Raw genomic sequence first — 55,032 nt, 5'->3', positions numbered from 1 at the left:
CCGTTGCACTTGTGTCAATCGGGTCGCCAAACCCGGCCGCCATTTGGGCGACGCCAAGACTATAGTCGCCACAGTAAAAAATACGCAAGGGATTGATAGGGAAGGGGATTCCCAATCATATGTAGGACGTTGGCATGATCGTAAGCATCCGAGCTGTACGTCTTACAAATCAGCAGGGCCACCACCTACATCTTCCGCGGGCAAGAACATTGCGAATACTGGGGGCGAATGGCAGCGTTCACAGCGTTTAAAGAATGACGAGTGATTCAAGCCATGCAAACCAGAGAAGTAAGATTGATATCGCGTCCCACCCAATACCCTTTCGAGACATCATTGACTGATTACCGTGGACTGATCCTTGAAGACATCCGTGAAGGCGCCGCCGACCGTGCCATCGCGCAACTGGAAGCCAGCCTGGGTGCCCGGCTGTAGGACTACTATTGCCAGTTCCTCAAGACCTGCAACGGCGCCCACTTGGAATACGATGTGCTGGCCACGCTCGCCAATGGCGATGAGGAGTTGCTCAGTTTTTCGCTGTACGGGCTGGATCCGGACAAAGAGTATGAATCCAACCCCTTCGAACTGGAGCAACTGCGAGCTCAGCCCGCTTTCCCGCAACGGGGTTGCTGCCGATCGGTCGCGACGGTGGCGCGAGTATTTTGCTGCTGGACCTGCGGGAAGGGCGCCAGGATGTGGCTGCGATGGTGGCAGGCTTGCCCGCTTGGGCTGGGCGTCGTCAGTAGGGCGATGAGTCCGTGGTGTTGGCGGATTCTTTCAATGGCTATCTGGACTCGCTGCATCTATCGGAAGAGCGGATTGAGGAGCATATCAATCACTCCGTCATTAGCCCTGAGAGTATTGAGGCGACGTTGGAGTGGTTGGATAAGGGGATTCCGGGGGGGCGGGAGCGGTATGGGGGGGTGTGGAATGCGAGGGTTGTAGCTCGGACGATTTGAAGTCTTGCCGGTGAATGAGTCCCATGCTTCATGGATGTATACGGGTTCTTTTGGGTCGACTGTGCCTGTCTTGAAGGGCTGCAATCGACCGATTCTGTTGAAAAAGTCGGTCTGCCCAAACTGCCTGATCATTGACTGGCGAAAACGCCTTTTTTGCACGCTGCTACGTGAAATCCGAGTCCGGAAGCCTCTGCCAAAAGTAAAGATTTCAATCTCGGACGCGTACTTTTCTGATGCGCAAACCATGGCCGACTTTTTCAACACAATCGACCCTTTGCAGACATTCATAACGTCTAGGCTCAGCCGCGGGTATGCCGGCCCGAAGCGGAGTCAGATCATCGGCTGGAATAGTTTGTTAGATGCGGCTACTCGCACCATACATCGCACTTTTCGCGAGTTCTCAGGTTTAGAAGCTCTGCGCTTGTACACGCACCGACCGGGCTTCCCTCTAGAAATAGAACTTCATCTCCTTCTTCCCAGCCCAGGCAATAAGTTTGTGATTCAAATTTTTCTCCATTGATAATGAAAAGCTCATCGTTGTGGGCTACCTCGATTTTATAGCTCTCATGACCTGAGCTTCTGCTTGGTGTGTTGTAGAGCTGGCGTGGAGCAGGAGACGCGGTTGCGCGTGGTTGTTGGGGAGCGGATTGTGTGCCACGAAGAGCTGCCGATTCTCTTTGAACGCATGCCGCAAATAGCGAAGGCCCCAGAGATGTAGAGCAGGAGCTGAACAACCATTGCTTTTGTTCTTCGGTAAGAGATGAAATGTTTGGCAGCCCGTCTGCCAGTGCAGCTTTCTCGCGGGTGAGGCAACTAATGGTAAGAGATGGGCCGAGGGAGTCGGAGCAGCTTCTTATGACCCAAGCCCGCAGCTCCGGATTTAGACTGGAGAGATCTGGTTTTCCACGCGAAGCAGCTGACGCTTCCCGCACGACGCAGCTAGACCAGAGAGACGGCCCGAGGCTGCGAGTACATGAACGATTGACCCAATCGCGTGCGTCGGTAGAAAGCTTAGATAAGGCCGCGTCAGGGTCTTGAGCTATCGCTGACCGAGCAACCAAAATCGCAAGAGCTGTGAAAAGCTTAAGTTGAAATCGCATGTGCCTCCCGCATCTAGCTAGCGACATCGCTCTCGCATTTAAACGCGATAGTAATGTCGTATAACGTTCCTTGATGTCCTGTACGTCCTTGTTTTCCCTAGGGTGATCACGGCGAAAGCGAGCTTATTCAAGGAAAAACACGATACAGATAACAAGCCAAGCTGCTTGATCAGTGTAGGCGGCAAATCAAACAACACTGCCAGCAGCTTCATTGACCGCTCCTGGCCGATTTCAGTCTGTCTCGAAGGGCAGCAGCCGACCCCTTACGGATTATCGGCGTCATCAATATCGTGGTCTGTCCCCGATGCCGATGGATCGCTGCAGTGCTACAGGTCCAAGATTTTCGTCATGATGATCGTGCGCTCAGATTTGTGAAACTCATCCCTGACTTTTATAAAGCCAAGCGAAGCATAAAAGCCCTCTGCGGTGATTGAAGAGGGAACCCGTAGCAGGTTCAGACCTGCATTTATGGCGATCGATTGAAGCCTCTCCATCAGGTGTCTCCCGAGACCCTGCCCTTGATAGCTCGGCTCGACAAACACGCTTCGGACAACGTCCTGATCAAGACTCGCCGTTGCAACAATATGATTGTCGACTATTGCTACGAGTACCTGACGTTGAGTCAACAATTGAAGAATTGCCAAGGGAGAAAAACTTTGCGCCACTTGATCGATAATTTCGGATGAGTAGTCTTGGGCATTGGACTGGCGCAGAGCATTGATGATCGTTTGACTGATGGCCGGGGCATCGGTATCCATAGCGTTTCGAATCAGGTAATCCATCAAGGTAATTCCTTGCGCATAATCGCTTGAGCATAGAAGGATTCGGCCTCACTGACCAAAACGAAAGGCGCAATGGCTGCTGTCGTCCATGATCTCTCTTCCACGAAGGGCTGCTATGGATAACAGCTCTCGTCCCGAAGCGGTCATCGAACCCAGCGGTATCTCTTTTGCATTCTTGCTGACCCTTTCAAATCCACCCTCAAGGACGAACCTATGACCGCATCCCCCTCCAAACTCATCTTCCTGCCCGGCGCCTCAGGCAACACCCAGTTCTGGCGTCCGGTCGCCGAGCGCTTGGCCCACCCGGCGCAGCAAGTACACATCGGCTGGCCCGGTTTTGGAGACACGCCGCCCGTGCCTGACGTGACCGGCATGAGTGACCTGGTGGCGCGTGTGCTGGCCGAGATCGACCGACCCACAGCGCTGGTGGCGCAATCCATGGGCGGTATCGTCGCTGTGCTCGCAGCACTTGAACGCCCTGAGCTGATCACCCACCTGGTGCTGACCGTCACCTCGGGCGGGGTGGACATGTCGGCGCTGGGCGCGCAGGACTGGCGCCCGGATTTTGCGGCGGTCAACTCGACACTGCCGAGTTGGTTTCTCGACGACCGCACCGACCTCACGTCCCGCTTGGTCGAGTTGCGCATGCCGGTCCTGCTGCTCTGGGGCGACGCTGATCCGATCAGCCCCGTTCGCGTCGGCCAGTACCTTGCCCAACTATTGCCCCGTGCTGAACTGCACGTTTTCCCTGGCGCCGATCACAGCCTGGGCTTTACTCACGCAGATGAGGCGGCGAGGCTGATCGAGAGACATCTGGCCAGCGAGTGAGCGGAGCACTTGTTATCGACGTGTCGGACTGATTGTGCGGCGCGGCGTGTTTCAAGACCTTCAGGACCCAATACCTTTTCGAGACATCAATGACTGACTACCGCGGACTCATCCTCGAAGACACCCGTGAAGGCGCCACCGACCGTGCCATCGCGCAACTGGAAAGCAGCCTGGGGGCTCGCTTGCCGGACGACTATCGCCAGTTCCTCAAGACCTGCAACGGCGCCTACGTGGAATACGATGTGCTGGCGACCCTGGCCAATGGCGACGAGGAACTGCTTAGTTTTTCACTGTACGGGCTGGACCCGGACAAAGAGTATGAATCCAACCCCTTCGAACTGGAGCAACTGCGGGCCCAGCCCGGCTTCCCCGCAACGGGATTGCTGCCAATCGGTCGCGACGGCGGCGCGAGTATCTTGCTGCTGGACCTGCGGGAAGGGCGCCAGGACGTGGCGGCGATGGTCGCGGGCTTGCCTGCCTGGACTGGGCGCCGTCAGCAGGGCGATGAGTACGTGGTGTTGGCGGATTCTTTCAATGGCTATCTGGATTCGCTGCATCTATCGCAAGAGCGGATCGAGGAGCATATCAATCACTTCATGATCAGCCCTGAGAGTATCGAGGCGACGTTGGAGTGGTTGGATAAGGGCAGTCCGGGGTGGCGGGAGCGGTATCGGGAATTGTGGAATGCGAGGGTTGTGGATCGGTTGATCTGAAGGCTGATTGGGTGGATGAATTCCGGTCTTGTCCCCTGGAGGCTGTTTACCTCTACTTCCCAAGCCGTCGCCACCATTTCGTAAGCTATGAGCGATGCAAGTGGGAGCTATAGACACGAAGCGGCCTTGATCAGCACAGTAGCTGTAACTTCGATCTTCAGTCAGCAAGGACATCTCATTGAACGACTCTGAACATGTGAAAGAACTGTGCGCCCGTTTCAACTCTGGAGAACATCTGACGTTTACGTTTTTCTGGGGGCACCAGCGCAGCAAAATTGCCGTTACGGCTTCGTGCTTCAGCCAATGGTTCGAGGCCGGGTTCATTGTCGAGGGGCAACATTACCCGACAGCCGAACACTTCATGATGGCCGAGAAAGCGGCCTTGTTCGGCGATCAGGACATTCGTGCGCAGGTGCTCCACGCACCTACTCCTAATGCCGCCAAAGCACTGGGCCGCAACGTGCGCGGCTTCAACGATAAGGTTTGGCTGCAACACCGATACGACATCGTCGTTCGAGCGAACCAGGCCAAGTTCTCTCAGAATCCGCAGTTGCACGAATACCTTCTACAAACCGGTTCGAGCGTTATTGTCGAAGCCAGCCCGGTTGATAACATCTGGGGTATAGGGCTCGCACAGGACAACGCGGATGCGAACAATCCGAATCTGTGGAAAGGCTTGAATCTGCTGGGGTTTGCGCTGATGCAGGTGCGGGACGGGACGAGTGTGCCAGCCCCAAGGTAGTGTCCTACTTACAGACTCCCTCGGGCCGGCAGTGGTAGCGATTTTCCGACGCAGAATCATCATTCCCGCAGATACAAGGCGAGTTGCACTGCTGCTCGCGGATGGCCGCCGGCCACCCGCGAGCCCGTGCCATCAAGCCAGCAGCTTAAGCTCGTCTTTACCGTACTTGAGCGATTTCTCGTCTGGAATCATCAGGCCGGTGTGCTCGTCGCGCCCCTGCAGGACGAAGCGGGCGTCCGGCTTGCCCAGTTGGGTAGCGGCCTGCTGGCTGTCGGCGCCGATCTCGCCCTTCTTCATGCGGTTGACGATCACCCCCACCGCCGTATCGTTGAAGTCGCGCAGCATCCAGGCATCGCCATCGCTGTCGCCAGCCACCAACACCGGGCCATAGCCCTTCTGTTTAACCAGCACGTTCTTGATGCCGACGGTCTTGCCCGGACCGTAATTGAAGTGCCAGTCTGGCTGATAACGAGTGGTGTACTTGCCGTCTTCCATCGCCATGCGCAGGCCGATCACGTTCTCAGGCGGCACGCCGTATCCGTAATGAGGATTGCCCGCAAATACGCGTACCACATCGTCGATCGAGGCGGTGCTGACATAGACGTCGATGCCGTTGGCGCGCAGCGTGTGCATCAGGCCGCGAATCTCCTCATGGATACGAATGCCATGGAAGTGGGTATCGGCCACCACCCCGGCCCTGCCCGGTAATGTGCGCGAACTCTCGTACTTGACCTTGCGCAGCGCGTCGCCGATGGCGTAGTTGTTGGAAGCCTCGGCCATCGCCTGCAACTCAGCCGTGGTCATGTTCTTGTAGAAATACAGAATCCACTTGTAGCCGATCTCCACCGGGTAACTTTCGCAGATCGCGTCGTACATGAAGTAGAGCTTGGCGAGAAAATCCTTGTACTGCTCGCTGGTCTGGATCTCTTCCAGGCTCTTGTCGCCAGCGAGCCCCTTGTAGTTGGCGTGCAACCAGCGGTAATCCGCTTCCACATCGCTGGCGATGTCTTCCATCTTGACCGGCTTGCCGTCCACCGTGGTGTAGTCCTTCATGAACGCGCCGTTCGGCACGTCCTGACGCACCACGGCAGCGAACTCATCAGGTGTCAGCTTGTACTGCAAATGATTGATCTGGTAGACCAGCAGCGCTTCTTCACAGTCGTTCATGATGCAGGTGTTGTCCCAGTCGAACACCGCGTATGGGCGCTGGTCAGGACGGTAGGACGCGCTTTTTACGCCGTGCTGATCGATCACTGCTTGCAGACGCTTTTGGTTAAGCGGCGACCAGCGCGCTGGGTCCAGTGCACTCGGTGTGGCCGCAGGCGTGGCGGCTTGCGTTATGCGGGATGACAACAACAGTGGAGAGACGACGGAAACGGTGGCGAGGGTGTTCAGAAACTGGCGACGCTGCATGGCATAGCTCCTACTTCTAGACGAGAGGTTGCAACCGAGGCGATGGCGAAAGCGTGTTTCGAAATACGGACGAGGGGAAGAGACCGTCCGGCCACGAGGCTAGCTCCAAATACGCAAAAAAACAATATTGCCTCAATATTACACAAGCATGCCGCGCAAACCGTGTCAGCGCATTGATCCTGGGGCCGCGCCAAACTTGACAGCGACTGACGCCCCTCCACAATGCGTGCTCGAACAGCAGGGACACACGGTATGTGGCAAGAAGAGCGTTACCAGCGGATCYGCGCACTGCTATCGACCTTGCAGCGCGTCACCACCGACCGCATCGTCACGGACCTGAATGTTTCTCGCGAGACAGTGCGGCGCGACCTGGTCGCTCTGGAAGAACAGGGAGAGTTGAAGCGGATACACGGCGGCGCCATCCGCGTCGAGGACGAAGCGCCCATCGCCGAGCGGGCGCAAAGCAACGTCAAGTTCAAGCGTGACCTCGCGCGCGCCGCAGTCAGTCTGCTGTCACATGGGCAGACAGTGTTCATCGACGCGGGCACCACCACCGTCATCCTTGCCGAAGAGCTGGCCAAGCTGGGAGGGCTGACCGTGATCACCAACTCGTTCAACGTGGCACTGCAACTGCGCAACCCCGCTGCGTCGGGCGGTCGGCATAACGAGGTGCTCGTACTGGGCGGTTCACTCGACGATCGTGCGCCGGCGACGGTCGGCAGCACCACGGTGGCGGAAATTGCCCGCTATCGAGCCGACCTGGCGCTGTTGTCGCCGGTCGGCATCGACGCCCAGCGCGGTGCCAGCAACTACGACCACCGCGAAGCCGAAGTGGCGCGCGCCATGGCCGACAATGCCGAAGGCGTAGTCATCCTCGCCGATTACAGCAAGATTGGCGTGGAGAGCCGCGTCGCTTTCTGCCCGCCAGAACGCATCGACGTGCTCATCACCAACCACAAGGCCAGTACCGAAGCGGCGTTCGCCGCACTGAACGCCAAGCTGAAACGTATTGTCCTGGTGTAGCGGTGGTTTGGCGGTTGCAACAGGCATTGACGCAGCGTGATGCTCAAGTGCAGGCAACCGGGTAGATCTAGCACGATACGACTCTCGGCGCGGGCAAACTGACGGTAACTGTATTGGCCGCTAAAAAGAGCAGGAACGAGATGGGAGCGAGTACTTTGAGGGCCTGCTTCTCGAAGCGATGAAGCGAGTGCAGTCAGGGGAGTAAGTTATCCCTTCGCCGCTTGAATCCAGTCCTCAGTCGAGGCGGCCGATGACGCGTGCAAGATTTGCGTGTGCCTGCTGCTCGAATGCGTCGAAGTACGCTGCGGTCGTATAGATTCGCCCGCGCGCCTGGAATCCCTCCAGGACCTGGCGCCGCTTTTGGCGGTACACAGGCAGAGGCACAAACTGGTACTCGTGGCGAATTTGTTGGTCGTATTCCTCGAACCGTTTGAACGACGCTCCAAGGATCGCCAGATCCGTGTCCACCAACACCGCTTCGTCTGCCGACTTCGGGGCGCCATCGTGTCGCGTCACCATGATCAGGTCGTAAAGCCTGCGTCGCGTTTCATCGCCCAGGCCGCTATCACGTGCCACGTCGTCCAACCATTGCGCACTGCGCAGCTCGTTGTCGCTGCGAAGGGGGTCGTAGATCGCGTCATGGAACCACAGCGCGAGGTCGATTTCGGCGGGGGCCTGGCAGGCCGCGTTGACGAATCGGCGCACTTGAAGGCATTCCTTCAGATGCTGGAGGTTGTGGTAGGCGCGGTGGGGCTCGCAGTAATGCCGAATGAGTTCTTCGTACGCCTCTCGTGACGCGCATCCGACGCCAAGCTCCGCCCAGACGCGAGCCCAGGCGTCGAAACCCGTGCCATCAGCCACGTCTAGGTCGCCGGGTGTGCTGGCCGGGAATAAACCGTTCTCTTCTGGCGAACCCGTCATCGTTTCTCCTGCGCTTCAAAAATGAAAAAAACAATTATTGGGCATCACTCGCCGGCTCATCGTCGGCATCCTCCGCTGGTGCCCCATAAGGTGCGCCAATCTCGACCCGATCAGCCTTTACCCAACCGGTATAGTCGTCGCCGCTCTTGGCGATGAAGTTCACTTCCAGCCATGATTCGTCTTCAAGGCTGGAGTAAACGGTGAGAGAGTCGCCGGGTATGACGAAAATCTTCTTATTGGCACAGGCTTCATCCGGCGCTTCGTGGAAATGCAGGCGCCCGGTGCCAATGACCTTGCCTTGCACTGACGGATGAAACTCAGGCACCGTTCCGGAGATCTTTTCCGCCAGGGCCGAACAGTTAACAGCGGCCTGGCTCAGGCTGCTGAAAAGGCATAGGCACAACACGCTTGAACGCAGATACATCGTGGCGAATCCGTTTGGGGTGGGGGCGTAGGATAGTTAAGTCAGAAACTCTTGGGAAAGAGAAAAAAGGGGACTCGAACAATGGCAGAAAGGGGCGCCCATCTGCCAATACCCCGCTATCCAAACCATCCACTCAGCACCGCCGCGCCCAACGCGACTAACGCGGTATTGAGACAGACCAGCGTGAAGCCAAACCTTACCAGTTCGCCTTCCTCCTTGGCCTGGGTCTTGGCAAGTCCCAGGATCAGCATGACAACCGACAGCGAGCCCAGCGCTGCATGCCCTGCCGAGCTGTTCTGGACGGCAGCCAGCAACAGGCGAGAGGATTCGGGCAACATCGCGATGGCCGGCATGAAGATCGCATTGCCGCCAACATTCGACCCGGTCATGTAGCCTGACAGCGCGCCAAACAGGGCCACCAGCGACGTCGCGGCGGCGGGCGACAGGCCCGCCAGCATTTGCATCAAACCCGCGAGGAAGCCGGCCTTCACCATCATCTGCGACATCGCGAGGAAGAAGAAAATGGTCAACAGTGGCCGCTTCGCCCGCGCCACCAGCGCAGCAGGCATACTGACGTCGAGTGCTGTCTGGTGTTGGGTGTGGCGTGTGTGAAACCCTAGCCCGATCAGCACCAGAACCAGTGCCAGGCCTGGTGAGGCGAGTGGCTTCCAGGTGACCTGGGCGCCCTGTACAAGCCAGTGATCCTGCCAAGAGGTGATCGCCCACACCATCTTCAACGCGACAATGCAGACAATCAGCACCAGATACGGCCATGCCTGGCGCGGCCATTGCACCGTACCGCGCTCGCTATCGTTGCGGCGCAAGCGCCACAGCCCCGCAGAGAGTACCGCTGCGGCCGTCACCAGGCCCGCGGCCACGCCGGCCACTTCCGGCCCCAGCCACCGACTGGCACTGTAGAGCACGCCCACAAACAGCAGCCAGAAAGCGCCCAGCGCCCTCCATTCCCGCGAGTCACGAACGCCTGCAAGAAATAGCGCGATTGCACTGAGGACCAAAAAAACCGGTGCGCTGGTCAGTGCCGAGGTCGACGCCAGCGTGGGTGCGTCCAGGTGAACCAACGAAGCACCAATGACCGATGCCAGGCCCAGCGTTCCCCAGGGCATGATTGCCATGCCGGTCAGTGCTATTCGTAGCGCGACCCGACGTTCGAAGAGACTGAGCAGCAGGGGCACCGTGGCGATCAACGACACGCCGAAGCCGGTCATCGCTTCGAGCAACGGTGCCAGTCCAAGAACGATAAACACGACTTGATCGCCGCGTCCAAGTCCCAGCGACCGCACCCATTGGCTAAGCGCCAGGTTGACGCCCATGCGCTCGATAAAAATCACGAAGACCAGGCCTGGAACGATCACGAAAGCCGTACTTGCAAACAGCACGGCGGTATCTTGAGCGGCGGCCACCATACTGCCTAGGCGCCACGCGTCGGCAGCGCCGGCGAGCCAGAGCACCATGACTAATGCAGTACCTGCAATGGCGGCGTGCACGGGTGGCCGGCGCAGCACCACGAGCATGGCTGTAACCAACAGGACAGGGGAAAGATGGAACAGTGCGAGCATGCCAATAATATCCTGTGTGTGTTCCCGACTAAGGCTGCGTACGCAGACTGCTGGCAAGATAATATTTCTCTTGGCTAGATAAAGGGGTGCGGTTTTCTGTTAGTTTTCGAGAAAATTTCTCACGGGTTTACCATGGCCAAAAACGACGCAGCACTTGAATCGTTGGACAAATTCGACCGTGCCATCCTGGACCTCGTCCAGTGCGACAACACGATGCCGCTGCGCCTCATGGCCGAGCAGGTCAATCTTTCCACGGCCGCCGTTCAGCGCCGCATCAAGCGGATGGAAGCGGGGGGCGTCATCACGGGCAACGTAGCCATCGTGGATCCCACCGCCGTAGGACGGCCGATCACGATCATTGTGGAAGTGATGGCAGAGCGCACCAGCATCGAGGCACTGGAGGCGATGAAGGCACACTTCGCGGTGCCCGAAGTTCAGCAGTGCTACTACGTCACCGGCGAAGTGGATTTCGTCCTGGTATTAACCGTTGCCAGCATGAACGAATACCAGGCGTTGGCGCGGCGATTGTTTGCCGAAAATTCCAACGTGACCTGGTTCAAGACAATCGTGGCGCTGGACCGTGTGAAAGTCGGGCTTAATGTGCCGAGCATGCCGGTGGGAAAAGGGGTGGAAAAGGGGGATTTACTTTTACTTCCATAAAACAAATCCGGCCGGGTCGGGCACGTGACTTTGACAGACGCTCACGTGGGGCGAAGCGCTTACCCATGTTCCGCTGCCAACATCGATCTGAACTGAGCAATGATCTCTGAAGATAACCCGGCACCTTCGAACACTGCGCAGGTGAAGCTCACGGGGGCAGGGCCTGGAGCCGTGATGATGCGGTCCGCAACCACAGCTACTGGGCTGCTTCGATAAAACTCATTGCCTTCATAACCCACGGCATTCTTTTGCAAGAAGTCGGCGCTGTTCGAGGTATGAGGAACCGTGTCGAGAAGCCCAGCCCTGGCCAGTGCCAGCGTTCCTCCGCAGATACCGGCAATTGTCGCTCCACGTGATCGACTCGCCTGAAGAAAATCGCCAATATCGGGCGCTTCTGCACGTTCCCAGACCATTCCACCAATGACCACGACAACGTCCGGTTTCCAGTCCAGGCATTCCTGCAAATTGCTATCAACCGTTACGGCCAATCCACCCTGGGAACGGAACTGCCCCGTAGCAGGAGCGAAAAACCTGACGTCGACCCCGTAAAAAGGGGACGCAGTTCCAGCGATGAAAGCGTATTCCCAGTCCGCAAAACCGGGTGTCAGTATCAAACCCACGCGTGCCATCGATCAGAATCCTCCATGAATGCTAAATGACTGCCACGGCCTTTTCGTTAAGCCGCAGCGAGTCAGTTCCACCGGTTACAAACTGTCTTTTTTGTCTGCAGGTGATTGCGCCAGAAACTCCGCGATCAGCGATACAACCTGCTGCTGAATCACCCCGCGAGCACGACCGCCATCACCATCCCGACAAATGATTCCATCCCCCGGCACGTCCTCTTCGAGCATCCCCTGCGCACCAGGTTTGCACATCGACGTGAAGCTGAAGTGGCTTGCGTCTTTGATCTCGATGTAACGGCTTGACGCCGAGGGCAGGCGCTTGGCCAGGTTGGCAGATTCCAACTCGGCGGGAAGTTCTCGCGACGGTACGCCAGCCGCGATCACCAGGGCGGGGACAGGCAGCGCGGTCAAGCTTTTATCGGTCATGCCCCGTGAAAGGCCCAGGTCCAATGTCACCACCGCAGTAACGCGTTTATCACGCCAATCGGCGGCCAGTTCGGCCTTTGATTCAGCGGTGCTGGCGGGGTTCATCTGTTCGTAAACGGAGCAACTGGATAACTGCGAATGGGCTTTGCAGTCTTGGGCGAAGCGCTCTGGGTCGAAGCGAGCGCCGACGATTTCCAGGGCGGTCCAACCACCGAGTGAATGGCCCACGGCTGCAATTCGTCCATTGGCGACCCGGCCAAATTTTTCAGGCTGAGTCGTGACCGCATCGATGGCTCGAYGCAGATCGCCGGGCCGCTGCCATAATTGCGCCGCTGCTTGCGGGCTGCGGTCATGGGTGGTGCTGCCGGGGTGGTTGATGGCGGCGACGATGTAACCCTTCTGGGCCAACGAGCTGGCCAGCCAGATCTGGTTGCTCCAGTTGCCCCTGTAGCCGTGGGAGAGCACCACCAATGGATGTTCGCCGGCAGCGGGTGGTGCGTTACGCACGGCAGCAGCGCCGACAAACACCGCGTTATCGGCGATCAGTTGCGGGGTTTCGGTCGTTGCGCTGGGGTACCAAACGACCATCTCCAGTGCGCGGCCATTGTGCGGATCCGGCAGGGTGGAGGATTGGAAACCGACGGGGTTTTCGTCAGCAAATGCGATAGGTGTCAGGCAAGCCAACAACAGGGCGCCGAAAGCTGTTTTCAATGTCGTTTCTTCCTTGATTAGACGAATGGGGGTGTCGATAAGCACGGGCATTAAAGCTCAGATTCGAACCGCTGCGCACAACTTTTATCGACCAAAAACCTCGCCCCCGAAAGCAAACTCCGAAGGGGTGAACCGGTCGCTGGTGTCCATACGAATATTGCGCAGTACCACGGTTTCCAGGTGTGACGCGTAGAGCGACTCCGAGAAATAACTGATCAGAATGGAACGACGGCGTGCGCCGATCACGTTCAGGCTGCCCGCGTGCACCAGATCGACATCGAACACCAGGATGTCACCGGCAGAGCCGGAAAGCTGTACGGCGCGTGACTCGTCATTGAAGTCGAAAGGTGGGGCGCCCGGCTCAGGTCGATGGCTGCCGGGGACGATCCGTGTCGCGCCGTTCTCGGGGCCGTAATCGTCGAAAAAAGCCAGGGCGATGGCGATGTCGCCTGGCCGTTGGGCCGACAAGTCGCGGTGCAGTTGTTGGTGGCCGCCACCGGCAAGAGGCTCGCGGCCTTCCACTTGGGAGAGGAAGAATCGCTCGCCGATCAACTCTCCCGCCACCGACAGTAGCTGGGGTAGACGACACACGGCCTGAATTGTTGAATCGTCATCCAGCATCGAATAGCGCCAGTCCATGCCGCGGGGCACTGGCCATTGGTCCGACGGTTTCACGCCCGCATCAAACACTGCACGAAGGTCGGCCAGCCACTCGGTCGGGATGGCTTGACGGAGCAGGGCGTAGCCGTCTTGGTGGAGTTGTTTGCGGTCAGGCATGGGTTTCTCCACGTCCTTGTGCGGGCATTTGGAAGGCTAGTATGCAAACCAAAGTGGGACCATCAGCCCTTGATGAGTCAGGGGCCCTGTAGGAGCTGTGTAGGAGCTGTCGAGTGCAACGAGGCTGCGATCCTTTGATCTTTCGCTCCGAACTCAATTGGCAGTGAAAAGATCGCAGCCTCGTTGCACTCGACAGCTCCTACAACGCAGTTCAAGCGGGAGCAAGCTCCCTCGCCACAGGTTGTCGGCTGGCAGGCTTATAACGTGGAACTTGCCGGTGCCGCATCCAATCGTCGTGCAATCACATCCATCACGTCGCACCCATCACGCAGTGGGATGCAGCAAAGCTGCGCCAGATCTTGCAAGGTCGCGGGGTCGATCGTCTGTTCATCGCGCATCGCCAAATTTTCCAGGAACTGGGTAGCGGCACGGATTCGGTAAGCGGCTGAGTCGAGCAGGATGTGTAGCGGGGCGGTGGTGTCGACGTAGAGGGGTTGGTCGTCGGTGTTGCTGGTAAGGCCCATATATCGGTTCATAAGTAAGCTCCACTGGATAGTTTTGCCCACTGCGGGTCGCCAAACCCGGTCGCCATCTGGGCGACGGCAAAACTATAGACTCCCCCACAAAAACGACGCAATAGATGGATAGGCAGGCCAATTCCCAACGATATGTAGGACCTTTCTGTAGCCACACCCCCCATTTTCGCCTTTCATCTCCCATTTGCCCCCCGACACATCCCACAATCCAATCGCGCATTCCCACCCGGCGCGGGATAATACAGTCCTGCTTGGGGTCACAAGCTTTTCCCCCTCGTTGGTATTGGCGGCTCAGAAGGATCGAACGCAATGACAGATTGGCTCCAGAGCTATGGAGAAATGGCTGAGCGGGTTCGCCGCCATCCTTGGGAGGACACGCCGCTCGGGCCGCTTGCCCACTGGCCTGATGTATTGAAGACCACCGTGGCGCTGAGCCTCGCCTCGCATTTTCCCCAGGCCATCGTATGGGGGCCGGGCCTGATTACGCTGTACAACGATGCGTTCCTGCAGATCCTCGGCAGCAAGCCCGAGGCGCTGGGGCGGCCGTTCGATGAGGTTTGGCAGGAGGTCTGGAGCGATATCGGGCCGATCGTGCAGGGCGCCTTCGATGGGCAAGCGACTTATATAGAGAACTTCCCCCTGGTCATCGAGCGCGGCGGCGGTCCTGAGCAGGCTTATTTCACGTTCTGCTACAGCCCCATCCGTGACCAGTTCGGCAAGGTCGTGGGCATGCTGGATACGGTTACCGAGACCACGTCCACGGTGTTCATGACCCAGCGGCTGGCGGTGCTCGATGCCATCGGCAATGCCGTGGCGAACGCCACCGACCCGCAAAGCATCATGGCAGCCACCACACGGATCCTGGCGGCGCACCTGAACCTGTCCAATTGTGCCTACGCGGACATGGATGAGGACGAGGACGGCTTCACCATTCGTGGTGACTGGGCCAGGGTGGGCTCGCCGCATATCCTTGGGCATTATCGACTGGCTGATTTTGGCCGACTGGCAGTCACTAACCTGCGGGCCGGCAAGCCGCTGGTGATCAACGATAACCTCAAGGAACTGGCGCCGGAGGAAGCGGCGACGTTCCAGGCCATTGGCATCGCGGCCACCATCTGCGTGCCGTTGATCAAGGGCGGGCGATTGACCGCGTTGATGGCGATCCACGATAAAACGCCGCGGGTCTGGTCATCCTACGACCTGGCGCTGCTGATGGAGGTCACCGAGCGATCCTGGGCCCACATCGAGCGCGCCCGTGCCGACGCTGCCGTGCGCGAAGGCCTGGCGGCCCTGGCCGAATTGAACGCGACGCTGGAAGAACGGGTCGAGGAGCGCACCACGCGTTTGAAACAGACCGAAGCGGCGCTGCGCCAATCGCAAAAGCTCGAAGCCATCGGCCAGCTCACCGGCGGTGTGGCCCATGACTTCAACAACCTGCTGACGATCATTCGTTCTTCGGTCGACTTCCTGCGCATGCCCAGCCTGTCCGAGGAACGTCGGCAACGCTACATGACGGCGGTGTCCGAAACTGTGGAGCGCGCCTCCAAGCTGACCAGCCAGTTGCTCGCGTTTGCCCGGCGCCAGCCGTTGAAGCCGCAAGTCATCGATGTGGGCAAGCAAGTGCAGAGCCTGGGGGACATGCTGCAAACCGTCACAGGGGCGCGGATACAGGTCCACGTCGAGCTGTGCGATCGGCCCTGTTACATCCGCGCGGATCTGAGTCAGTTCGAGACGGCGCTGATCAACATGGCCCTCAATGCCCGGGATGCCATGAATGGCCAGGGCACGCTGTGGCTTCGGCTCAGTTGCGGCGGTGGCATGCCGCCGATCCGTGGTCATGCCGGGGCCGGGCAATCCTTTGCTGCCATTACCCTGGCGGACACTGGTACCGGTATTGACTCGCCAGTGCTCGAGCACATCTTCGAGCCCTTCTTCACCACCAAGGCAGTGGGCAAGGGCACGGGGCTGGGCTTGTCCCAGGTGTTTGGCTTTGCCAAGCAGTCCGGTGGCAACGTCGATGTTTCGACCGTGGTGGGCGAGGGCACGGTGTTCACCTTGTACCTGCCGGAGGTGGCGCCCGAGAAAAACCATGAGCCTGTCCGGGAAGAACACACGCATCTGCTGCCGGAAAAGGGCAAGCGTCGGGTATTGATCGTGGAAGACAACCTGGAGGTGGGGCGTTTTGCCAACCAGATCCTTCAGGACCTGGGCTACGAAACCGCCTGGGCGACCAACGCCGAGGAAGCGCTGGAACTGGTCGGCCCGGATGCGATGGCATTTGACGCGATATTTTCTGACGTGGTGATGCCCGGCATCAGCGGCATTGCCCTGGCCAGGGAACTGCGCCAGCGGCGCCCGGATTTGCCGGTGGTGCTGACTTCTGGTTACAGCGAAGAGTTGGCCCACAGCGGCCATGAGGGCTTTGAATTCTTGTCCAAACCCTATTCGGCCGATCAGGTTTCCCGGGTTTTAAACCGGACGATCCTGGGGGCTGAATGAGTGTTTCCTTTCTGAAACAGTGAGTTCCATTCGTCGGCCAAGGGCGTTGTTGAATCAACAGTCTGTTGATGACCGGCTAGTCTCATTGTCGTGAAGGTCGATATTGTCAGGCAACCGGTTGTTGCCGGTATGGGCCTCGATGAAAGGGGAAAGGCAATGGGAGCACCGTACAGCGAGGAGAACACTGCCGCGTATCCGATCAATGAAGGGTTGCAATGTGGTCAGTCGGCCTATCATGCGGACTTCGGTGACGAGCCGATCAAGTCCATCAGGACGAAGGTGGCCAAAGTACAGCGAGGGGAGAAGGCCAAGTTCTTGCCCAGGGTCCCGGTCAGAAAGTGACGGCGGATCGTGGTAGGGGAGCTTGCTCCCGCCGGGCTGCGTAGGAGCTGTGTAGGAGCTGTCGAGTGCAACGAGGCTGCGATCTTTCCCCAGACAAATTGAGTCTCAAGCGAAAGATCAAAAGATCGCAGCCTTCGGCAGCTCCTACAGGGCGATTTCGGCTTTTGCGTAAATATTTTTCATCTTTTCTCAACTGGCATTTTCTTTCACGTTTCTTTCACAAGCAGGTACGTAGTCTCAGCTCATCCGTTAGAAAGCAGTACCTGCCCGTTTCCCCAGCGGGCTTTTTTTTGCCTGTCATAAAATAAACCCCCGTTTCGTTGTCCAACCATCATGGCTGACGCTGTCTGGCGTAAACTCGCGCCCGCGCGCACCGGCCATTTCTCCCCGATGCGGCATTTTTGAGGTTTCTATCATGCGTTTGACTTTGTCCACCTTGGTACTGGGGTTGGTGGTTGCCCAGGGCGCGATGGCTGCCGGCGATGGTACCGCCGCGGTCGGCGGTGGTCTGGGCGGTGTATTGGGCAACGTGGTCGGCCAGCAGATGGGCGGCAGCACCGGCGCCGCGATTGGCGCGGGCGTTGGCGGCGCAGCCGGCAGTGCCGTAGGCGCTCGCAAGGGCAGCCGCACCGAAGCGGCCATTGGCGGTGGCTTGGGGTCGGCCGGTGGTTCGGTTGTCGGTAACCGTCTGGGCGGCTCCACCGGTTCCACCATCGGCGCAGGCATCGGCGGCGCGGCGGGCGGCGCGTTGGGCAGCAACCTGTCCAATGACAACGACCGTCACTCCAGTGGCAAGAAGTACAAGCACAAGAGAAAGCATCGTTAAGCGGATGCTTGGATGAATAGACCCGGCCTTGTGCCGTGATGCTGTTCGCTTGGAAAAAACGGCGCTTCTTTCAGCAATGGGAAGCGCCGTTTTTTTTGGGCTTTTTTGGGTTGGCGGGCTAAGTACCCAAGGCAAGTCCAGCAGGCAAGTCCAGCCGCTATGCAACTGCACTACCGCTATCGCGAGCAAGCTCGCTCCCACAGGAGAAACGCGGTCTCCATCAAGAACCAGATCGGCTGTCAGGCCGCCTCGCGGTGGGGCATGAGCGTTTTGCTTACTTTTGACTGGGCCGGCTCCCGGGCTTCTCAAAAGTGAGCCGCTGTAAGAGCGGAACCATACGCGGCCGTTACCGAGGAAATGGATATACACTCCCACTGAAACATACCCCCCAGAACGGCAAATCAAAATCTCCGGAACGATTGCCATCCCCCCGCTTCGAACTCATACATCCATCAACAATTGCGAGGTGTACCATGACGCCGCAAACGCAAGACAAGGACGAGAACGACTCCTCGGGCACGCCTGTCGTCAATGACCCAGGTAATGAAGACCCCGGTTCCCTGATGGATGACGCCCAGGTTCCCTTGATCGAGGAGGATGAAACCCCGGAATACCCGCTGCCTTCGCCCACCAACTCCCTGAGCCGCGACCAGCGTCCACCCGATGACGATGCGGGCGTCGAGCAGGTCCCCAGCGACGATGAGGAGATCGAAGCGAGCCCGGATGACCCGGACATCGCCGGTGACGATGCCTCCGGCAAGCCGAGCTGATCGCAGGCCCGTCTGTCGATTCAGCGGCACCATCGTCCCGCCACGCGTGCCACACATCAGGTAAGGATCTTGAAAAGGAGACTCACCATGATGAAGTCCAACATGACAGCGCTGACACTCGCCGGGATTCTTTCGCTCAGTTCACTGGCTGCCTTGGCAGAATCTTCGGGCGGCACGCCCCCCGTGGACAAGGGCGGGATGCCACCTTCCACGGAAATGGAGGCCGGCTCCAATTCCGGTGCCAACGGTAACGCCTTGCCCCCGGGCTCTGTGAGCGGCGGGAACGGCGGCGATGCCAACGGCAGCAGCACCAGCCCCGGTACCGGCAGCGGTTCGATGAGTGGAGGCAGCACGATGGGCGGTGCCGACGCCGGCGGTGGGAGCAACGGAGGAACCGGTACCCGCGACAGCGGCGGCAGCTCGGGCAGCAGTGGCTCGGGATCGGGCGGCTCCGGCAGCTCGGGTCAATAACCATCCTTCCACACCCGTCCGCTTTCTGTGGCGAGGGAGCTTGCTCCCGTTGGGTCGCGAAGCGACCCCACGATCCAACGGTCGCTGCGCACCCGAGCGGGAGCAAGCTCCCTCGCCACAAAAACCCATTCATAGATTGCCCATTGCCGCCTCCAAGCCCCCTTCGTTATCCTGCTGAATCCTTTAAGGCGAACACGCTGCCCTGGCCGCACCTGAGCCATCCCTGGAATGTTGTGTTGATAACGGATCAGATGCGATGAATGCACCGCTGAAAGAGTTTGGCCCGATCAAAGCTGTGATTTTCGACATGGATGGACTGTTGCTGGACACCGAGGGGATCTACACCGAGGTCACGTCCATCATCGCCGAGCGCTACGGGCGCACGTTCGATTGGAGCGTCAAGCAGAACATCATCGGGCGCGGGGCCACGGACCTGGCCAATTACGTCGTCCAGGCGCTGGAATTGCCGATCACCCCCGAAGAGTTCCTGGTCATCCGCGAGCCCTTGATGCGCGAGCGCTTTCCTCATGCCCTGGGCATGCCCGGCGCCGAGGAGCTGGTGCGGCATTTGAAAGCCCACAACGTTCCCATTGCGGTGGGCACCAGTTCGTCGAGCCCGACCTTCGCACTGAAAACCACTTTGCACCGGGACTGGTTCGCGCTGTTCGACTTCATCGTGACGGCGGATGACCCTGAGGTCGGGGCGGCGAAACCAGCGCCGGATATCTTCCTCACGGCTGCCCGGCGCCTGGGTGTCGAGCCGCGCGACTGCCTGGTGTTCGAGGATTCGCCGTTCGGGGTGACGGCGGCGAAAGCCGCCGGCATGACCGCCATTGCCATTCCGGATTCGGCCATGGCGGATGAAAAGTACGCGCACGCCGACGGGATCATTCGCTCCTTGAAAATGTTCCAGCCGAGCCTTTGCGGTCTGCCGGAGTTGGAGTGGGCCTGACACTGTCGCGCTACACAGCAAAACGCCGGTCATGGTTAAAGCCATGACCGGCGTTTTTTCATGCCTGGATCAGGCGCCGAAACCACCGTCGATGGTCAGGCTGGCACCGGTGATGTAACCGGCCTCCGGCCCTGCCAGGTAAGCGACGAAGCTGGCGATTTCATCGACGTTGCCGTAGCGCCCGACGGCCATCAGCGACATCAGGCTGGAGGCGAAATCGCTGTCGGCCGGGTTCATGTCGGTGTCTACCGGGCCGGGCTGCACGTTGTTGACGGTGATGCCGCGCGGGCCGAGGTCACGGGCCAGGCCTTTGGTCAGGCCAACCAGTGCGGCCTTGCTCATGGCGTAGGGCCCACCGCCGGCGAAGGGCATGCGGTCGGCGTTGGTGCTGCCGATGTTGATGACCCGACCCCCTTCGCCCATGTGCGGCGCAGCGGCCTGGGTGGCGATGAACACGCTGCGCACGTTGATGGCCAGGGTCTGGTCGAAATCTTCGAGTTTGAATTCATCCAGCGGCCCTATCGCCAGCACGCCAGCATTGTTGACCAGGATGTCCAACCGGCCAAAAGCCTCGACGGTGGCCGCGACGGCGTTACGGATGGCCTCGGCGTCGGCGCTGTCGGCCTTGATCGCCAGGGCCTTGCCGCCTGCTACGGTGATGCTGTTCTGCAGTTCTTCAGATTTTGCGCCAGAGCTGACGTAGGTGAAGGCCACGGCGGCGCCTTCTGCTGCCAGGCGTTTGACGATGGCGGCGCCGATGCCGCGAGAACCGCCCTGGATCAAGGCGACTTTACCGCTCAGTGCTTGGTTACTCATGATGATCTCCAAAAGTGCCGGGGCGAGATGCCGCGGTGATGGGGCGAGTATCAAGAAGGTGCCGTGGGCTGTGTAGACCGTCATTGCTATAGTCTGTCTAAACCAAAAGTTTAGAGTGAGGCTCATGGAGACCTTCAACAGTATCGAATGCTTCGTGCGCAGCGCCGAAGTCGGCAGCTTTGCCGAGGCGGCGCGACGTCTGAGCGTGACCCCGGCCGCGGTGGGTAAAAGCGTCGCCAAGCTGGAGGCGCGAATGGGCGTACGCCTGTTCCAGCGTAGCACCCGCAGCCTGAGGCTGACCGAAGCCGGCCAGTTGTTCTTGGGAGAAGTTGGCAGCAGCTTCAACACCATCCAGAACGCCGTCGCCAATCTGGCCAGCGCCGGCGGGCAACCGGCGGGGACGCTGAAGGTGAGCATGGGCACGGCGTTCGGTCGATTGTATGTCGTGCCGTTGCTGGGGGAATTTCTGCGACGTTATCCGGCGATCAACCCGGACTGGCATTTCGATAATCGCCAGGTGGACCTGATCGGCCAGGGCTTCGATGCCGCCGTCGGCGGCGGTTTCGAGCTGCCCCAGGGGGTGGTGGCGCGCAAATTGACGGTGGCTCATCGGGTGCTGGTTGCCTCGACCGGCTACCTGCAAACCCATGCCGCGGTGACAGAGCCGGAAGATCTGTCACAGCATCAAGGCATCCTGATTCGTTCCCCACAAACCGGGCGCGTGCGTTCCTGGCAACTGACCAGTCGCAATCGGGAACACAGCCCGCTGACGCTCAAGACGCGCATGACCATGAGCGATTCGGAAGCCGACTGCGCGGCCGCCACCCAAGGCCTGGGTATCGGTCTGGTGAGCATGCCGATCGCCGTTCCCTTTCTGGAAAGCGGGGCACTGCAGCGGGTGCTGCCGGACTGGTATGTCGACGATGGCAACATCTCCATCTACTACGCCGAACACAAGCTGTTGCCAGGCAAGACCCGGGCGTTTGTGGATTTCATCATCGAGCAGTTTGCCGAGCAGGGGTTGGCGCGGCGGTTTAGTGCGGTTTGAGCTGGGCTCTGGACCGCGTTGGGCCGAATCGCGAGCAAGCTCGCTCCCACAATTGATTTTTGTGAACACAACCAACCCTGTGGGAGCGAGCTTGCTCGCGATTCGAGGCACCTCAGTCTAAAACCATGAACTCACCGCCCAAACCGCCCCGGCCAACCAATGATGGTCTTGGGCCGAGGCGTCGCGTAGGTGCGCACTTTCGACGTCGACAACCCCAGCCGTACCAGCGCTTCGGCAATGGTCACCGCCGCCGTCACCCCATCGACCACCGGCACGCCGGTGCGCTGGCGGATCTGCTCGTCGAGCCCGGCCATGCCGCCGCAGCCCAGGCAGATCACTTCGGCTTTGTCCTGGCTCACTGCCAGTTCGGCCTGTTGCACGATGGCTTCAACCGCCCGTTGCGGATCCTGCTCCAGTTCCAACACCGCCAAACCACTGGCCCGTACCGAGGCGCAGCGGTCGAACAGGCCGGACAGCTTGAGCCGGTCTTCGATCAGCGGCACGGTGCGGTCCAGGGTGGTGACCACCGAATAAGCGTGGCCGAGGAACATGGCGGTGCTCGCGCCGGCATCGGTGATGTCCACCACCGGCACGTTCAGCAGTTCCTGCAAGCCTTCACGACCGTGTTCGCCATAGCCGGCCTGGATCACCGCGTCGAACGGCTGGTCGTAGGACATCACGCGGTCCATCACCGCGATGGCCGCCAGGTAGCTTTCAAAATTGCCCTCGATGGAGTCGGCACCGAAATGCGGCGTGAGCCCGACGATCTCGGTGCCCGGCGCGGCCACGGCCTGGGCCTGGCGGGCGATGGCCTGGGTGATGGATTCGGTGGTGTTGACGTTGACCACAAGAATTCGCATGAACTGTCCTCCTTAACACATAAAAGTAAGCGGCCCGAACCTGGCGGGCCGTTCGAGCGATCAATGATTGACGTTATCCACAGCGATGGATTCGCCGCTGACGTCCTCGTAATACGGCTGGCGCTTGGCGATGATCAGGTACAGCAGCCCTGCAATCGAAGCGCCAATCAGCCAGGAGAACGGTGACACGCTGTCAAAACCAGGCACCAGCGCCAGGATAATCGCGATCAGCGCCGCCGGAATGAATGCCGCCACCGCCCGCAGGTTGACCCCATTACTGTAGAAATACGCACCGTTTGGGTCCTCGCTATACAGTTGCGGCACGTTGATGCGGCCTTTTCGCAGCAGCCAGTAGTCGACCATGATCACCCCGTACAGCGGCCCGAGCAGGGCGCCGAGGCCGGACAGGAAATACACGATCACCAACGGGCTGTTGTAGAGGTTCCACGGCAGGATCAGCACGGCAATGGCGGCGCTGATCAACCCGGCGCGACGGAAGGTCAGGTATTTGGGCGCCAGGTTGCTGAGCACGAAGGCCGGGGCGACGAAGTTGGCCATGATGTTCACGGCCACGGTGACGATCAGGAACGCCAGGCAGCCCAACACGAGGAAGAAGGTGTTGGGGATCGAGGCAATCACCTGGGTCGGGCTTTCAATGATTTGCCCATTGATCTGGAACTGCGCGCCGCAGAGCAGGATGGTAATCCCGGCAAACACCAGGATGTTCACCGGCAGGCCCCAGAAATTGCCGACGACGATGGTCCGGCGGCACGGCGAGGAGCGGGCGAAGTCGCAGAAGTTGAGAATCAAGGTGCCGTAGATCGACAGCCACAGCGCGCCACCGGCAAAGATATTGCGCCACATCTCGCCACCGGTCAGCGGTTCGCGGATCGACCAGGCAATGGTGGCGTCGGCCTGGGTGTACATCCAACCGGCCAGGGCCGCGACGGTTACCAGGATCACCGGGCCGGCAAAACCTTCGTAGCGGCGCACCGTTTCCATGCCGTAGGCCAGGATCACCAGTTGCACGAACCAGATCGCCACGAAACACACCCAGCCCAGGCTCGACAGGCCGAGGATCGAATCGTGGTCGTAGTCGGCGAAGCCCGGGTGGATCGCCACCAGCAACACCCGGAACACCACTGACGCCAGGTAGGTCTGGATACCGAACCAGGCAATGGCGATGACCGCCCTGATCAAGGCAGGAATCTGCGCACCGTGGATACCGAAGCTGATCCGGCTGATCACCGGGAACGGCACCCCGGTTTTCTGGCCCATGTAGCCGGACAGGTTCATGAAGCCATACACCAGCGCCGCGCCTATCCCCAGGGACAGCAAGATCTGCCAGCCACCCAGGCCCAGGGCATAGAGGCCGATGGCGAAGGAGTAGTTGGCGATGTTGTGCACGTCGTTGGTCCACAGGGCAAAGATGCTGTAGCGACCCCAGCGTCGACCTTCGGCCTTGGTCGGCGCCAGGTCCTTGTTGTGCAGCCTCGGGCTGAGGGCCAGGGACGCGGCAGTGTTGTCGTCGAGGGCCGTGGTGGTGGAGGGCAGATCCAGCGCGATGTTATTGGAGAGACTTGTACGCATTCCGGCAGGCTCCTGATTCTCGGCGCAGCGATGACTGTGCATGAGCGCAGGGCTCGACAAATCTTCGTCGCGGCGGGCGAGCATCATTGATTACGGGGCATCTGCAGCCTGTACGGGATAGGGCGCTTCAGGCTTGCGGATCTAAAGTGTGTGTATGTTTTATATAAGTTGTATACAAAACACGTGTCGACTCAAGCCAGATCTATGCCACTTACGGATCTATCCGAAGAAGCGCTAATTTCGTTTCGTTATGATCTTTGAATAAGTAACTGAAATACCGTGATTTAAAACTGACCGTTTAAACAGGTATTTATTTTTTTGCGAACGCCAATGGAGTAAGGAGGGCAGGCGAGGCGGGAAGGTGTGTGTAACCTTTGGGGGCAGTAACGTAATAAGTGCACACAAAAATGCCACTTGCAGTGACATTTTTGTGTACAGGGTGCGGCGGACGCTTAGACGGTCTTGGATTTGGCGATGATGTTCCCGGCGTGCAGCCCGCATTCTTTCTGCGTGGCTTCTTCCCACCACCAACGGCCTTCGCGCTCGTGCTGGTTTGGCAGCACCGGGCGGGTGCAGGGCTCGCAGCCGATGCTGATGAAGCCGCGTTCATGCAGGCTGTTGTAAGGCAGTTCCAGCATGCGGATGTAACCCCAGACTTCTTCGCTGGTCATCTGCGACAGGGGGTTGAACTTGTACAGGGTGCGCTCCGGGGTGGAAAACGCCGTGTCGATTTCCAACACCGCCACCTGGCTGCGGGTGCCGGGGCTCTGGTCGCGGCGCTGGCCGGTGGCCCAGGCGCGGACATCGGTCAGTTTGCGCCGCAATGGTTCGATCTTGCGGATGCCGCAGCACTCGCCGTGACCGTCCTTGTAGAAGCTGAACAGGCCTTTTTCCTTCACGAAGGGTTCAAGTTTCGTGTAGTCCGGCGAAACCAGCTCGATGTCGATCTTGTAGTGCTCGCGCACCTGGTCGATGAAACGATAGGTTTCCGGGTGCAGGCGGCCGGTGTCGAGGCTGAACACCTTGACGTTCTTGTTCAGTTTCCAGGCCATGTCCACCAGCACTACGTCTTCGGCGCCGCTGAAGGATATCCACAGCTCGTCGCCGAATTCGGCGAAGGCCAGTTTGAGGATGTCCTGCGGGGACTTGTTGGCATAGGTCGTGGCGAGTTCCACGACGTCAAACGATGGGCTCATCAGGGCGGTTTCCTACAGGTCGGTGGCGCTGGGCGCTCTATATAGGGCTGATGGTAACAAAAGCTGTCGGGGCTGGCGCGTTCCTGTGCGTTGCGCAGGCTTCGACGAATGGCTAGAGTCGGCAAGCCTTTTGTTCGCTCAACCAATAAACATCAGAAAAAATGGGAGTGTCTTGTGGAAATTGCCTGTCTCGACCTGGAAGGTGTACTGGTCCCGGAGATCTGGATCGCCTTCGCTGAAAAAACCGGGATTGACTCCCTCAGGGCAACCACTCGGGACATTCCCGACTACGACGTGCTGATGAAGCAACGGTTGCGCATCCTCGATGAACACGGCCTCAAGCTTTCCGATATCCAGGAAGTCATCGCCACCCTCAAGCCGCTGGACGGCGCCATCGAGTTCGTCGACTGGCTGCGCGAGCGCTTCCAGGTGGTGATTCTTTCCGACACGTTCTACGAGTTTTCCCAGCCATTGATGCGCCAGTTGGGCTTCCCGACATTGCTCTGTCATCGGCTGATTACTGATGACAGCGGGCGGGTGACCGGCTACCAGTTGCGTCAGAAAGATCCCAAGCGCCAGTCGGTCCTGTCCTTCAAGAGCCTGTACTACCGGGTGATTGCCGCGGGAGATTCCTACAACGACACCACGATGCTGGGCGAAGCCGATGCCGGGATTCTGTTCCATGCGCCTGAAAACGTGATCCGTGAATTCCCGCAATTCCCGGCGGTGCATAGCTTTGCCGAGTTGAAGCAGGAATTCCTCAAGGCTTCGAACCGCAGCCTGAGCTTGTAACCCCAACCCCTGTGGGAGCGAGCTTGCTCGCGATAGCGGTGTATCAGTTAGCACAAAGGCTGCTGGCCCAACGCAATCGCGAGCAAGCTCGCTCCCACAAGGTCTTGGGTCAGGCCAGGGGGCTGTTCAGAGGTTCTGCAAGGTTTCCAGCAGCACCTTCACCTTGGTAATCGACTCCTGATACTCGGCCTCCCAGTCCGAGTCCGCGACAATCCCGCCGCCGCCCCAGCAGCACACCTGCCCATCCTTGACCAGCAAACTGCGGATGGCGATGGAGCTGTCCATTTCCCCGCGCACGTCCAGGTACAGCAACGAGCCGCAATACAGGCCGCGTCGAGTCGGTTCGAGTTCGTCGATGATTTGCATGGCGCGGATTTTCGGCGCCCCGGTGATCGAGCCGCCGGGAAAGCTACCAGCGATCAGGTCGAGAGCATCTTTATCCACAGCCAACTCGCCGGTCACGCTGCTGACCAGGTGATGCACGTTCGGGTAGCTTTCCAGGCTGAACAACTCCGGCACCCGCACCGAGCCGATGCGGCAGGTGCGGCCCAGGTCGTTGCGCAGCAGGTCGACGATCATCAGGTTTTCCGCCCGGTCCTTGGGGCTGGCCAGCAGCTCGGCGGCGTGGGCCGCGTCTTCGCTGGGTGTTGTGCCGCGGGGCCGGGTGCCCTTGATCGGCCGGGTTTCCACCTGGCCTTCGCTGACCTTGACGAAGCGCTCGGGGGACAGGCTCAGCACCGCGCCGCCATCGGGCAGGCTCTGGAAGCCGGAAAACGGTGTTGGGCACGCCGCCCTCAGAGCTTGGTAAGCGGCCCAGGCATCGCCCTGGCAGGGCGCGCGAAAGCGCTGGGCAAAGTTGACCTGGTAGCAGTCACCCGCCTGGATATACGCCTGGATACGCTCGAAGGCCTGTCGATAGGCTTCGGCGCTGAGGTCGGGGGTCATCGCTCCTTCGAGGCTGAAGACGCCAACGGATGCCGCAGTCGGCTGGCTGAACAGCGCGATCAGACGCTGGCGTTCGCCTTCGCCACAATGGGGGTGGAAGACCAATTGACTGGTGCCGGCCTGGTGATCGCTGACCAGCGCCCAGTCGTACACGCCAAAACGCGCGTCGGGCAGTTGCAGGTCGTCCTTGGCGTGGGACGGCAAGGTTTCGAGGTGACGGCCGAAGTCATAGCTCAAATAGCCGATCAGGCCGCCGGCAAAGGGCAATTGCACCGTGGTCGGTAGTACCGCGTCGCCCAGTTGTGTCAGTTGAATGCGCAGGCGTTGCAAGAAGTCGCTACCGCTCTCGTCCGGCAACACCGCCAGTTGCTCCAGCGGCCAGGCGCTGAGCAGATCGTAACGCCCGCGCTCGGCACTCGGCCGGCCGCTGTCGAGCAGCACGCTGCCGGGGGCATGACGGATCGCCGCGAAATACTCGGCAGGGTTGGCGCGGTAGGGCAGCGGGTGTACGGAGCAGGTTGGCATGGGCGGGGCAGGTCAGCCGTTCAGGCGGGGGAGCGATTGTAATCCCTCTGTAGGATTTGCTCCTAGAGGGATGTCGGAGATGGGCATGTCTGGAAGGATCGACGATATCTGTGGCAAGGGAGCTTGCTCCCGCAGGATTGCGCCCGTAGGAGCTGTGTAGGAGCTGACGAGCGAAGCGAGGCTGCGATCTTGTCCCAGACAATTGAGTCGCAAGCGAAAGATCAAGATCAAGATCAAGATCAAAAGATCGCAGGCTTCGCCAGCTCCTACAGAACCCGGCGGGAGCAAGGTTCAATTTTCAGCCGTCAGCCGTCAGCCGTCAGCCTTCAACCGGCGGAATATGCCCAAACAACGCCTGGGCAAACGCCACGCGCTCTTCCACGGTTTCGGTAACGCCGCGGGCCTTGAGTTCTTCCAGGTGGGCTTCCACCGCGTGGGTGCGCAAGGTCAGGCCGCAGTCGTTGGCGATCTGGATGTTCAGGCCTGGCCGGGCGTTCAATTCCAGGATCAACGGGCCTTTTTCCTGGTCCAGCACCATGTCGACGCCGATGTAGCCCAGCCCGCACAGCTCATAGCAACCGGCGGCCAGTTTCATGAAACCGTCCCAGTAGGGCAGTTGCACGCCGTCCACCGCGTTGGTGGTGTCGGGGTGTTTGGTGATGATGTTGTTCAGCCAGGTGCCGCGCAGGGTCAGGCCGGTGGCGAGGTCGACACCCACGCCGATGGCGCCCTGGTGCAGGTTGGCCTTGCCGCCGGACTGGCGGGTTGGCAAGCGCAGCATGGCCATCACCGGATAGCCCATCAGCACGATGATGCGGATGTCCGGCACGCCTTCATAGCTGATGCTCTTGAAGATCTGGTCCGGCGTCACGCGGTATTCGATCAGTGCCCGGTCACGGTGCCCACCCAAGGAGTACAGGCCGGTGAGGATGCTGGAGACATGGTGCTCGATTTCCTCATGGCTGATGATCTTGCCGGACACCGTGCGATAGCGGCCTTCGAAGCGGTCGGCGATGACGATGATGCCGTCGCCGCCAGCGCCCTGGGCCGGCTTGATCACGAAGTCGGTGCGCCCGCCGATGATCTCGTCGAGCTTGTCGATTTCCTTTTCGGTGGAGATCACCCCGTACAGCTCCGGCACATGAATGCCGGCGGCGATGGCCCGTTCCTTGGTGATGATCTTGTCATCGACGATGGGGTACAGGCTGCGCTTGTTGTACTTGAGCACGTAGTCGGCGTTACGCCGGTTGATGCCCATGATGCCCCGGGCTTCCAGGGCCTTCCAGGTCTTCCAGAAGCCGAACATCAGGAGTCTGCCTTGAGGAAGGCCTTGAACCGTACCAGTTCGGTCAGGCGGTAGCCGCGATAACGACCCATGGCCAGCATGAAGCCCACCAGGATCAGCAGGATCGCCGGGAAGGTGAATACGAAGTACACCAGTTCCGGCACGCTCATGATCAGGTGTGCCAGGGACGCGGCGAACAAGGTGCCGATGGCGACTTTCATAGCGTGGCCGGCGCCGCGCTCTTCCCAGGTGATGGACAGGCGTTCGATGGTCATGGTCAGGATCACCATCGGGAACAACGCCACCGACAAGCCGCGCTCCAGGCCCAGCTTATGGCTGAACAGGCTGATGGCGGCGATCAGCACCACCACGAATGTCAGCACCACCGAGAGTCTCGGCAGCATTTGCAGCTTGAGGTGCTCCAGGTACGAACGCAACGACAGGCCCAGCGTGGTGATCACCGAGAACAGGATGATGCCAAAACCCAGTTGGGTCTCGCGAAAGGCCAGGGCGATCAGTACCGGGGTGAAAGTCCCCAGGGTCTGCAGGCCGATCAGGTTGCGCAGGATCAGGATGACCAGCACGCCGATCGGGATCATGACCATGATCATGAAGGTTTGCTGAGTTTGCAGCGGCAGGCCGTAGAGCGAGTATTCGAGGAAGTTGGCGTCGGTGTTCTCGTCCGTCAGCTTGGCCAGGCGAATGGCGTTCATTTCGCTGTTGTTCATGCTGAAGGTGACGGTGGCTTTCTTGCCGCCATCGACGGTAATCAGGTTTTCATCGCCGGTCCACCACAGCAGACGGTCGGTGGGCAGGCCCTGTTCGCCGGTGTCCGGGTTGAAATACAGCCAGTCGGTGCCGTTGAAGCTGCGCAGCCACAGCTCAGGTGTCTGCGGCTGCTCGGCCACCAGGCGGATGGTGTGGACCTTTTCCACCGGCACGTGGGCGATGGACAGCACCAGTTCGACGATGCGCGCCTTGTTGGCCGAGGAAGGGTCGCCGGCCAGCAACAGCTTGACGTTGTCGTCGTTGAGGTTGTTGACCCGCTTGATCGCTTCGCTGATGAACGTCTCGACGTCGGCCGAATGCTGGCGGATCGGCGCGAGCAGAGCCTCGGCGGCCAGTTTCTCCGGGCCTTCGACGGCGATGCTGTCGCGGAAGGTCGGGCCCTTGACCTTGGTTTTCTCGGCGCTGTAGCGCTTGGTCAGCACCAGGCGGTAATACAGGGTCTGGTTACCTTTGGCGCGCCGGGCCGACCACGTCACCTTGCGGTTACCGTCGACCCGGTTCACCGCTACGCCGTAATTATTGGAAATGAAACTCTCGTTGAGGCTCACGTAGTCGCGGCTCAGCGGTGGCACGAACATCTGGATCTTCACCGGGTCCTTGGCATTGGGCACGAACTCGACCTTGGCGTCGATGTTCCACAAGTCGTCGGTGGCGTCTTCGGTGACCGGAATGCCGAGCACGAAAATCTGATAGGCCGTCACCGACAGGCCCAGCACCACCAGGATGGCGATCAGCATTTTCAGATGGAGGGTAAGGGAGCGCATTGGAATTACTCTGCGGTTTGAGCGGCATTGGCGCAGGCGGGTTTGCCGGCAGCGTATTTAAGACTGGGGTCGACCAGCGCGTCGAAGCGCTTGAGCGCCTCGGAACCGATCAGCAACGGGTATTGGAAGGCGCTACGGTCGGTCAGGTTCACTTCAATGCTGCGCAGGGCCGAGCCCATGCAGATGTCCAGTTCGATGACCGGCCGGGCCGTGTATTTCTTGCCTTCTTCCGGGTCGTAGTCACCGGCGCGGCGCTTGATCTTGCTGACCCGGGCCAGCGGACGTTCGATGGGGTGCGAGTGGGCCGCGTCAATGGCCAGGTAAAAGCGCACCCAGGACTCGCCATTGCGCTTGAAGCGCTTGATGTCCCGGGCGCTGAGGGACGCGGTCTTGGCGCCGGTGTCGAGCTTGGCGGCGACCTCCAGGTCGATGCCCTGCAGGGCGGCATATTCGTTGAGGCCGTACACGGTTTTTTCACCCGCCACGGCAAGCCCCGGCAGGCACACGAAATAAAGAGCAGCGGTGAAGGGCTTGAGTGTCATAGATCCTGGTGCGCAGCGTTCCGTTTATCGGTTCAGGCCCTGGCATTACTGCACAAGCTCCCTGGGCAGCCTTCCCTATAAAAGGAGAGCGGCAAATCGCGCGGCATTCTAGCACGGTGGTTTTCTGACGCCACCGCTGGCCGGACGCTACGACGCATTCAAACGAGCGGTTATGGCGGGTGAGCTTATTAGACGATTGTCGACAATGTTGATTTTTGCTTTGACGTTAACGCCGCTATTGGTTAGTTTTTGCCGTATTGATTTGCAAGGTGTCGACAATATGCTCGATCAGCTCGAAACCCCGGTGATGGCCCAAGACGATTCGGAGACGCTTTCCGAGAACGTCTTCCGACGTATCCAGGCCGCCATCGTCAAAGGCGAGATCGCCCCCGGCAGCAAGATCTCCGAGCCCGAGCTGGCGCGCACCTACGGCATCAGCCGCGGGCCGCTGCGCGAGGCGATTCATCGCCTGGAAGGCCAGCGCCTGCTGGTGCGGGTGCCTCACGTCGGTGCCCGGGTGGTGTCGCTGAGCCATGCCGAGCTGCTGGAACTCTACGAAATCCGTGAATCCCTCGAAGGCATGGCCTGCCGCCTGGCGGCCGAACGCATGACCCTGGAAGAAATCGACGAGCTGCGCCGGGTGCTGGAAACCCACGAGCGCGATGCGGCGTTCCAGGCCGGTGTCGGTTATTACCAGCAGGAAGGCGATTTCGACTTCCATTACCGGATCATCCAGGGCAGCGGCAACCGCACCCTGACGCAGATGCTCTGCGGCGAGCTGTACCAACTGGTGCGCATGTACCGCATCCAGTTTTCCACCACGCCCAACCGTCCGCGCCAGGCCTTTGCCGAGCACCACCGGATTCTAGACGCCATCGCCGACCGTGACGGCGAACTGGCTGAATTATTGATGCGCCGGCACATCGGTGCGTCCAAACGCAACATTGCGCGTCATTTCCAGGACAGCGCCGCCACTGAACGAGGTGAGTCATGAGTTCCAGCAAGAGCACGCCAGGCCAGCGTTTCCGCGATGCGGTCGCCACCGAGCATCCGTTGCAAGTGGTGGGCACGATCAACGCCAACCACGCGCTGCTGGCCAAACGCGCCGGTTTCAAGGCGATCTACCTGTCGGGTGGCGGCGTGGCGGCCGGCTCCCTCGGCGTGCCGGACCTGGGCATCACCGGCCTGGATGACGTGCTGACCGATGTGCGCCGTATCACTGACGTGTGCGACCTGCCGCTGCTGGTGGACGTGGACACCGGTTTCGGTTCCTCGGCGTTCAACGTGGCGCGCACGGTCAAGTCGATGATCAAGTTCGGCGCGGCGGCCATTCATATCGAGGACCAGGTCGGCGCCAAGCGTTGCGGCCATCGCCCGAACAAGGAAATCGTCTCGCAGCAAGAGATGGTCGACCGCATCAAGGCCGCCGTCGATGCCCGCACCGATGACAGCTTCGTGATCATGGCCCGTACCGATGCCCTGGCGGTGGAAGGCTTGGAATCAGCCCTGGACCGCGCCGCGGCCTGCATCGAGGCGGGTGCCGACATGATTTTCCCGGAGGCCATCACCGAGCTTGAGATGTACAAGCTGTTCGCCAGCCGCGTGAAAGCGCCAATCCTGGCCAACATCACCGAATTCGGCGCGACCCCGCTGTACACCACCGAACAGCTGGCCGGTGCCGACGTGTCCCTGGTGCTGTACCCGTTGTCGGCCTTCCGGGCCATGAACAAAGCGGCCGAGAACGTCTACACCGCGATCCGCCGCGACGGCACGCAACAGAATGTCATCGACACCATGCAGACCCGCATGGAGCTTTACGATCGCATCGACTACCACACCTTCGAGCAGAAGCTCGATGCGTTGTTCGCGGCGAAGAAATGAAAAGATCGCAGCCTCGCTTCGCTCGACAGCTCCTACAGGGTGGGGCCGCGTAGGAGCTGTGTAGGAGCTGTCGAGTGCAACGAGGCTGCGATCTTTTTCCAATCTCTACAAATCTAAAAAATGGAGACAGCAAATGGCCGAAGCAAAAGTACTCAGTGGCGCCGGGCTCCGTGGCCAGGTGGCCGGGCAAACCGCATTGTCCACCGTAGGCCAGTCGGGCGCCGGCCTGACCTATCGCGGCTACGACGTTCGCGACCTGGCGGCAGATGCGCAATTTGAAGAAGTGGCCTACCTGCTGCTGTACGGCGAGCTGCCGACCCAGGCACAGCTGGACGCCTACACCGGTAAACTGCGCCAGTTGCGGGACTTGCCCCAAGCCCTGAAAGAGGTTTTGGAGCGCATTCCCGCCGACGCCCACCCGATGGACGTCATGCGTACCGGCTGCTCGTTCCTGGGCAACCTGGAACCCGAGGAAGACTTTTCCCAGCAGCACGACAAGACCGACCGCCTGCTGGCCGCGTTCCCAGCGATCATGTGCTACTGGTATCGCTTCAGCCACGAAGGCCAGCGCATCGAATGCGTGACCGACGAAGTGTCCATCGGCGGCCATTTCCTGCACTTGCTGCACGGCAAGAAACCGAGCGAGCTGCACGTCAAGGTGATGAATGTTTCGCTGATCCTCTACGCCGAGCACGAATTCAACGCCTCGACCTTCACCGCCCGGGTTTGCGCCTCCACGTTGTCGGACCTGTTTTCCTGCATCACTGCCGCCATCGGCTCGTTGCGCGGCCCGCTGCATGGCGGTGCCAACGAAGCGGCGATGGCAATGATCGAGCGCTTCAGCTCGCCGCAGGAGGCCATCGAGGGCACCCTCGGCATGCTGGCGCGCAAGGACAAGATCATGGGCTTCGGTCACGCGATCTATAAGGACAACGACCCGCGCAACGAGGTGATCAAGGGCTGGTCGAAAAAACTCGCCGATGAAGTGGGCGACACGGTGCTGTTCCCGGTCTCCGAAGCTATCGACAAGACCATGTGGGAACAGAAGAAACTGTTCCCCAACGCCGATTTCTACCATGCCTCGGCGTACCACTTCATGGGCATCCCGACCAAGCTGTTCACGCCGATTTTCGTCTGCTCGCGCCTGACCGGCTGGGCCGCCCACGTGTTCGAACAACGCGCCAACAACCGCATCATCCGACCGAGCGCCGAATACACCGGCGTCGAACAGCGCAAGTTCGTGCCAATCGAACAACGCTGAGCTGGAGGGTTCTAGCCGCAGGAACTGGATACCCCCGAAACCCTGTGGGAGCGAGCTTGCTCGCGATTGCGCACTGACATTCAACATTAATGTCGACTGATACACCGCTATCGCGAGCAAGCTCGCTCCCACAGTGGCCGGGGGCGCTTCAAGTCCGGCGCCAACCCTTCTGAAACCACCGTGACCCGAGTCCTGACGATGAACACAGAATTTCGCAAACCGCTGCCCGGCACTTCGCTGGATTATTTCGACGTTCGCGAGGCCGTGGATGCCATTCGTCCCGGCGCCTACGACGGCCTGCCGTACACCTCCCGCGTGCTGGCGGAGAACCTGGTACGGCGCTGCGACCCGGCCACGCTGGGCGAGTCGTTGCTGCAACTGATCGAGCGCAAGCGCGACCTGGATTTCCCGTGGTTCCCGGCGCGCGTGGTGTGCCATGACATCCTCGGCCAGACCGCGCTGGTGGACCTGGCTGGCCTGCGCGACGCCATCGCCTTGCAGGGCGGTGATCCGGCGCAGGTCAACCCGGTGGTGCCGACCCAACTGATCGTCGACCACTCCCTGGCGGTGGAAAGCGGTGGTTCCGACCCGCAAGCCTTCGCCAAGAACCGCGTCATCGAAGACCGGCGCAACGAAGACCGCTTCCACTTCATCAATTGGACCAAGAAGGCCTTCAAGAACGTCGATGTGATTCCGCCGGGCAACGGGATCATGCACCAGATCAACCTGGAAAAGATGTCCCCGGTGATCCAGCAGCGTGACGGCGTGGCGTTCCCCGACACTTGCGTGGGCACCGACAGCCACACGCCCCACGTCGATGCCCTGGGCGTGATCGCCATCGGCGTCGGTGGCCTGGAGGCCGAAAGCGTCATGCTCGGCCGCGCCTCGTGGATGCGCCTGCCGGAGATCATCGGCGTCGAGCTGACCGGCAAGCTGCAACCGGGCATCACCGCCACCGACATGGTGCTGGCGCTGACCGAATTCCTGCGCAAGCAAAAAGTCGTCGGTGCCTGGCTGGAGTTTTTCGGCGAAGGCGCCAGTGCCCTGACCTTGGGCGACCGCGCGACCATTTCCAACATGGCCCCGGAATACGGCGCCACGGCGGCGATGTTCTACATCGACCAGCAAACCATCGATTACCTGAAGCTCACTGGCCGTGAAGACGACCAGGTGCGACTGGTCGAGACCTACGCCAAGCAGGCAGGCCTGTGGGCCGACAAGCTCAAGGGCGCGCAATACGAGCGGGGCCTGAGCTTCGACCTGTCGTCGGTGGTGCGCAACATGGCCGGTCCCAGCAACCCGCACGCCCGTGTCGCGGTGTCGGATCTGGCTGCCAAAGGCATTTCCGGGCAATGGGACGATGTGCCGGGGCAAATGCCCGACGGTGCGGTGATCATCGCCGCCATTACCAGCTGCACCAATACCAGCAACCCGCGCAACGTGATCGCCGCCGGCCTGCTGGCGCGCAACGCCAACCGCCTGGGCCTGGTCCGCAAGCCGTGGGTCAAGTCGTCCCTGGCGCCGGGTTCGAAAACCGTGGCGCTGTACCTGGATGAGGCGGGCCTGACGTCCGAACTCGAGACGCTGGGCTTCGGCGTGGTGGGGTTCGCCTGCACCACCTGCAACGGCATGTCCGGTGCGCTGGACCCGGTGATCCAACAGGAAATCATCGACCGCGACCTGTACGCCACCGCCGTGTTGTCGGGCAACCGCAACTTCGACGGGCGCATTCACCCGTACGCCAAGCAGGCGTTCCTCGCCTCGCCACCGCTGGTGGTCGCTTATGCCATCGCCGGGACCATCCGCTTCGACATCGAGAAGGATGTACTGGGTGTGGTGGACGGTCGGGAAATCCGCCTCAAGGACATCTGGCCGAGCGACGAAGAAATCGACGCGGTGGTCAAGGCCTCGGTGAAACCGGAACAGTTCCGCCAGGTGTACATCCCGATGTTCGCCATCCAGGAAGACACCGGGCCGAAAGTGACGCCGCTGTACGACTGGCGCCCACAAAGCACCTACATCCGTCGTCCGCCGTATTGGGAAGGCGCGCTGGCCGGTGCGCGACCGCTCAAGGGCATGCGCCCGCTGGCGGTGCTGCCGGACAACATCACCACCGATCACCTGTCGCCGTCCAACGCCATCATGCTGGACAGCGCCGCCGGCGAATACCTGGCGAAAATGGGCCTGCCGGAAGAGGACTTCAACTCCTACGCGACCCACCGCGGCGACCACCTGACCGCGCAACGCGCCACCTTCGCCAACCCGAAACTGTTCAACGAAATGGTCCAGGAAAACGGCAAGGTCAAGCAGGGCTCCCTGGCCCGGGTCGAGCCGGAAGGCAAGGTCATGCGCATGTGGGAAGCCATCGAGACCTACATGGAGCGCAAGCAGCCGCTGATCATCATTGCCGGCGCCGACTACGGCCAGGGTTCGTCCCGGGATTGGGCGGCCAAGGGCGTGCGCCTGGCCGGTGTCGAGGCGATCGCCGCCGAAGGTTTCGAGCGTATCCACCGCACCAATCTGGTGGGCATGGGTGTGTTGCCGCTGGAGTTCAAGCCCGGCACCGATCGCAAGACCCTGGGCATCGACGGTAGTGAAACCTATGACGTGATCGGCGAGCGCACCCCGCGTGCGACGCTGACCCTGGTCATCACTCGCAAGAGCGGCGAGCGCGTCGAAGTGCCAGTGACCTGCCGCCTCGATACCGCTGAAGAAGTGTCGATCTATGAAGCCGGGGGCGTGCTGCAACGCTTTGCCCAGGACTTCCTTGAATCGGCGGTTGCCGTCTAAATCAAAGCTGCGGACACCCGGCGTGTCCGCTTGAGGAGCATCATGGCTCACGCACCGCAAATCAGAATTCCCGCTACCTATATGCGTGGCGGCACCAGCAAAGGCGTGTTCTTCAGCCTGCAAGACCTGCCCGAAGCGGCTCGTGTCCCTGGCCCGGCCCGGGATGCCCTGTTGCTGCGGGTGATCGGCAGCCCCGATCCGTACGAGAAACAGATCGATGGCATGGGTGGTGCGACGTCCAGCACCAGCAAGACTGTGATCCTGTCCAAGAGCACCCGGGCCGATCACGATGTCGATTACCTGTTCGGCCAGGTGTCCATCGACAAGCCGTTCGTGGACTGGAGTGGCAACTGCGGCAACCTGTCGGCGGCGGTCGGTTCATTCGCTATCAGCAGTGGTTTGGTGGACGCCGGTCGCATCCCACAGAACGGCGTGGCCGTGGTGCGGATCTGGCAGGCCAACATCGGCAAGACCATCATCGCCCATGTGCCGATCACCGACGGCGCGGTGCAGGAAACCGGTGACTTCGAACTCGACGGCGTGACTTTTCCGGCGGCCGAAGTGCAATTGGAATTCATGGACCCGGCCGCCGAGGAAGAGGGCGGTGGTGGTTCGATGTTTCCCACCGGCAATCTGGTGGACGACTTGGAAGTGCCCGGTGTTGGCACCTTCAAGGCGACGCTGATCAACGCCGGGATCCCGACGATTTTCATCAATGCCCGGGACGTCGGTTACACCGGCACCGAATTGCAGGGCGCCATCAACGGCGATCCCAAGGCATTGGCCATGTTCGAAACCATTCGCGCTCACGGCGCTCTGCGCATGGGCTTGATCAAGCACCTGGACGAAGCCGCCCAGCGCCAGCACACACCGAAAGTGGCGTTCGTCGCGCCGCCGGCGGACTACGTTTCATCCAGCGGAAAAGCCGTGGCGGCCGGGGACGTTGACCTGTTGGTACGGGCGCTGTCCATGGGCAAGCTGCACCACGCCATGATGGGCACCGCAGCGGTCGCCATCGGCACGGCCGCAGCGATCTCCGGCACGCTGGTAAACCTGGCAGCCGGCGGTATCGAACGCAACGCCGTGCGTTTCGGCCACCCCTCCGGCACCCTGCGCGTCGGCGCCGAGGCCAGCCAGGTCAACGGCGAATGGGTCGTGAAAAAAGCCATCATGAGCCGCAGCGCTCGGGTGTTGATGGAAGGGTTTGTGCGGGTGCCGGGGCAAGCCCCGAGCTGAGTTGAACCCTGTGGGAGCGAGCTTGCTCGCGATGGCGGTGTGTCAGCCGATATCAATGTTGGATGTGCCGGCCTCATCGCGAGCAAGCTCGCTCCCACAGTGGATGTGTGGTGAACACAGAATCTTCGAACATCCACGATCAAACCTGTGGGAGCGAGCTTGCTCGCGATGGCGGTGTGTCAGCCGATATCAATGTTGGATGTGCCGGCCTCTTCGCGAGCAAGCTCGCTCCCACAAGGGATGGCCGTCAGTCCGCCGTCAGTGCGGTGACCACCAGTCCTACATTGCTTTCCAGTTCCGCCACCGGATCGGCGCCATCGGTGCTCAACACCAGCAGCCGGCTACCTCCTTCGGTGATAGCTGCCTTCAGCGCATCCGAAGGCTGGCGATGATGCAGCACCAGCGCCACGTCATTGTCTTTCAACGTCGCGCTCAACTGCTTGAGGGTTTCGGCTGTCCATTCGGCGTCGGGCCGGGTATCGGTGCTGATTGCGTCCAGGTTGAGCCCGCTGATCAGGTAGCCGAAATGCTCGCTCAGGCTGACCACGCTCAGGTTATCGGCACTGGCGAGGCGTTTTTCGCTGTCGGCGCTGAGTTTGAGCAGGCGCTGCTTGAGGGTCGCCAGGTTGGCGTCGATCTTCGGTTTGTCCGTCGGGGCCAGGCGCACCAGATCGGCGGCGATCACGTCGGCCATGCGCCCCAGGTTATGGCTGGCCATCCACGGCTGGCTCGCCAGGCCGTCGGCCATGCCCGGCTGCACGGCGATACCGGGCAGGGCACCGTCCACCGGGCGCGCGGCATCGACTTCGACGATGCGGATATTGCTGCGTCGCGCCATGGGGTACAGCGGATCGTCCGGCCATAGCGAGCGCAGCCCGATCACCCCGTCAGCATCGCTGGCCAGTTTGCTCAACGCCGGCGCGCCACGGCCGCTGAAGTAGGCGCTCTGCCGGGTGCCAGGCAGATTGGCGGACGCGGCCCGCTCCAGGCTGACCTCGGTGCCCTTGAGCAAGGCCTCGCCCAATCCGTAGGTGACCGGCAGCGATGCCAGCAGACGGACCTTTTCGCTGGCGAATGACGAAGTAACGGCCACGCCGCACAACGCCACGGCCAGGGTCAGTTGTCGCAATGAAAAAACCATTTATCCAAGATTCCCTTTGAGGCTGGGGACGACACCGCGGGCGATGGCGCTCAGGGCGAAGGCGATGCCGGCCACCAGGATGATCGCAGCGCCGGACGGGATGGGCAGGTCGAACACGATCGGCGCGAGAATCCCGCACAAGGTGCTGGCGGTGGCGATCAACACTGAACACCAGAAAAAGCCTTTCAATGATTGGCTGAGCAGGCGCGCCGCCGCAGCGGGGATCACCAGCAACGCGCCCACCAGAATGGCGCCAATGACTTTCACCGCCGCCACGGTGATCAGCGTCACCAGGATCACGAACAAGTAGTCCAGCGTCTTGACCGCCACCCCGCGCACCGCTGCCAGTTGCGGGTTGAAGCTGGCAAGCATGATGCGGTTGTACAGCGGCAAGGCCAGGGCCATCACCAGCGAGCCGACCACCGCCAGCACCAGCAGGTCATTGCCATTGACCGTCAGTACCGAGCCGAACAGTACGTTCTCCAGGATGTGCACGTTGATCTTGCCTGCCAGGATCAACAGCAGGCTGGCGCCCAGGGCCAGGGACACCGACAGGAAGACGCCGATCAACGTGTCGGGCGCCAGGCCGGTGCGGTTGCGCAGGTAATTGAGCAGGATGCCGAACAACAGGCAGTAGCCGAACAGGCTGCCGTAAGGCCCGGTGTAGGGTTCGCCGAGCAGGATGCCGATGGCCACGCCGGTCAGCGCCGCATGGCCCACCGCCTCGGAGAAAAACGCGAAGCGCTTGACCACCACCAGCGTGCCGAGACCGCCCAGCACCGGGCCGATCAACAGCCCGGCCAGCAAGGCATTGACCACGAACCCATAGGCCAGCGCTTCGGGCAGATAACCGGCCGAAGCCCAGCCCTGGACCATCAGACGAAAGGCTTCATAACTCATCAGGCAGCGCTCCCGTTCGTGCGCGGATGGGTGGAAAACAGCGTCAGCAGGCGTTCTGGAGTCAGGGTCTGGCGGGGCGGACCGTCGAACAGCACCCGGCGGTTCAGGCCGGTGACACGGTCGGCCAGACGCCCGACGGCTTCCAGGTCATGTTCGATCCACAGCACGGTGATCCCGGCTTGGCGCCAGTCCTGCAGCAACCGTTCAAACACCTGGATGCCGGCCTCGTCCAGGGCCGACATCGGTTCATCCAGTACCAGCAATTGCGGCGAGGGAATCAGTCCCTGGGCCAGCAACACTCGCTGACGCTCGCCGCCGGACAGCGCGCCCATGCGCCGCTTGCGCTTGTCCTGCATGCCGACCCGCTCCAAGGCCTGTTCTATGGCGCCGGCGTAGTGCTTGCTCAAGCCGAGAAAGGCCGGCCGCCGCTGACACATCGCTGCCATGAAATCGTCCACCGTCAAGGGCAGGCCCCGGTCGAACTCCAGCGCCTGGGGCACGTAGCCGATCACACCGGGCTCGCCTGGCCATTGCAGGCTCAAGCGTCCCTGGTGCGGCATCTGCCCCAGCAAGGTCTTGATCAGCGAACTCTTGCCGCCACCGTTGGGGCCCACCAAGGCATGGATGCTGCCGGGCTCGACCTGAAACGCCACGCTGTCGAGAATGGTGGTGCGGCCCAGGTTCAGGCTGACGTCGGCGAACTCAATCAAGGGCCCGACGCGCTGCAGAGTGAGGGTTTCCTGGACGGTCATGCGCCAGACTCCTGGATGGCCCGGACCACGGTGTCGAGGTTGCCGGCCATTTCCTTTTCGTACTTCTCGGGGCTGTAGTCGCCGTAGGAAATGTGTGAGAGCGGGTACAGCTTCACGCCCGATTCACGCTGGATGGTGTCGACGTAGGTGGACGGGAAATCCATCTCCGAGAAGATCACCTTCACGTCCAGCTCGCGCAGTTGGTCGATGGTTTTCTTCAACTGGCTCGGGCTCGGTTCGATGCCATGGGCCGGCTCGACCACGGCGGTCACTTCCAGGCCGAATTCGCGCAACAGGTAGTCGTAGGCGGCATGCACCGTGGCGACCCGCAACTCGGCATTGGGGGCCTGGGTCAGCTTCGCCAGGGCAGCGGCGCGCATCTGCCGCAGGCGCTTGCCGTAGGCGCGGGCGTTCTGGGTGTAGGCCTTGGCATTGTCCGGGTCGAGCTTGCCCAACTCCCGGGCGATGTTATTGACCTGGGCAATGGAGGCGCTGATGGACAGGAACGTGTGCGGGTTCACGACCTTGCCCGCGCCACGGGCCGCCGTGCCGGTGGCAGCCAGCAGGGGCACGTTTTCATTGGCCTCGATCACTTTCACGTTCGGGGTTTCGCTGGCGGCGATCATGCGGTCGGCGAAGTCGTCGTGGCCCACGCCGTTGAGCACGATCACGTCGAGGCCGCTGATGCGCTTGATGTCCTCGGCCCGTGGTTCATAGGCATGGGGGTTGAAACCGGCCGGGATCAGCGGCACGACCTCGGCCTTGTCGCCGACGATGTTGGCCACATAGCTGTAATAAGGGTGCAGGGTGATGCCGATGCGCAGGCGCTTGGCTGTTTCGGCGCTCACCGGCGAGGTGAACAGGCAGGCCAGCAGGCCGATCAGCAGCAGGCGCAGCAAGGGGCGGCGTTGGGATGCAATAGGCATGGGCAAACGGTCTTCTCTCGAATGAAGGCGTGGGGGTCAGTGCCGGTGCTGGCGGGTTACGCCGGCATCGAATTGCGCGACGATCTGTTGCCAGCCGGCGGCGGACAAAGCGGCGTCGTCCAGCGCGGTAGGTGTCGCGAGGCCATTGCTGCGGTTGAGCCAGATGTCCGGCGCAGCGTCGGACGCTTCGCCGATGCGCATCAGAAACGAACCTGCGACGGAAGAATTGGCACTGGCGCCGAAGTAGGCCTGGTCCTGCAGCAGTTGCCAGGCGTGGCCGCCCCGGCTGACAGCGCTGGCGTCCTGGGCGAACGGCGCGAAGCCTTCTTCGGCCAGGGTTTGCGGGCCGGGCAGGGTGGATTGGTCTTCGCGCAGCAAGCGGATTTCATCCAGGGTCACCCGCAGGTCAGCGTAGATGCCCTGCTCGGCGGCGCTGAGGTCGCGGCGGGCGTCGAGTTGGTTCGAGGCCAGGTGCGTGGTGTCTTCGGCTTTGCCATGCCAGGCCACCACAGACCCGGCGACCAGCACGATGACCAGGCACAGCAGCAACACATACAGGGTTTCATGGCCCGCGCCAGCGGGGCGGATGACTTGAGTCGTGGTGTTGGTCATGGGGCCTCGATGTCGGCTTGGTCGATTTCCACCACGTGGCCGGGGCCGGCGTCGAAGAGCACGTAGAACTCAGCGTCCGGCTTCTTGAAGGTCAGCTTCGAATCGGCGCCGAGCTTGCCCGGGACGAGGATGGTCTCGTCATAGCCGATCACGTCCAGGGTCACTCCGGGCGCGCCGCTGCCGTCGGAAAAACCGCCGGTGCATTGAATCTGCTCGGCGTCGATGGCCTTGCATTCGCACATCGGGTTGTGGGCCAGGGCGCTGGTGCTTGCGCCTGCGCAGAACAGCAACGCCAGGCCGTTGGATAAGGCGCGGAAGGTCATGGTTTGGGTCCTTGGTTCTTCAGCCAGGCGACGGTGGCCGGGGAGGCCTGGCTCAGGGGAATGGAGGCCTGGTGCATCGAACCGTCCCAACCCTCGAGGGTTATCCACAGTTCGGCATCGGGCTGGGTCTTTGGCGGGACCGGCAACAAGGCGCTCATGCGATAGGGCGAGCCGAAGAAAATCACCCCGGCGGCCCTTAGGCTGCGAGGTTTGCCGACGCGCAGGTAGGTGGCCTTGACCTGACCGATACAGCGTTCGCACAGGGCCGCGTTGAAATGCTTCATGGGCCCGGCAGGCCCCTGGACGCGTGGGGCTTCGTTGCGAAATTCCGCCAGGCGCAGGCTCCAGGGACCGACCTGGACTTCGCCGACTTCCCGCTCACCAAGCCCGGCGTCCCCGCGAAACAGCGCGGCTTCGGACAAATATTTGGGCATGAACCCCAAGGGGATCAGCAACAACAGCACGTTGAGGTGGAAGCGCCATTTATGCCAGAACAGGCTCAGGCGTGACGGTGATGAAGTGGTATTGGACGGATTCACAGGCTGCCCTCCGACGACTCACGGTGGACCGACGGCTGCAATGCCTGCGCGATGCGGGTTTCACGGGAGGGTTTCTGGCTACGCTTGAGGGCATTGGCGGTGGCCAGGGCCGTGCGTTTGGTCCAGATCAGCAGCCCGCTGAGAACCATCATGCTCAGGACCAAACCGAAGAAAAACCAGATGAGCTTGATCCACAGGCCACCGAAGTCGCCGGTGTGCAACGGGCGCATGGATTCGGTGACGAATTCCAGGGTCGTGCGGTCGGACAGCAGTCGTGAGGCGGCGACGTCACCGGTGTAGGGATTGATGGTGGCGGTCTGGAACATCAGTGGATACCAACCGCGGCCGCCGACTTCGAGATGGCTGTAGGCATTGCCGGGCAGGCTGACGAAACTCGCTTCCAGGCCCGGGATGCGTTGCTGGGCGATTTCAATGGCCCGGTCCAGGTTCAATTGCTGCGGTGCAAGACCATCGGCTGACAACGGAACGTTTTCACGGGCCACCACCGGGATGACCGGCTCGCTGGAAATGGATATCTGGTTGTCCGATAGCAAGGCTTCGATCAGGAACCAGGTGCCCGTAACGGAAATCACCGCGATGAACCAGATCGACCAGATACCACTGAGTCGGTGGAAATCCCCCCAGAAAATTCGGGCGCCGTGGCGGATCCGCAGCGTCGGACGGAAAAAGCCTTTCCAGAAACGCTTGTAGACCACCAGCCCGGTCACCAACGAGGCCAGCAACGGCAGCCCCAACAAGGACACCAGGTACCAGCCCCAGCTGTAGCCGTTGGTGAACGGCACCAGCCACCAGCCATGCAGGGCACGGGTAAACCCCCTGAAGTTGAATGTCGGCGCCGAGCCTTGGATGACGCCGCTGTAGGGGTTGACGTAGACCTTGTCGGGGCGTCCGTCGGGGTAGGTGACGCTGACCTCCAGCGCAAAGTGCGACTCGTCCGGGCGGACGATGCCTTGCACCTGGGTGTGCGGCTGGGTTTGCTTGATCGCGGCGATCACCTGGTCATAGCTGAGCAGTTGGGCATCGTCCGAGGGCTTGCTGGCGCGCATGTCGGGGTTGACCAGCCAGACAATCTCCTGGCTGACCACCGCGAGGGTGCCAGTGACGCAAACGATGAGCACGAAAAACCAGATGGGCAATGCCAGCCAGCTATGGACCAGGAACCAGAGTTTGGAGCGGGACTTCTTCGACATGATTGAACGTCTTGATTCGATGAAAGGTTCGGTATTACGGGCTTCGCAGTACCGTGAACCGTAAAAAGCAGACCGTGGCTTTTGCCGACGCGGCCTGCTGCATCTAATTAAGACGAACGAGCGATCGCAATCCTGAAGGGGAAGATGAAAGAAAATGTTTCGCGTGGTAGGAGCTGCCGAAGGCTGCGATCTTTTGATCTTTTGATCTTTTGATCTTTTGATCTTTTGATCTTTTGATCTTTCGCTTGAGATTCAAGTGACTGGGGAAAGATCGCAGCCTCGTTGCACTCGACAGCTCCTACACAGCTCCTACACAGCTCCTACACAGCTCCTACACAGCTCCGACGGGGCGAAACCCTGCGGGAGCAAGGGCAAATCAGCCTTGCTGTTGGAACATCTCCCTGGCCCGTTGCTCGATCTGTTCCTGGCTCAGATCTTCCTTGTGCGTCGCCAGGAACCACAGATGCCCATAGGGATCTTTCAAGGTGCCGGTACGATCGCCGTAAAACTGGTCCTTGACCTCTGAAATCACTGTGCCACCGGCAGCAATGGCCTGGGTAAATGCGCTGTCCACGTCCTCGACATATAAATGCAGGCCGACCGATGGCGATTTGTCCGGATTGCTCAGCGGGCCTTGGTCGCAAGGCGTGCCGAGCATGATCGGAAATCCGTTGATCCGCAGTTCGGCATGCCCGATGCCGCCGTCGGGCATGGCCAGGCGCATGACCTCGGTGGCATTGAAGGCTTTTTTGTAGAAGTCGATGGCTTCGGCAGCTTTTTGAATGCCCAGGTAGGGCGTGATGTTATGGAAACCTTCGGGAATGGCTTTGACGCCCATGACGGTTCTCCTTGTTGTTATGGGAGGCGAAGAGAGTCTTCGTCGGTTTTGCGCCCATCCACTATAGGCCAGCCGCCGTGGACGGGCTCATGTCCCGACGAACGCTTCACGGCTGCTCCAACAGGTGAGCCCCTGGCCCGTGTTTTCCCAGCACGTCGCCCTGATTGCGCAGCGGGCAAGCCTCCATCGACAGGCATCCGCAGCCGATGCAGCCGTTGAGTCGATCACGCAGCGCCACCAATTGGTTGATGCGCTCGTCCAGGTCCCGGCTCCACTGCGCCGACAAGGTCTGCCAGTCGGCGGCCGTTGGCGCACGGTCGTCCGGCAGGTTTTTCAAGGCCTCGCCGATTTCCGCCAAGGGAATGCCCAGGCGCTGGGCAACCTTGATCAGCCCCACGCGGCGCAATACTGCCCGTGAATAGCGACGTTGGTTGCCCTGGTTGCGCGTGCTTTTGATCAGCCCCTTGGATTCATAGAAGTGCAGGGCCGTGACCGCCACGCCGCTGCGGGCGGCCACTTGGCCGACGGTGAGTTCCTTGTGGATATCGATCTGCGTCATCGCTTCAATTCACTGCTTGACCTCAAGTTAACTTGAGGTTTTACCCTGCACGCGTTCGGGTCGCAAGATCCGCCTTACGTGCAGAGGGGACCTTTCATGCAATTACCAAGGAACAATCGCAGCTTCACCCAGTTGATGGAATTCGATATCGAACCGCAATGGCAGCAGGCGCTGGTAACCGCCTTGTCGGAACAAACCGAGCGCCTGGCTCGGGATCACCAGGGGTTCCTGAGTGCCAGTATCCAGGCCAGCGAGGATGGTCGGCGGGTGCTCAACTATTTGCAGTGGCAAACCCGCGAGGCAGGCGAGGCGGCGCTTCAAAGCTTCGAAAGTGGCGAGCAGGATTTCTGGCGGCTGATCCAGGCTCATCGAGCCAAAGCCGTGACGTTCGGCTCGTTCCAAGTGCTGCGCAACATCGAGCGCAGCCCGGACAACGCGCTGCATTGCCAGTTGGTCGACTGAGTGCAGCGGCTGATCCGCAAAGGCAATAGCCACTATTGAGAGGGTTGATTTCTGCCGCGCAGGGCTGGCGGGTAGCCTTTGTTCATCGCCCAACTCCAGTACACCGGACACTTGCCATGAACCGTACCTTTACTGTTTTGCTGCTGTTGACCGCCACCCTCCTGGGTGGTTGCGCCAGTTCTTCCCCAGAGCTGCGCCCCTACACCGCCGACGAGACCCGCGAACTGGCTCTTGAGGCCTTGAATCGCCGCGGCCTCTCGTTCGATGAGTACCACGCGAAAAAAGCCGAGCTGCTTGGTTCGTCGCAGAAAAACGTGGGTTTCGACGATCAGGGCCAGATGAGTGCCGAGCGGGTCGTGCAACAGCCAGGCCGGTCAAGCTGAGGGACTGTACCGCTTAAAGTTTTGCCCAACTGTCCGTGGGTTTGCGCCAAGGCGTGGGGTAGGGTCATGACTTGACTGACCTGCCCTGATGGACTGACCTGACATGACCCTTTCGCTTGACCTGCTGCTGGGCTTCGCCCTGTTTGCCCTCGTGACCTCGATCACGCCTGGCCCTAACAACACCATGTTGTTGGCCTCGGGTGTCAATTTCGGTTTCAACCGCACCATTCCTCACATGCTGGGTATTACCTGCGGCTTCTTTTCCCTGGTGCTGGCGGTGGGCCTTGGCCTGGGCGCGGTGTTCCAGACTTATCCACTGCTCTATACCGCGCTGCGCTACATCGGCGCGGCGTACCTGTTGTACCTGGCGTGGAAAATCGCCCACTCCGGTCCGGTTTCGGAAAACCAGCCGGGAGACAATACGCCGATCAGCTACTGGGGCGCAGCGGCGTTCCAATGGGTCAATCCCAAGGCCTGGATCATGGCCATCGGTGCCATCAGTACGTACACGCCACTCCAGGGTTATTTCTTCAACGTGTTGGTGATTGCGGCGGTGTTTGCCCTGATCAACCTGCCAAGCGTGAGCCTGTGGGTGGTGTGCGGCAGCCTGTTGCGCAACCTGTTGCGTGATCGTCGCTGGCTACGCGTGTTCAACTGGGGCATGGCGCTGTTGTTGGTCGCTTCGCTGTATCCATTGTTGCTCGAAAGCATCAGTTGAGGGCTGAGCTTCGCCGCGATGCCTGCTAAGCTCGCTGTTCAGGAGCGTTCCTACGCACTTTTAAACGAAGTCCGACTTCTTTAAGGTCTTTGATCAGGTATTGCTAGTCTCGAACCCAACGAGGGCGCCTGATCCCGGAGCAGGCTCTGCGAGTTTCCTATGAAAAAACGTCCTTTGTATTTCGACTACGCCGCCACCACGCCGGTGGATGAGCGGGTCATCCGGGTCATGGTCGAGTGTCTGGGCTTTGACGGCAACTTTGGCAACCCGGCCTCCAGCTCCCATGCCTTCGGCCAGGAGGCCCGGCGCTCGGTAGAGCGTGCCCGCCAGCAGGTGGCGCAACTGGTCGGGGCTCAGCCCGAACAGATCGTCTGGACGTCCGGCGCTACCGAATCCAATAACCTGGCCCTCAAAGGGGTGGCCCAGGCGCGCGGTGGTTCCGCCGGCCATGTCATCACCAGTCTGATCGAACACAAGGCGATTCTCGACACGGCGCGTCAGCTTGAAGAGAGCGGCGTTGCGGTGACCTGGCTGGCGCCGGACGCCGAGGGCCTGATCAGTCCGCAAGCGGTTCGCGAGGCGCTACGCGAAGACACGTTCCTGGTGTCGCTGATGCTGGTGAACAATGAGTTGGGCACCGTCAACGACGTCATCGCCATCGGCGAGATCGTTCGCGAGCACGGGGCGCTGTTTCATGTGGACGCGGCCCAGGGCGCCGGCAAGGTGCAGATCGACCTGTCTTGTTGGCCGGTGGACCTGATGTCTTTTTCCGCGCATAAGATCTACGGCCCCAAGGGCATCGGTGCGCTCTACGTCGGCGACCGTGCCCGGCCACGGTTGTCGGCGCAGATTCACGGCGGTGGGCATGAAGGCGGTTTGCGCTCCGGGACCCTGGCGACCCACCAGATCGCAGCCATGGGCGCCGCATTCGAACTCGCAGCCGAGGCATTTGACGAAGAATTCGCTAAAATCGCCCGGTTGCGCAATCGTTTGCTTGAGCCGCTGCTGGCCTTGCCCGGTGTGCGTATAAACGGCAGTGCGAGCCGTCGGATTCCCCACACGCTGAGCCTGACCTTCAACGAAGGTGAGTTCAACCCGGCGACGTTGGGCGCATCGATTGCATTTTCCGCCACCTCGGCCTGCAATTCGGCGCAGAACAGCCCGTCCCACGTGCTGCTGGCCCTGGGGCACGATGCGCGCGCGGCCGGGCGGACCATTCGCTTGAGCCTGGGCCGCTTTACCACCGAACAGGATATCGACGAGGCGGTGCGGCTGATCCAGGCGGCGTGCGCGACAGCGCCGGCGTTCTGGGCCACGACCCCATAAGCCGTCTTCGGCATCGAACAACAATATCAATGAGCAGGAGAAACAATGAGCACCGAGCCCTTGCCCCATGGACTGGTTCCCCAGCGCCTGGCCCAAATCCGCCAACTGATGAGCCGAGAGGGCATTCATGCGCTGCTGGTGCCATCGGCCGACCCGCATCTGTCCGAATACCTGCCGGGCTATTGGCAGGGGCGGCAATGGCTGTCGGGGTTCCACGGCTCGGTGGGTACCTTGATCGTGACCGGCAGTTTCGCTGGCGTCTGGGCCGATAGCCGTTATTGGGAGCAGGCCACCAAGGAGCTGGAGGGCAGTGGTATCGAGCTGGTCAAGCTCATTCCCGGCCAGCCTGGGCCTCTGGACTGGCTGGCGGAACAAACGCCTGAGGGTGGAGTGGTCGCCGTTGACGGTGCGGTCATGGCCGTGGCATCGGCCCGCACCCTGGGCGGCAAGCTTGCGGAACGCGGCGCACGGTTGCGCACCGACATCGATCTGCTCAAGGCGGTCTGGAGCGATCGCCCAAGCTTGCCGGATCAGCCGGTCTATGCCCATTTGCCTCCCCAGGCGACCGTCAGCCGGGTCGAGAAACTCGCCAAGCTGCGCGAATCCCTCAAGGAGCGTGGTGCCGACTGGCATTTCATCGCCACGCTGGATGACATCGCCTGGTTGTTCAACCTGCGCGGCGCGGATGTGTCGTTCAACCCCGTGTTCGTCTCCTTCGCCTTGATCAGCCAGCAACAGGCAACGCTGTTCGTGGCCCTGGACAAGGTTGACGCAGCGCTGCGTGCCGTTCTTGAACAGGATGGCGTGGCCCTGCGCGATTACAGCGAAGCCGATGCCGCATTGCGTGAAGTGCCGGACGGCGCAAGCCTGCAGATCGATCCGGCGCGGGTGACGGTCGGCTTGCTGGATAACCTGGGCAGCGGCGTGAAGCTGGTCGAAGGTCTCAATCCAACGACGCTGGCCAAGTCCCGCAAAAGCCTGGCCGATGCCGAACACATCCGTCGGGCCATGGAGCAGGATGGCGCGGCGCTCTGTGAGTTCTTCGCCTGGCTGGAAGGGGCCTGGGGGCGCGAGCGCATCACCGAGTTGACCATCGACGAGCACCTGACCGCCGCCCGCACGCGCCGGCCGGACTTCGTCTCCCTGAGTTTCAACACCATCGCCGCCTTTAACGCCAACGGCGCGATGCCTCATTACCACGCCACGGAAGAAGCCCATGCGGTCATCGAAGGTGATGGCCTGTTGCTGATCGATTCCGGCGGCCAGTACTTGGGAGGCACCACCGACATCACTCGCATGGTGCCGGTTGGCACACCCACTGCTGAGCAGAAACGTGATTGCACACGCGTGCTCAAGGGCGTGATTGCCCTGTCCCGGGCCAAATTCCCGCGGGGCATCCTTTCGCCGTTGCTGGATGCTATCGCCCGTGCACCGATCTGGGCGGAGCAGGTGGATTACGGCCACGGCACCGGCCATGGCGTCGGCTATTTCCTCAATGTCCACGAAGGCCCGCAGGTGATTGCCTATCAAGCCGCTGCCGCGCCGCAAACGGCGATGCAGGCTGGCATGATCACCTCCATCGAGCCGGGCACTTATCGTCCCGGTCGCTGGGGTGTGCGCATCGAGAACCTGGTGTTGAACCGTGAAGCAGGAAGCAGCGAGTTCGGCGAGTTCCTTGAGTTCGAAACCCTGACCCTGTGCCCGATTGACACCCGCTGCCTGGAACCTTCGCTGCTGACCCAGGACGAAAAAGACTGGTTCAACGCCTACCACGCCGAGGTTCAGCGTCGCTTGAGCCCGTTGCTGGACGGTGACGCACTGCAGTGGCTCAACACGCGAACGATGGCGATTTGAAGTAGAGGGTCAGGCGAGGGCTTCACGGACGAAGTCCAACCGATCCTGGCCGAAGAACAATTCGTTGCCGACAAACATGCTCGGGGCGCCGAACACGCCCCGTGCGACGGCTTCTTCAGTGGTGGTCTTGAGTGCTTGCTTGACCTGCTCGTCGTTCGTCAAGGCCAGCACATAGTCGGCATCGAAACCGCCCTCGTTCAGGACCGCTGCGACAGTCGTCGGGTCATTGAGGTTGCGGCCATCCACCCAAAAGGCGCGGAACAGGCAATCGACGAAGGCCTCGAAGCGTTCAGGTTGGCGCAACTGCATGCCAGTCACCGCGCGCATCAGTTGCAGTGTATTGATGGGAAAGTGTGGATTGAACTTGAAGGCGACCCCGTAGCGCTTGGCGAAGCGATTCAGATCCTTGAACAGGTAAGGGTTCTTGGCCGGCACTGTCGCCGGTGATGCATTGCCGGTTGCCTTGAAGACGCCGCCCAATAACATCGGACGATAGATCAACTGGCTGTTGGTCTGCGCGCACAGCGTCGGCAACTGGGTGTAGGCCAGGTACGTGGTCGGGCTGCCGAAATCGAAGTAAAACTCCACCGATTTGCTCATGGGATCTGCTCTCTTGTTGTTGTGAGGGGAGGGTTTACCAGCGTTCGCTCCAGGGCCGCAGGTCCAGCTCGAAGGTCCAGGCGTCGCGGGGTTGGCTGTGCAGGTACCAGTAATTGTCGGCGATGTGTTCAGGGTTCAGGATGCCGTCCTGATCCTTGGTGGCATATTTTTCCGGGAAATTATCGCGGATGAAGTCGGTGTCGATGGCGCCGTCCACCACCACATGGGCCACATGAATATTCAGCGGCCCCAGCTCACGGGCCATGCTCTGGGCCAGTGCCCGGATGCCATGTTTGGCGCCCGCGAATGCGGCAAACCCCGAAGCGCCGCGCAATCCCGCCGTTGCCCCGGTGAACAGAATCGTCCCGCGCTGGCGCTTGACCATGCGCTTGGCCACTTCCCGTGCATTGAGAAAGCCTGAGAAACAGGCCATTTCCCAGATCTTGAAATACTTGCGTGCGGTTTCTTCGAGGATGCTGCAGGGGACGTTGGCGCCGATGTTGAACACAAAGGCTTCGATCGGGCCGATCTGGTTCTCGATTTGTTCGATGAGTGCGATCACGTCGTCTTCTTTACGCGCATCACAGGCAAACCCGTGGGCTTCGCCGCCTTGGGCGCGGATTCCATCCACCAGTGGCGTGAGCTTGTCGGCGCTACGGCGGGTAACGCAGGCAACAAAGCCTTCCTGTGCAAAGCGTCTGGCAATCGCGCCACCCGTGGCATCGCCCGCGCCAACAACCAGTACGACCTTCTTGTTATTCATGGTCAGCCTCATTGGTAAACGATCGTTAACTGAACGGACGTTATGCTAAGATCCGGCAAGCGTCAAGGTGAGCAATCAGGGGCAGGACCATGCGATATTCAGCCAACCACAAAATGGAAACCCGCGAGAAGCTGCTCGCCAGCAGTGCCGTTTCTGCCAAGAAGTCGGGTTTCTCCACGGTCGGTGTCGATGGCTTGATGAAAGCGATCGGGTTGAGCGGCGGTGCGTTTTATAGCCACTTCTCATCGAAGGATGAGCTTTTCAAGGCCATTGTTGAGCGGGAGTTGGCCCAAAGCCTGGATCGTCTGAGTGGCGACGGTGCCATGGACTCAATGAAGCTGGAGCGCTGCCTCAAGCAGTACTTGAGCATGAGCCACGTTGAGCAGCCCGAAGCAGGGTGTGCGTTGCCAGTACTGGGTGCCGAGATCGCGCGATCGGATGTCGAGGTGAGGGAGGCGGCGCAAACATGGATATGTCGTTTGCACGAAAGCTGGGCGCGGATATTGGGAAGCGACAGTCTGGCCTGGGCCATCCTGTCTCAATGCGTGGGAGCATTGGTCGTTGCGCGGATGCTGGTCACGCCGCAGGTCCAGCGTGACGTCCTCAAGTCCAGTCATGAGGAGATCAGGCGCCGAATGGCCGAGCAAGGGCTCGACTGACATGGCCTATTTACAGATGACGATCATGCTGCGGCTGGTATAGCCAGCGGGGTTGAGCCCGAAGGGATAATCCCCGGGTTCCTCGACGGCGTCGCCGGACTTGGCAATGACCTTGTAACCCTTGGGAGCACATGAGTTGGCAGCGCTGGCGGCGCACTGATCCCAGGATGAGGACAGGCCGGAGCAATTGATGTGCAGGCCTTTTTTACCGCGCTTGACTTCAGTTTTCGATGTTGCCGCACAGCCCGCTACTGCAAGTACGGCGATCAGTATCAAAATTCGTTTCATTCCCATCCTTATAACCGTCGTGGATCTTGTGTCCACGTACGATTGTGTTCGCTCTTGCTTGAAGCGTTCATGACGTCCTGTATGAAAAATCCATGTCTGACATTGGGTTAGCGGTCTAAACATGGCCTAAATGCGTGGCAAATACCAGACCTTCGTTAAATCCTGCTTCAATCTGCCGCGACGGCAGGCTTTGCGGTGTTGGCCATGGTCATCGTTGCGCCGACCGACGCGAGGATGATGCAGGTAATGGCTAGCCATTGGGCCAAGGACAGGTACTCCTGGAGAAAGACCAGCCCCGACAGGGCCGCGACTGCCGGTTCGACGCTCATCAGAGTGCCGAAAGTGCGGGCTGGCATTCGGGTCAGAGAGATCATTTCCAGGGTATAGGGCAGGGCCGTAGACAGAATGGCGACGCCGATGGCGATTGGAATCAGGCTCGGTGTGAGCAGTGCGGCGCCTGCGTGCACGATCCCAATCGGTGCGACGAACAGGGCGGCGATCATCACCCCTAATGCGGCGGTTTGCACACCATTGTCCGCGCCAGCCTTCTGGCCAAACAGGATGTACAACGCCCAGCAAACACCTGCGCCCAGCGCATAGCCGGCTCCAAGCAGGTCAATACCGGCATTGGTCGCTCCGGTCGGTATAAGCAGAAGCAGGCCAGCGACTGCCAGGGCGATCCAGAGAAAGTCGATTGCCCGGCGTGAGGCGTAAATGGCAACTGCCAGGGGCCCGGTGAACTCCAGTGCCACGGCAATGCCCAGTGGAACGGTACGAACCGACATATAGAAGAGAAAGTTCATGCCGCCCAGTGCCATTCCATAAACGATCACGGTGCGCAGGGATTGGGCGGTGAGCTTGGCGCGCCAGGGACGTAGCAATAACAGCATGATGAGGCTGGCAAAAATGAGTCGCAGCGTCGTTGTGCCCTGTGCGCCCACTACCGGGAACATGCTTTTGGCGAGGGAGGCTCCCGATTGGATGGAGGCCATGGCTATTAATAGCAGGGCAACCGGATACAGGGTGGAGGCCAGGCTGCGATGTGGAGGGGGTGTCATTACGAAGTGTCGTCCAGAATAAAGGCGGGGGAGGCTGTATTGAGCAGTATATTGCGCATGTGCGACGATTCCGTCTATATACCGGGCAGATTTAAGTGTGGTTTCGGATTATAGATAGAAAAATCAAATTAAGGGTTGACGGCAGATTCTGGAAGTCTATAATTCGCCCCACTTCCGGCGCAGTCGAAACGGAAAACTCCTTGAGATTCAATGAGTTAAGTAGGTTTCGAAGGTGCTGGGCTTCAGTTCATCGAAGCCCCGAAGGAGCAGGTAGAGCGGTGTTGTTTGGCTCTATYGGCGGTTCGATCTTCTCGGTCGAAAGCGGTGAAAAAGAGGTGTTGACAGCAGCGAGTAACGCTGTAGAATTCGCCTCCCGCTAACGAGAGATCGGAAGCGCAAGTGGTTGAAGTTGCAAAGGAARCTTTGAAAACTTCTGAAAATAACCGCTTGACAGATRCACGGGGCGCTGTAGAATGCGCGCCTCGGTTGAGACGAAAGACTCAGCCARCCGCTCTTTAACAACTGAATCAAGCAATTCGTGTGGGTGCTTGTGGAGTCAGACTGCTAGTCAACAGATTRTCAGCATCACAAGTTACTCCGCGAGAAATCAAAGATGTAACCAACGATTGCTGAGCCAAGTTTAGGGTTTTCTCAAAACCCAAAGATGTTTGAACTGAAGAGTTTGATCATGGCTCAGATTGAACGCTGGCGGCAGGCCTAACACATGC

54 protein-coding genes are annotated in these 55,032 nt (G+C 60.5%); 23 read left to right on the top strand and 31 right to left on the bottom strand.

The features are described 5' to 3' along the window. Nucleotides 1-2,382: 2,382 nt before the first annotated feature. Nucleotides 2,383-2,838 (bottom strand): GNAT family N-acetyltransferase, encoded by a 456-nt coding sequence (locus tag AB4Z20_RS19525; RefSeq protein WP_258688935.1) that lies wholly within the window; start codon nucleotides 2,836-2,838, stop codon nucleotides 2,383-2,385. A gap of 213 nt (nucleotides 2,839-3,051) precedes the next feature. Here AB4Z20_RS19525 and AB4Z20_RS19520 point away from each other — a divergent pair, with 213 nt between their 5' ends. The 3 genes from AB4Z20_RS19520 (at nucleotide 3,052) to AB4Z20_RS19510 (ending at nucleotide 5,121) form a co-directional block, all read left to right on the top strand. Further along, the gene (locus tag AB4Z20_RS19520) at nucleotides 3,052-3,666 is read left to right on the top strand and encodes an alpha/beta fold hydrolase (protein ID WP_442090435.1); all 615 of its coding nucleotides are present in this window, start codon (nucleotides 3,052-3,054) and stop codon (nucleotides 3,664-3,666) included. A gap of 89 nt (nucleotides 3,667-3,755) precedes the next feature. Beyond that, a complete protein-coding gene (locus AB4Z20_RS19515; protein ID WP_442090434.1) occupies nucleotides 3,756-4,379 on the top strand; it encodes an SMI1/KNR4 family protein in 624 nt (207 codons plus the stop codon). Between the two features lie 178 nt (nucleotides 4,380-4,557). Then, entirely contained in the window at nucleotides 4,558-5,121 is a 564-nt protein-coding gene (locus AB4Z20_RS19510; RefSeq protein WP_253476742.1) for an NADAR family protein, read from the top strand. Nucleotides 5,122-5,253: 132 nt separating this feature from the next. On the opposite strand, the gene AB4Z20_RS19505 is transcribed toward AB4Z20_RS19510, so the two are convergent. Continuing rightward, nucleotides 5,254-6,534 carry a haloacid dehalogenase-like hydrolase gene (locus AB4Z20_RS19505; RefSeq protein WP_442090433.1) on the bottom strand — a complete coding sequence of 427 codons (1,281 nt, stop codon included), beginning with the start codon at nucleotides 6,532-6,534 and terminating at the stop codon, nucleotides 5,254-5,256. A 252-nt stretch (nucleotides 6,535-6,786) separates the two neighbouring features. Here AB4Z20_RS19505 and AB4Z20_RS19500 point away from each other — a divergent pair, with 252 nt between their 5' ends. Continuing rightward, the gene (locus AB4Z20_RS19500) at nucleotides 6,787-7,557 is read left to right on the top strand and encodes a DeoR/GlpR family DNA-binding transcription regulator (RefSeq protein WP_442090432.1); all 771 of its coding nucleotides are present in this window, start codon (nucleotides 6,787-6,789) and stop codon (nucleotides 7,555-7,557) included. Nucleotides 7,558-7,791: 234 nt separating this feature from the next. Here AB4Z20_RS19500 and AB4Z20_RS19495 read toward each other — a convergent pair whose 3' ends face one another. The 3 genes from AB4Z20_RS19495 to AB4Z20_RS19485 form a co-directional block, all read right to left on the bottom strand. Then, nucleotides 7,792-8,478 carry an HD domain-containing protein gene (locus AB4Z20_RS19495; protein WP_442090431.1) on the bottom strand — a complete coding sequence of 229 codons (687 nt, stop codon included), beginning with the start codon at nucleotides 8,476-8,478 and terminating at the stop codon, nucleotides 7,792-7,794. A gap of 34 nt (nucleotides 8,479-8,512) precedes the next feature. Continuing rightward, nucleotides 8,513-8,902, bottom strand: coding sequence for a hypothetical protein (locus AB4Z20_RS19490; protein ID WP_258688926.1), 390 nt, complete (start codon nucleotides 8,900-8,902; stop codon nucleotides 8,513-8,515). Between the two features lie 116 nt (nucleotides 8,903-9,018). After that, on the bottom strand, nucleotides 9,019-10,479 hold the full coding sequence (locus tag AB4Z20_RS19485; protein ID WP_442090430.1) for an L-lactate permease: 1,461 nt from the start codon (nucleotides 10,477-10,479) through the stop codon (nucleotides 9,019-9,021). Nucleotides 10,480-10,611: 132 nt separating this feature from the next. On the opposite strand from AB4Z20_RS19485, the gene AB4Z20_RS19480 reads away from it, so the two are divergent. After that, a complete protein-coding gene (locus AB4Z20_RS19480; RefSeq protein WP_442090429.1) occupies nucleotides 10,612-11,139 on the top strand; it encodes an Lrp/AsnC family transcriptional regulator in 528 nt (175 codons plus the stop codon). 59 nt (nucleotides 11,140-11,198) lie between these two features. Here the strand turns inward: AB4Z20_RS19480 and AB4Z20_RS19475 are convergent, their stop codons facing one another. The 4 genes from AB4Z20_RS19475 to AB4Z20_RS19460 all read right to left on the bottom strand — a co-directional run bounded on the left by AB4Z20_RS19475 (nucleotide 11,199) and on the right by AB4Z20_RS19460 (nucleotide 14,212). Beyond that, on the bottom strand, nucleotides 11,199-11,768 hold the full coding sequence (locus AB4Z20_RS19475; RefSeq protein ID WP_253476732.1) for a DJ-1/PfpI family protein: 570 nt from the start codon (nucleotides 11,766-11,768) through the stop codon (nucleotides 11,199-11,201). Between the two features lie 75 nt (nucleotides 11,769-11,843). After that, entirely contained in the window at nucleotides 11,844-12,899 is a 1,056-nt protein-coding gene (locus AB4Z20_RS19470) for an alpha/beta hydrolase family protein (RefSeq protein WP_442090455.1), read from the bottom strand. An 84-nt stretch (nucleotides 12,900-12,983) separates the two neighbouring features. Further along, nucleotides 12,984-13,676, bottom strand: coding sequence for a phytanoyl-CoA dioxygenase family protein (locus AB4Z20_RS19465; RefSeq protein WP_253476730.1), 693 nt, complete (start codon nucleotides 13,674-13,676; stop codon nucleotides 12,984-12,986). 257 nt (nucleotides 13,677-13,933) lie between these two features. After that, entirely contained in the window at nucleotides 13,934-14,212 is a 279-nt protein-coding gene (locus AB4Z20_RS19460; protein ID WP_442090428.1) for a short-chain dehydrogenase, read from the bottom strand. Between the two features lie 309 nt (nucleotides 14,213-14,521). On the opposite strand from AB4Z20_RS19460, the gene AB4Z20_RS19455 reads away from it, so the two are divergent. The 5 genes from AB4Z20_RS19455 to AB4Z20_RS19435 all read left to right on the top strand — a co-directional run bounded on the left by AB4Z20_RS19455 (nucleotide 14,522) and on the right by AB4Z20_RS19435 (nucleotide 20,072). Next, nucleotides 14,522-16,711, top strand: a complete 2,190-nt coding sequence (locus tag AB4Z20_RS19455) for a response regulator (RefSeq protein ID WP_442090427.1) — start codon at nucleotides 14,522-14,524, stop codon at nucleotides 16,709-16,711. A 757-nt stretch (nucleotides 16,712-17,468) separates the two neighbouring features. Next, entirely contained in the window at nucleotides 17,469-17,879 is a 411-nt protein-coding gene (locus AB4Z20_RS19450; RefSeq protein ID WP_003204097.1) for a glycine zipper domain-containing protein, read from the top strand. 563 nt (nucleotides 17,880-18,442) lie between these two features. Further along, nucleotides 18,443-18,649, top strand: a complete 207-nt coding sequence (locus AB4Z20_RS19445) for a hypothetical protein (RefSeq protein ID WP_253478620.1) — start codon at nucleotides 18,443-18,445, stop codon at nucleotides 18,647-18,649. A gap of 87 nt (nucleotides 18,650-18,736) precedes the next feature. Beyond that, a complete protein-coding gene (locus AB4Z20_RS19440) occupies nucleotides 18,737-19,120 on the top strand; it encodes a hypothetical protein (protein WP_253476726.1) in 384 nt (127 codons plus the stop codon). A 256-nt stretch (nucleotides 19,121-19,376) separates the two neighbouring features. Next, a complete protein-coding gene (locus AB4Z20_RS19435; RefSeq protein ID WP_014339428.1) occupies nucleotides 19,377-20,072 on the top strand; it encodes an HAD-IA family hydrolase in 696 nt (231 codons plus the stop codon). A gap of 69 nt (nucleotides 20,073-20,141) precedes the next feature. Here AB4Z20_RS19435 and AB4Z20_RS19430 read toward each other — a convergent pair whose 3' ends face one another. Further along, nucleotides 20,142-20,888: a 3-oxoacyl-ACP reductase family protein gene (locus tag AB4Z20_RS19430; RefSeq protein WP_253476724.1), complete on the bottom strand. Its 747-nt coding sequence runs from the start codon at nucleotides 20,886-20,888 to the stop codon at nucleotides 20,142-20,144. Nucleotides 20,889-21,012: 124 nt separating this feature from the next. Between AB4Z20_RS19430 and AB4Z20_RS19425 the strand changes: the two genes are divergently transcribed. Continuing rightward, nucleotides 21,013-21,936 (top strand): LysR family transcriptional regulator, encoded by a 924-nt coding sequence (locus AB4Z20_RS19425; RefSeq protein WP_442090426.1) that lies wholly within the window; start codon nucleotides 21,013-21,015, stop codon nucleotides 21,934-21,936. A gap of 131 nt (nucleotides 21,937-22,067) precedes the next feature. Here the strand turns inward: AB4Z20_RS19425 and AB4Z20_RS19420 are convergent, their stop codons facing one another. The 3 genes from AB4Z20_RS19420 to AB4Z20_RS19410 all read right to left on the bottom strand — a co-directional run bounded on the left by AB4Z20_RS19420 (nucleotide 22,068) and on the right by AB4Z20_RS19410 (nucleotide 25,582). After that, a complete protein-coding gene (locus AB4Z20_RS19420) occupies nucleotides 22,068-22,796 on the bottom strand; it encodes an aspartate/glutamate racemase family protein (protein WP_018600232.1) in 729 nt (242 codons plus the stop codon). A gap of 60 nt (nucleotides 22,797-22,856) precedes the next feature. Beyond that, complete coding sequence (locus tag AB4Z20_RS19415) at nucleotides 22,857-24,386, bottom strand: NCS1 family nucleobase:cation symporter-1 (protein ID WP_214509778.1); 1,530 nt, start codon at nucleotides 24,384-24,386, stop codon at nucleotides 22,857-22,859. Nucleotides 24,387-24,838: 452 nt separating this feature from the next. Further along, nucleotides 24,839-25,582, bottom strand: a complete 744-nt coding sequence (locus AB4Z20_RS19410) for a phosphoadenylyl-sulfate reductase (protein ID WP_013693959.1) — start codon at nucleotides 25,580-25,582, stop codon at nucleotides 24,839-24,841. A 174-nt stretch (nucleotides 25,583-25,756) separates the two neighbouring features. On the opposite strand from AB4Z20_RS19410, the gene thrH reads away from it, so the two are divergent. Continuing rightward, on the top strand, nucleotides 25,757-26,374 hold the full coding sequence (gene thrH, locus AB4Z20_RS19405; RefSeq protein ID WP_223472556.1) for a bifunctional phosphoserine phosphatase/homoserine phosphotransferase ThrH: 618 nt from the start codon (nucleotides 25,757-25,759) through the stop codon (nucleotides 26,372-26,374). 126 nt (nucleotides 26,375-26,500) lie between these two features. On the opposite strand, the gene pabB is transcribed toward thrH, so the two are convergent. From pabB to rloA, 4 genes are all read right to left on the bottom strand, one after another. Next, complete coding sequence (gene pabB / locus AB4Z20_RS19400; protein WP_253476720.1) at nucleotides 26,501-27,844, bottom strand: aminodeoxychorismate synthase component I; 1,344 nt, start codon at nucleotides 27,842-27,844, stop codon at nucleotides 26,501-26,503. Between the two features lie 319 nt (nucleotides 27,845-28,163). Beyond that, nucleotides 28,164-29,150: an alpha-L-glutamate ligase-like protein gene (locus tag AB4Z20_RS19395; protein ID WP_013693958.1), complete on the bottom strand. Its 987-nt coding sequence runs from the start codon at nucleotides 29,148-29,150 to the stop codon at nucleotides 28,164-28,166. After that, entirely contained in the window at nucleotides 29,150-30,682 is a 1,533-nt protein-coding gene (gene rloB / locus AB4Z20_RS19390) for an osmotic stress tolerance membrane protein RloB (protein ID WP_253476718.1), read from the bottom strand. Before rloB ends, AB4Z20_RS19395 begins: the two co-directional genes overlap by 1 nt. A gap of 5 nt (nucleotides 30,683-30,687) precedes the next feature. Beyond that, a complete protein-coding gene (gene rloA / locus AB4Z20_RS19385) occupies nucleotides 30,688-31,224 on the bottom strand; it encodes a retropepsin-like aspartic peptidase RloA (protein ID WP_214509781.1) in 537 nt (178 codons plus the stop codon). Nucleotides 31,225-31,504: 280 nt separating this feature from the next. On the opposite strand from rloA, the gene AB4Z20_RS19380 reads away from it, so the two are divergent. The 5 genes from AB4Z20_RS19380 to prpF all read left to right on the top strand — a co-directional run bounded on the left by AB4Z20_RS19380 (nucleotide 31,505) and on the right by prpF (nucleotide 38,392). Further along, entirely contained in the window at nucleotides 31,505-32,218 is a 714-nt protein-coding gene (locus AB4Z20_RS19380) for a GntR family transcriptional regulator (RefSeq protein ID WP_003204063.1), read from the top strand. After that, entirely contained in the window at nucleotides 32,215-33,105 is an 891-nt protein-coding gene (gene prpB / locus AB4Z20_RS19375) for a methylisocitrate lyase (RefSeq protein ID WP_003204061.1), read from the top strand. Before AB4Z20_RS19380 ends, prpB begins: the two co-directional genes overlap by 4 nt. A 133-nt stretch (nucleotides 33,106-33,238) precedes the next feature. Further along, nucleotides 33,239-34,366 (top strand): bifunctional 2-methylcitrate synthase/citrate synthase, encoded by a 1,128-nt coding sequence (prpC, locus tag AB4Z20_RS19370; protein WP_320389216.1) that lies wholly within the window; start codon nucleotides 33,239-33,241, stop codon nucleotides 34,364-34,366. Between the two features lie 198 nt (nucleotides 34,367-34,564). Further along, a complete protein-coding gene (gene acnD, locus AB4Z20_RS19365; protein WP_442090425.1) occupies nucleotides 34,565-37,156 on the top strand; it encodes a Fe/S-dependent 2-methylisocitrate dehydratase AcnD in 2,592 nt (863 codons plus the stop codon). A 42-nt stretch (nucleotides 37,157-37,198) separates the two neighbouring features. After that, on the top strand, nucleotides 37,199-38,392 hold the full coding sequence (gene prpF, locus AB4Z20_RS19360; RefSeq protein WP_253476712.1) for a 2-methylaconitate cis-trans isomerase PrpF: 1,194 nt from the start codon (nucleotides 37,199-37,201) through the stop codon (nucleotides 38,390-38,392). 247 nt (nucleotides 38,393-38,639) lie between these two features. Here the strand turns inward: prpF and AB4Z20_RS19355 are convergent, their stop codons facing one another. From AB4Z20_RS19355 to soxR, 10 genes are all read right to left on the bottom strand, one after another. Further along, nucleotides 38,640-39,533: a metal ABC transporter solute-binding protein, Zn/Mn family gene (locus AB4Z20_RS19355; RefSeq protein WP_442090424.1), complete on the bottom strand. Its 894-nt coding sequence runs from the start codon at nucleotides 39,531-39,533 to the stop codon at nucleotides 38,640-38,642. Next, nucleotides 39,534-40,433 (bottom strand): metal ABC transporter permease, encoded by a 900-nt coding sequence (locus AB4Z20_RS19350; protein ID WP_018600264.1) that lies wholly within the window; start codon nucleotides 40,431-40,433, stop codon nucleotides 39,534-39,536. After that, nucleotides 40,433-41,185: a metal ABC transporter ATP-binding protein gene (locus AB4Z20_RS19345; RefSeq protein ID WP_253476700.1), complete on the bottom strand. Its 753-nt coding sequence runs from the start codon at nucleotides 41,183-41,185 to the stop codon at nucleotides 40,433-40,435. Before AB4Z20_RS19345 ends, AB4Z20_RS19350 begins: the two co-directional genes overlap by 1 nt. Continuing rightward, entirely contained in the window at nucleotides 41,182-42,111 is a 930-nt protein-coding gene (locus AB4Z20_RS19340; protein ID WP_214509788.1) for a metal ABC transporter solute-binding protein, Zn/Mn family, read from the bottom strand. Before AB4Z20_RS19340 ends, AB4Z20_RS19345 begins: the two co-directional genes overlap by 4 nt. A 36-nt stretch (nucleotides 42,112-42,147) precedes the next feature. Continuing rightward, a complete protein-coding gene (locus AB4Z20_RS19335) occupies nucleotides 42,148-42,723 on the bottom strand; it encodes a DUF6162 family protein (RefSeq protein WP_258688909.1) in 576 nt (191 codons plus the stop codon). After that, nucleotides 42,720-43,046, bottom strand: a complete 327-nt coding sequence (locus AB4Z20_RS19330) for a hypothetical protein (RefSeq protein ID WP_253476695.1) — start codon at nucleotides 43,044-43,046, stop codon at nucleotides 42,720-42,722. The genes AB4Z20_RS19335 and AB4Z20_RS19330 overlap by 4 nt, the downstream gene beginning before the upstream one ends. Continuing rightward, a complete protein-coding gene (locus AB4Z20_RS19325; protein WP_258688908.1) occupies nucleotides 43,043-43,585 on the bottom strand; it encodes a thiamine pyrophosphate-binding protein in 543 nt (180 codons plus the stop codon). Before AB4Z20_RS19325 ends, AB4Z20_RS19330 begins: the two co-directional genes overlap by 4 nt. Next, a complete protein-coding gene (locus AB4Z20_RS19320) occupies nucleotides 43,582-44,796 on the bottom strand; it encodes a PepSY-associated TM helix domain-containing protein (RefSeq protein WP_320389212.1) in 1,215 nt (404 codons plus the stop codon). The genes AB4Z20_RS19325 and AB4Z20_RS19320 overlap by 4 nt, the downstream gene beginning before the upstream one ends. A 376-nt stretch (nucleotides 44,797-45,172) precedes the next feature. Then, nucleotides 45,173-45,634, bottom strand: coding sequence for a VOC family protein (locus AB4Z20_RS19315; protein WP_258688906.1), 462 nt, complete (start codon nucleotides 45,632-45,634; stop codon nucleotides 45,173-45,175). A gap of 106 nt (nucleotides 45,635-45,740) precedes the next feature. Further along, nucleotides 45,741-46,193, bottom strand: coding sequence for a redox-sensitive transcriptional activator SoxR (gene soxR, locus AB4Z20_RS19310; RefSeq protein WP_258688904.1), 453 nt, complete (start codon nucleotides 46,191-46,193; stop codon nucleotides 45,741-45,743). Nucleotides 46,194-46,289: 96 nt separating this feature from the next. On the opposite strand from soxR, the gene AB4Z20_RS19305 reads away from it, so the two are divergent. From AB4Z20_RS19305 to AB4Z20_RS19285, 5 genes are all read left to right on the top strand, one after another. Beyond that, the gene (locus AB4Z20_RS19305) at nucleotides 46,290-46,655 is read left to right on the top strand and encodes an antibiotic biosynthesis monooxygenase (RefSeq protein ID WP_253476687.1); all 366 of its coding nucleotides are present in this window, start codon (nucleotides 46,290-46,292) and stop codon (nucleotides 46,653-46,655) included. A 116-nt stretch (nucleotides 46,656-46,771) separates the two neighbouring features. Then, nucleotides 46,772-47,038, top strand: coding sequence for a hypothetical protein (locus AB4Z20_RS19300; protein WP_442090423.1), 267 nt, complete (start codon nucleotides 46,772-46,774; stop codon nucleotides 47,036-47,038). 103 nt (nucleotides 47,039-47,141) lie between these two features. Then, a complete protein-coding gene (locus AB4Z20_RS19295) occupies nucleotides 47,142-47,756 on the top strand; it encodes a LysE family translocator (RefSeq protein WP_214509795.1) in 615 nt (204 codons plus the stop codon). Nucleotides 47,757-47,915: 159 nt separating this feature from the next. Continuing rightward, on the top strand, nucleotides 47,916-49,082 hold the full coding sequence (locus tag AB4Z20_RS19290) for a cysteine desulfurase family protein (RefSeq protein ID WP_442090422.1): 1,167 nt from the start codon (nucleotides 47,916-47,918) through the stop codon (nucleotides 49,080-49,082). A 45-nt stretch (nucleotides 49,083-49,127) separates the two neighbouring features. Continuing rightward, entirely contained in the window at nucleotides 49,128-50,936 is a 1,809-nt protein-coding gene (locus AB4Z20_RS19285; RefSeq protein ID WP_253476682.1) for an aminopeptidase P family protein, read from the top strand. 9 nt (nucleotides 50,937-50,945) lie between these two features. Here AB4Z20_RS19285 and AB4Z20_RS19280 read toward each other — a convergent pair whose 3' ends face one another. Together AB4Z20_RS19280 and AB4Z20_RS19275 are read right to left on the bottom strand one after the other, a co-directional pair. Then, a complete protein-coding gene (locus AB4Z20_RS19280; RefSeq protein WP_442090421.1) occupies nucleotides 50,946-51,536 on the bottom strand; it encodes a 2-hydroxychromene-2-carboxylate isomerase in 591 nt (196 codons plus the stop codon). 34 nt (nucleotides 51,537-51,570) lie between these two features. Next, entirely contained in the window at nucleotides 51,571-52,299 is a 729-nt protein-coding gene (locus tag AB4Z20_RS19275) for an SDR family oxidoreductase (protein WP_442090420.1), read from the bottom strand. Nucleotides 52,300-52,388: 89 nt separating this feature from the next. On the opposite strand from AB4Z20_RS19275, the gene AB4Z20_RS19270 reads away from it, so the two are divergent. Continuing rightward, entirely contained in the window at nucleotides 52,389-52,958 is a 570-nt protein-coding gene (locus AB4Z20_RS19270; RefSeq protein WP_214509800.1) for a TetR/AcrR family transcriptional regulator, read from the top strand. A 6-nt stretch (nucleotides 52,959-52,964) separates the two neighbouring features. Here the strand turns inward: AB4Z20_RS19270 and AB4Z20_RS19265 are convergent, their stop codons facing one another. Together AB4Z20_RS19265 and rhtA are read right to left on the bottom strand one after the other, a co-directional pair. After that, nucleotides 52,965-53,246, bottom strand: coding sequence for a hypothetical protein (locus AB4Z20_RS19265; RefSeq protein ID WP_014337379.1), 282 nt, complete (start codon nucleotides 53,244-53,246; stop codon nucleotides 52,965-52,967). A gap of 167 nt (nucleotides 53,247-53,413) precedes the next feature. After that, the gene (gene rhtA / locus AB4Z20_RS19260) at nucleotides 53,414-54,304 is read right to left on the bottom strand and encodes a threonine/homoserine exporter RhtA (RefSeq protein ID WP_024619799.1); all 891 of its coding nucleotides are present in this window, start codon (nucleotides 54,302-54,304) and stop codon (nucleotides 53,414-53,416) included. Between the last annotated feature and the right edge of the window lie 728 nt (nucleotides 54,305-55,032).

This window comes from Pseudomonas sp. KB_12, assembly GCF_052114545.1.
GTDB classification, from domain to species: Bacteria; Pseudomonadota; Gammaproteobacteria; order Pseudomonadales; family Pseudomonadaceae; genus Aquipseudomonas; species Aquipseudomonas brassicacearum.
This window is presented reverse-complemented; position numbering and strand designations above follow the sequence as displayed.

What these genes read in the sequence shown, in the direction of transcription:
- AB4Z20_RS19525 (WP_258688935.1), bottom strand. Translation starts at nt 2,838, where the DNA reads ATGGATTACCTGATTCGAAACGCTATGGATACCGATGCCCCGGCCATC.
- AB4Z20_RS19520 (WP_442090435.1), top strand. Translation starts at nt 3,052, where the DNA reads ATGACCGCATCCCCCTCCAAACTCATCTTCCTGCCCGGCGCCTCAGGC.
- AB4Z20_RS19515 (WP_442090434.1), top strand. Translation starts at nt 3,756, where the DNA reads ATGACTGACTACCGCGGACTCATCCTCGAAGACACCCGTGAAGGCGCC.
- AB4Z20_RS19505 (WP_442090433.1), bottom strand. Translation starts at nt 6,534, where the DNA reads ATGCAGCGTCGCCAGTTTCTGAACACCCTCGCCACCGTTTCCGTCGTC.
- AB4Z20_RS19495 (WP_442090431.1), bottom strand. Translation starts at nt 8,478, where the DNA reads ATGACGGGTTCGCCAGAAGAGAACGGTTTATTCCCGGCCAGCACACCC.
- AB4Z20_RS19490 (WP_258688926.1), bottom strand. Translation starts at nt 8,902, where the DNA reads ATGTATCTGCGTTCAAGCGTGTTGTGCCTATGCCTTTTCAGCAGCCTG.
- AB4Z20_RS19485 (WP_442090430.1), bottom strand. Translation starts at nt 10,479, where the DNA reads ATGCTCGCACTGTTCCATCTTTCCCCTGTCCTGTTGGTTACAGCCATG.
- AB4Z20_RS19480 (WP_442090429.1), top strand. Translation starts at nt 10,612, where the DNA reads ATGGCCAAAAACGACGCAGCACTTGAATCGTTGGACAAATTCGACCGT.
- AB4Z20_RS19475 (WP_253476732.1), bottom strand. Translation starts at nt 11,768, where the DNA reads ATGGCACGCGTGGGTTTGATACTGACACCCGGTTTTGCGGACTGGGAA.
- AB4Z20_RS19465 (WP_253476730.1), bottom strand. Translation starts at nt 13,676, where the DNA reads ATGCCTGACCGCAAACAACTCCACCAAGACGGCTACGCCCTGCTCCGT.
- AB4Z20_RS19460 (WP_442090428.1), bottom strand. Translation starts at nt 14,212, where the DNA reads ATGAACCGATATATGGGCCTTACCAGCAACACCGACGACCAACCCCTC.
- AB4Z20_RS19455 (WP_442090427.1), top strand. Translation starts at nt 14,522, where the DNA reads ATGACAGATTGGCTCCAGAGCTATGGAGAAATGGCTGAGCGGGTTCGC.
- AB4Z20_RS19450 (WP_003204097.1), top strand. Translation starts at nt 17,469, where the DNA reads ATGCGTTTGACTTTGTCCACCTTGGTACTGGGGTTGGTGGTTGCCCAG.
- AB4Z20_RS19445 (WP_253478620.1), top strand. Translation starts at nt 18,443, where the DNA reads ATGGATGACGCCCAGGTTCCCTTGATCGAGGAGGATGAAACCCCGGAA.
- AB4Z20_RS19440 (WP_253476726.1), top strand. Translation starts at nt 18,737, where the DNA reads ATGATGAAGTCCAACATGACAGCGCTGACACTCGCCGGGATTCTTTCG.
- AB4Z20_RS19435 (WP_014339428.1), top strand. Translation starts at nt 19,377, where the DNA reads ATGAATGCACCGCTGAAAGAGTTTGGCCCGATCAAAGCTGTGATTTTC.
- AB4Z20_RS19430 (WP_253476724.1), bottom strand. Translation starts at nt 20,888, where the DNA reads ATGAGTAACCAAGCACTGAGCGGTAAAGTCGCCTTGATCCAGGGCGGT.
- AB4Z20_RS19425 (WP_442090426.1), top strand. Translation starts at nt 21,013, where the DNA reads ATGGAGACCTTCAACAGTATCGAATGCTTCGTGCGCAGCGCCGAAGTC.
- AB4Z20_RS19420 (WP_018600232.1), bottom strand. Translation starts at nt 22,796, where the DNA reads ATGCGAATTCTTGTGGTCAACGTCAACACCACCGAATCCATCACCCAG.
- AB4Z20_RS19415 (WP_214509778.1), bottom strand. Translation starts at nt 24,386, where the DNA reads ATGCGTACAAGTCTCTCCAATAACATCGCGCTGGATCTGCCCTCCACC.
- AB4Z20_RS19410 (WP_013693959.1), bottom strand. Translation starts at nt 25,582, where the DNA reads ATGAGCCCATCGTTTGACGTCGTGGAACTCGCCACGACCTATGCCAAC.
- pabB (WP_253476720.1), bottom strand. Translation starts at nt 27,844, where the DNA reads ATGCCAACCTGCTCCGTACACCCGCTGCCCTACCGCGCCAACCCTGCC.
- AB4Z20_RS19395 (WP_013693958.1), bottom strand. Translation starts at nt 29,150, where the DNA reads ATGTTCGGCTTCTGGAAGACCTGGAAGGCCCTGGAAGCCCGGGGCATC.
- rloB (WP_253476718.1), bottom strand. Translation starts at nt 30,682, where the DNA reads ATGCGCTCCCTTACCCTCCATCTGAAAATGCTGATCGCCATCCTGGTG.
- rloA (WP_214509781.1), bottom strand. Translation starts at nt 31,224, where the DNA reads ATGACACTCAAGCCCTTCACCGCTGCTCTTTATTTCGTGTGCCTGCCG.
- AB4Z20_RS19380 (WP_003204063.1), top strand. Translation starts at nt 31,505, where the DNA reads ATGCTCGATCAGCTCGAAACCCCGGTGATGGCCCAAGACGATTCGGAG.
- prpB (WP_003204061.1), top strand. Translation starts at nt 32,215, where the DNA reads ATGAGTTCCAGCAAGAGCACGCCAGGCCAGCGTTTCCGCGATGCGGTC.
- prpC (WP_320389216.1), top strand. Translation starts at nt 33,239, where the DNA reads ATGGCCGAAGCAAAAGTACTCAGTGGCGCCGGGCTCCGTGGCCAGGTG.
- acnD (WP_442090425.1), top strand. Translation starts at nt 34,565, where the DNA reads ATGAACACAGAATTTCGCAAACCGCTGCCCGGCACTTCGCTGGATTAT.
- prpF (WP_253476712.1), top strand. Translation starts at nt 37,199, where the DNA reads ATGGCTCACGCACCGCAAATCAGAATTCCCGCTACCTATATGCGTGGC.
- AB4Z20_RS19355 (WP_442090424.1), bottom strand. Translation starts at nt 39,533, where the DNA reads ATGGTTTTTTCATTGCGACAACTGACCCTGGCCGTGGCGTTGTGCGGC.
- AB4Z20_RS19350 (WP_018600264.1), bottom strand. Translation starts at nt 40,433, where the DNA reads ATGAGTTATGAAGCCTTTCGTCTGATGGTCCAGGGCTGGGCTTCGGCC.
- AB4Z20_RS19345 (WP_253476700.1), bottom strand. Translation starts at nt 41,185, where the DNA reads ATGACCGTCCAGGAAACCCTCACTCTGCAGCGCGTCGGGCCCTTGATT.
- AB4Z20_RS19340 (WP_214509788.1), bottom strand. Translation starts at nt 42,111, where the DNA reads ATGCCTATTGCATCCCAACGCCGCCCCTTGCTGCGCCTGCTGCTGATC.
- AB4Z20_RS19335 (WP_258688909.1), bottom strand. Translation starts at nt 42,723, where the DNA reads ATGACCAACACCACGACTCAAGTCATCCGCCCCGCTGGCGCGGGCCAT.
- AB4Z20_RS19330 (WP_253476695.1), bottom strand. Translation starts at nt 43,046, where the DNA reads ATGACCTTCCGCGCCTTATCCAACGGCCTGGCGTTGCTGTTCTGCGCA.
- AB4Z20_RS19320 (WP_320389212.1), bottom strand. Translation starts at nt 44,796, where the DNA reads ATGTCGAAGAAGTCCCGCTCCAAACTCTGGTTCCTGGTCCATAGCTGG.
- AB4Z20_RS19315 (WP_258688906.1), bottom strand. Translation starts at nt 45,634, where the DNA reads ATGGGCGTCAAAGCCATTCCCGAAGGTTTCCATAACATCACGCCCTAC.
- soxR (WP_258688904.1), bottom strand. Translation starts at nt 46,193, where the DNA reads ATGACGCAGATCGATATCCACAAGGAACTCACCGTCGGCCAAGTGGCC.
- AB4Z20_RS19305 (WP_253476687.1), top strand. Translation starts at nt 46,290, where the DNA reads ATGCAATTACCAAGGAACAATCGCAGCTTCACCCAGTTGATGGAATTC.
- AB4Z20_RS19300 (WP_442090423.1), top strand. Translation starts at nt 46,772, where the DNA reads ATGAACCGTACCTTTACTGTTTTGCTGCTGTTGACCGCCACCCTCCTG.
- AB4Z20_RS19295 (WP_214509795.1), top strand. Translation starts at nt 47,142, where the DNA reads ATGACCCTTTCGCTTGACCTGCTGCTGGGCTTCGCCCTGTTTGCCCTC.
- AB4Z20_RS19290 (WP_442090422.1), top strand. Translation starts at nt 47,916, where the DNA reads ATGAAAAAACGTCCTTTGTATTTCGACTACGCCGCCACCACGCCGGTG.
- AB4Z20_RS19285 (WP_253476682.1), top strand. Translation starts at nt 49,128, where the DNA reads ATGAGCACCGAGCCCTTGCCCCATGGACTGGTTCCCCAGCGCCTGGCC.
- AB4Z20_RS19280 (WP_442090421.1), bottom strand. Translation starts at nt 51,536, where the DNA reads ATGAGCAAATCGGTGGAGTTTTACTTCGATTTCGGCAGCCCGACCACG.
- AB4Z20_RS19275 (WP_442090420.1), bottom strand. Translation starts at nt 52,299, where the DNA reads ATGAATAACAAGAAGGTCGTACTGGTTGTTGGCGCGGGCGATGCCACG.
- AB4Z20_RS19270 (WP_214509800.1), top strand. Translation starts at nt 52,389, where the DNA reads ATGCGATATTCAGCCAACCACAAAATGGAAACCCGCGAGAAGCTGCTC.
- AB4Z20_RS19265 (WP_014337379.1), bottom strand. Translation starts at nt 53,246, where the DNA reads ATGAAACGAATTTTGATACTGATCGCCGTACTTGCAGTAGCGGGCTGT.
- rhtA (WP_024619799.1), bottom strand. Translation starts at nt 54,304, where the DNA reads ATGACACCCCCTCCACATCGCAGCCTGGCCTCCACCCTGTATCCGGTT.